This is a genomic window from Enterococcus sp. DIV0755f (assembly GCF_051713725.1).
GTDB classification, from domain to species: Bacteria; Bacillota; Bacilli; order Lactobacillales; family Enterococcaceae; genus Enterococcus_D; species Enterococcus_D casseliflavus.
On the sequence record NZ_JBIOQL010000001.1, the window covers coordinates 2464132 to 2520742 of the forward strand.

Here is a 56611-nt window from a genome sequence, read left to right on the forward strand (position 1 = left end):
AAGTTACCGCCATTCGTGAAGCAGCTGGGATCACCTCGAACATCGTCATGAACGGCGCCTTTATCCGTATTGACGGCAAAGAAGTTTTTTCCGATACCCTTGAACCTGAACTTTGCGCACGGATGTTCCAAGCAGTCAAAGACAATGGCGATGAACTGTGCTATTACAATGAGAAAGGCTATTGGGCGACTGGACATACCGAGGAAATGATTGGTGCGTACAACTATGTCCGCAGCCCTTTACCAGAAATCGATCCTCTGCATTATGAAACAGATCGGACCAATATGTTGTTGGTTTTAGGTGTCGGCAACGATGCTTATTATCATGAGCGTTTTCCAGAATTAACTTTTTATCGTAATACCCCCTTTTCCATCGATGTCGTAAAATCTGGCACCTCTAAAGGGACGGGCGTAAAAACCTTGGTAGAAATGTTGGGTCTAGAAGATGTACCTACCTTCGGCTTTGGTGACGGCAGCAACGACTTCGCTCTTTTAGAAGCCTGCGACCACAAAATTGCAATGGGAAATGGAATTCAAGAGTTGAAAGAGTTGGCAGACTTCGTGACCCTGAAAAATACCGAAGGCGGGATCGTGCACGCCCTGAAACACTTTGACTTAATCTGATTCTTTGCATACAGGCAAAACTATGGTATACTAATGAATGGTAGCGATACCCCTTTTATCAAGGGGATGTTACGGATTCGACAGGCATAGTTGAGCCTGAATTGCGCTTCGTAGGTTACGTCTACGTTAAAACGTTACAGTTAAATATAACTGCTAAAAACGAAAACTCTTACGCTTTAGCTGCCTAAAAACAGTTAGCGTAGATCCTCTCGGCATCGCCCATGTGCTCGAGTAAGGGTCCTATTCTAAGTGGGATACGTTTTATCTTTCCGTCTGTAAGATAAAAAAGAGAGCATCAGACTAGCGATACAGACTGCCTGTCACTCGGCAAGCTGTAAAGCGAACCTTCAAATGAGTTGACTATGAGCGTAGATTTTTAGGTAGCAATATGTTTGGACGCGGGTTCGACTCCCGCCATCTCCATAAAGAAAAATCGATTAGATTTTCGTAGTTTTTCCTAAGTGTTCAAAACCTTGATTTAAAGAGGTTTTGAGCGCTTTTTTTGTATTTTTAGTTCCCCAATGTTTTTCGTAGTTTTTCTTGTTTGGTAGTCAAATGGTGGTTAATTATCAGCTTTAAACCGATGTGCTATTCCTCGCTTTTCTTAGATTGTATTTCTTATACCGATTGAACCTACATTAATTGTTCAAGTGAAGTCAGATGCTTTTTTTAAGCAATCAATGCTCTTCAATGGCGTACCTCTTCACCAAATTGTATACGAATCTCTTTTTTGCGAGTTTTTCTTGGACTGATTTTTTTACTCTATTTTTGATTTAAGGCTTTTTACTCCTTAGTATCTTTAGATACACTTTTTTCACTCCTGTTTTGCGTTCTCAACGGCTTTCTTTGCTTCTACAATAGTTATTTTCCCTGCCTCATCGCATGAAATTTTTTGAAGATGTTTCTTATCATCAAAGCTTGATGTAAGTTTCATAATCTGCTTGATCATCAACAATCTATGATAGTTCGTTGCTGGCTTGATCTGACTCTGCCTCAGCAAAAAAAGTGCTAATTAAAGTGTTTTCGATTTCTCTACAATTTCCTTTACTCGTTCACAAAAACTATCTGGATTCATTCCAGGTTCCATTTTCTCAGCCTCATCAGAAAGTAAATCATTCAGGTACAATGTAGCTTCTTTGTTTTCGGTATACATTTCCTCGTAGTGATCGACTAAATAATGTTCCAAATCTATGGAAAACATAAAAAAATTAATTTCTTCGGAAAGTCCTTTTTCAATAAAGTTGAAAAATTTATCCATTTATCACACCTCCTTGACTAAAGTTTATCAAAATATTACAGAGCGTTCTTTACCTTCTCCTTGAATCTTGTAAGGTCTTCGTAAAATTTAGCATGTTCCTTCTTCTCTTTATGATCCTCAGTATCAATTTTTCTTCCAATCAAACAATTAGTGATTTATATTCCATTCCTCTGTCCACCATAATTTTATGTACAATAATAGTACTCAACCATTGATTTATGATTGAGTGCTATTTATCTTCTATTAACTCGATTGATTTCAAATCTGATTCAGCATAGATTGCGGATCCAATTGATATTTCTTCTTCTCCAGAAACAGAGGTATACCCATCAGTTTTAACCGCTTATTTTCTTCTGTATAGAATCTACCCGTCTGTTACGTCTCGCAGAAACGACACAACGCTTAGAATCATACGTGATCAAATGATAATCGCCTTCCCTTCTTTCTTATCCTTTGATATGATGATTGCATCAAACGAAGGACGTGATTAAATGAAACTGACCTTATTGGCACCCTCTTTTTCTGTCATCCAAGTAGAGCGTATTGATCCTTCGATACTGAAGATCGTTCCTCTATTTTTTGCCCATACGTCAGAAGAACTTTCTTTGGTGTTACCAACGGCAAAGGTTCCAGCTGAAACACTAAACAGAGAAGATGGATGGAAAGCGATGAAAATAATTGGTGTGCTGGATTTTAGCTTAATTGGCATTATTGCAAAAATCTCTTCCCTTCTAGCCGAGGAGTCAATCAGTATTTTTGCTGTTTCTACCTTCAATACTGATTATATTTTAATCAAGGAACATCAGGTAGAACAAGCTCGTACTGTTTTAACCGCCAATGATTATTCCTTTGTCAATTGAGAAAAACTTGTTCTTCCTTACGATAAGTTACTCTCGCTCGCTTTATGAAATACAAAAGAACGACTGAACCAAAGAAGTTCAGTCGTTCTTTTGTATTTCACTTGTCGTTTAACAAAGATAAGAGTACTGGGTATCCCAAATAAAAGACTTCCCCAAGCTTTCATTTGCCCCAGTACTCTTCATTGCTCGTTGTTAAGATAATCATAATACAAAAATGATTTTTATTCAATAACTATGCTTTAAAAATAAACAAAATGCTATTTTGTGACAATTTATAGGGGTTTCACTTCATTTCTAGCTAATATTCCCTATATCTGTTTATATTCTAAATGGTTCCATGAAGCATCAGTTGATGAGATGCGATCCCTTCGATAACGATCCTCCTTCTTTTAAAGTTTTGAATTTGAGGAAATTCAGCCTTGTCAATCTCGCCTTCCCATGCTACCATGGTTATGCAAACGTTAACATTAAAATGCACACGTGAACATTAATTTGAGGAGGATTTTTAATGGCAAAAATTACAGATGTACAAACAGCGTATTATCGGATACCTCTTCCAGAAATCATGGAAGATGCGAAGCATGGCTTACACACCCACTTTGAAGTGCCTATCGTCAAGATCGTTACTGATGATGGACGTGAAGGGGTCGGCTATACGTATACTGGTGGCTTCGGTGGCGAATCGATCGCCAAACTGATCGATAAAGAACTAAAAGCGATCCTTTTAGGGAAAGATCCAGCATGTGTGGAAGCCTTGTGGGATCAGATGAACTGGGGAATCCACTATGTTGCCAGAGGCGGTTTAGCAAGTTTCGCCATTGCGGCTTGTGATATCGCCTTGTGGGACTTACGTGCGAAAAAAGCACAAGAACCCCTCTACAAACTTTTAGGCGGCGCAAGCAACAAAGTAAAATGCTATGGTGGTGCGATTGATCTAAACTTTCCTCTTGAAAAACTCTTAGCCAATAATCAAAAATATTTAGACATGGGATTAAAAGCGGTCAAAATCAAATTGGGACAAAAAACACTTGCCGAAGATATTGCTCGAATAAAAGCGGTCAGAGAATTGATTGGTCCCGATGTTGTCTTTATGGTGGATGCCAACATGAGCTGGTCTGTTGAAAAAGCGATCAAAGCCGCCAAACTGATGGCGCCTTATGACATTTTGTTCCTTGAAGAACCAACGATCCCCGAAGATTACGAAGGCTACGCTCGTATCGCTAAAGAAGGGCAAATTGCGGTGGCAGGCGGAGAAAACTTGCGCACCCCTATCGAATTTGCTCATATGATCAAATATGGCAATGTCGATTTTCCGCAACCCGACGCTTCCAATTGCGGTGGGATCACCGGCTGGTTGAAAATTGCTGCCTTAACACAAACAAGTAACTTATCTGTTTCTACACATGGCATGCAAGAATTGCACGTTAGTCTACTAGCAGCGATGCCAAATGCTGGGTATCTCGAAATGCACAGTTTCCCAATCGATCAATACACCACGAGACCGTTAGTGATCGATCCATCCGATGGCTGTGCGATTGCCCCAGAAGAACCAGGGATTGGCGTCACCTTTGACTGGGAGAAACTTGCTCCTCATAAACAACCCTTTTAACTGAAAACCCACGCTGATTTCCTTTAGGATGAGGAAATCAACGTGGGTTTTTATTACAGAATCAATGGTTTTTCTTCAAATGGAAGCCACCGTTCATCAATCAGGGAACGATACCAAGCGGCTGATTTTTTTAATGACCGAGTCCGTTCTTCATTTAGCTCGATTCGTACGAGACCATAGCGATTTTTGAACGCATTCATAGGTGAAACACAATCGGTAAATGCCCAAAGCATATAGCCTTCGCAGTTGGCGCCTTCCTCGACGGCTTTTAGCAGCCAGTAAAGATGTTCGGTAATAAACTGAATCCGATAATCATCTTGGACTTGACCTGTGGCATCCATATACTGTTCTTCATTTTCCCGCCCCATACCATTTTCAGTGATCAGCCATGGAATATTGCCATAATTTTCTTTAAGATAATTAGCCATATCGTACATGACCTTTGGATAGATTTCCCAGCCACGGGAGTTATTCATTTGTTTTCCTGGCAAATCAAAGGTCTCATAAAACATTTCTGGATGAAATGGTGTATCCGAATGCCATTGATATCGTGGTGCCCGCACGCGTTTCGGGTAGTACTGATTGACACCTAAGAAATCCACCGTATGGGTGCGGATCGTTTCCAAATCTTCTTCTGTCGGATCAAAGTAGATGTCATAGGTTTGGCAAAGTGTGATAAGTTCATCTGGATAATGCCCCTTAACCATTGGATCAAAAAAGATTCGGTTGAAAAAAAGATCGTACATTTTTTGCGCGTTTTGATCCTCTGGTGAGGAAGAGCGTGCGTAAACCATTTCTGGATTTAGCACACAACCGATGCGCCCCTCGTAGCCCTTTTCATGATAGACAGCCACCGCTTGGGCGGACGCCAATACTTTGTGATAGTTCCAAAGCATCCATTTTTTTGTGTTTTGCTCATGGGGCCAGCGGATCGCATCGAGATAGCAACGAGTCTGAATAACGATCGGCTCATTGAAGGTAAACCACTGTTTGACTCGATCACCGTAACGCTCGAAGGCGATTTCGGCATAACGAGTATATAGATCGACCACTTTCCGCGAGCTCCAGCCATCATAGGCATCCATCAAACTAGCTGGCAGTTCATAATGTTCCAAACAAAGCATCGGTTCGACCCCAGCCGCAAGCAATTGGTCGATAAGCTGATCGATATGAGCAGCATAATCCTCATCAACGATCAGCTGTTCATGGTCGGTAAAGAAGCGCGCCCAGTTGATTGATGTTCGGTAATGGGTCAAATGAACCTCCTGCATCAGTTGAACATCCTCTGAAAACTTTTCCATAAAATTCGTCGCAACAGCCGGCCCGTAGCCATTATGCCAGACAAAGCGTTCTTCTTTGTACCAGCGGTCGAGATACGAATCTTGCCCTTCTTTCTTTCCTTGCCAGCCTTCTGTCTGCCAAGCAGACGAAGCAGCCCCTAAAATAAATGTTTCAGGTATTTTTACCATTTTTTTAAAACTCCTTTATGCAACTTCATTGGTCGTACGATTCATTACCAAAACAAAAGGTAGATAGATCAAAATTGCCACGACAATACAGATAACTTGCGTGATCACAGCCCCGATATCCCCAGCAGTAGCTAGATAAGCATTGACGATCGGTGGCATCGGCCATGGGACCATTACCACCGCTTTAGCGGCAAAGCCTAGACTTGTCGCCACGTACCCAATCGTTCCTGTTACTAACGGTGTCAGGATAAAGGGAATCGCCAAAATGGGATTCAGCATAATTGGCATTCCGAAGATCACTGGCTCATTGATATTGAAAATCCCAGGTGCTAATGACAATTTAGTGATTTGGCGCATGTCCTCCCGCTTGCCGACGATCAAAATCGCAATCAGCAACCCAATCGTAACCCCAGAGCCGCCCATACTCATATACATATCCCAAAACGGCATCGTAATAATATTGGGTACTTCTTTTCCAGCTTCAAAAGCTTCCGTATTGACAGCGATCGCTGCCAGCAACAATGGTTCGCGAATGGGTTTGACCATCTGGTTCCCATGAATCCCGATGACCCAAAAAACTTGTGCGATAAACATCAACAACAAGATACCTGGTAATCCTTGGACGATCCCTTCCAGTGGTCGTTGGACGACATTGTAGATGATATCGTAAGCATACATCCCTGTGAGTGCTTTGATAGCAAAACCAGCGGTGGCGATGATGGTCACGGTGAAAATCGTTGGAAACAATGCCGAAAAACTTGCCGAAACATTCCCTGGAACACTATCAGGCATCGTGATCTGCAGCCGTTTTTGTCTTCCTAACCACGCATAAAGCTCGATGGAAACGATCGCAACGAACATGCCTAAAAATAGGCCTTTCGTGTCAGTATATTGCTTAGCCAGCACGTTTTCGGCAACCACCGTCGCATCTTCGTGCAAAAATTCAAAGATCATTGGATTAACAGAAAGATAAGACATCACTGCGATGATTCCTGGAAAGACCCCAGAAATCTTATTTAATTTTGCTAGCTCAATCCCAATCAGAAACACTGCATAGATCGTTAAGAAACTCAACGTCACATAACTGACCGCAGATGAGATCGGTTTTAAACTTTCTAAAAAGCGCAGTGCCTCGATTTGTGCCAATCCATTTTCAGCATCAAAAACCATTGCTGAAAACAATGTACCAAATGCCCCTGTAATGATTACTGGAATCAAAGCAGCAAAGGCATTTTTAATGACCATGATGTAGCGTAAATTGTTGATCCTATTGGCAAACTTTCCTAAAACGTCAGCGAGTCGATCCATAAATCCTTGCATAAAACTCCCTCCTATACCCCTATTCTTCAATTTTTAGAAAACGATTACATTACAAATGTAATTCATTTTCTGAAGAATGTAAACGCAGGAAAAGCCTTCAAAACAGGGTATGTAAAGCTCCAAGTTTACATACTTCGTTTTATCACTTATTATTATTTTGAGGTGAAGCAAATGGCGAACTACCATGACATCGCTGCCGATTTACGGAGCAAAATCAATCACGGGTTTTACGAAGAAGAGAAAAAATTGCCGAAGCAATCCGAACTGGCTGCGGATTATCAAACGAGCCGCGTGACGATTCAAAAAGCATTGAATATTTTACAAATGGAAGGCATTATTTACGGTAAAAAAGGCACGGGTACGTTTATCAGTGATTCCTATTCAACCTTCGATTACAACGCCAAGATCAATCGCGGGCTGACGAAGCGCCTTGGAGAGACAGGAAAAATCACCAGCAAGATCATTTCTTTTGCCATTCTTTTTCCCGATGAGAAAGAACAAGAAAAACTAAAAATTCGCAGTGACCAGCAAATTTATGATATCGTTCGTCTGCGTCTATTTGACGATGTACCCGTTGTTTTAGAGTATACCATCATGCCGCTTCATGTCATTCCTGGCATTACCGAAGAAGTCTTATCCTCTTCAGTCTATAGCTACATCACGAACCAACTCCACTCTTCGATTGGAACATCTGTCCGTCGTATCAAAGCGGATCGTGCAGACACCTATGACCAGCAATACTTAGCTTGTGCTGCCACCGATCCCATTTTAGAAGTTGAGCAAACGGTTTACCTCGGCGATGGGACGCCTTTTGAATTTTCCCAATCACGGCACCGCTATGATATGGGGGATTTTATTGTTGTAAATAATTAATACGCTGCGGATCAAGTGCCTCTAAGTGAGGAGCGATACGCAGCGCATTTTACTTAAAAAATTTCTGATAGACTGTTTGACCAATTTCTCTTAGCCAACTGATCCCTTGACCACTACCGGTTTTATCATAGGAAAATGCCGCAATGATGATCGTCGTTTCATTGGCTTGTAAATACGCTACATCGTGTTCGATGCGGTCAAGACGGCCTGTCTTATTAAAAATGCGGCAAGCGGGCTGCGCAGTTTCCGCAAAATTTCCCGCTAATCCTTCTTGAAATTGCTGCTGATTTAAGGGTGAAAACCCTAGTGCAGCTTCTTCTCGTTTAACACACCTTAGTAGTAGTTTAGCAGCCGCCGAGGGGGTCAAGCGGTTCTCTTTGTCTTTGATCGGTCGCATCATATACCGTTCAAATTGAATCTCTGGCTCCTGAATCCAGGCCTGAAGCGTGGGCAACCCTACTAAGTCCAATAGTACATTGGTCGCAGTATTATCAGATACGGCGATCATCGCCGTGAGAAGCTCACTGATGGTCCAACCTTTCTTCTGAGGAAAAAGACGGATCACCCCAGCACCCTCTGTCAGATCAACGGCGTTCACACCGATCAGCTGTTGCGGATCGATTTTTTCTTCGATAATCTGTTCAAGATAATAGGCATACAAAACAAGCTTACTGATACTCGCTGCCGAAAACGACTTTTGACTCTGATAGTCAATGAGACATTCCGTTGGCGTACCGATCCATAAACCCATTTCCAAGGTTGTCTGATAGTTTTCTAGAATAGGCTTAATTGCTACACGCAAGTCATCTTTTCCCATCAAATGCCCCTTTCCTTACGATCATGAAAAGAATGTTCATGAGCATTCCTGTGATGTATTCGGCTGGTTTTGCCAATAACGCGCCACAACTGCGAGTTCTGGTTCATAATTAGAGCCAGTGATTTTGGTTTTCATGACCCGTGACCCAGGTGTTCTTGAATGAATCATTTCGTCATCCCCCAAATATAGACCGACATGATGGACTTCGCCTTTTCCTTCTTCATAAGCAAACAACAGCAGATCCCCTGGTTGTGCCTGACTGTAAGGTACGATGTTTGCTTGTTGTGCTTGCTCGATCGTATCTCGGGGGATTAAAATACCATGAAGTCGATGCAGCGAATACATGAATCCAGAACAATCAAAGCCACTGCCGCTAATGCCTGCCCAGACATAGGGCTGGTTTATAAATTGTTCTGCCAAGGCTATTATTTTTTCTGAAAGCTTTGCCCATGTGTCCGATAGGACGTGAGCAAAAGCTTTAGCGATCGTTGCTGGTCCATTAGGCGTAGCCACTTGATAGGAATCTGCGGTTTCCCCAACAAGTGGTAAAACTGTTCCAAAAGAAACAAGTCGTGTGGTCGAGTCAAAAACAAGCACGGCTTCTTTTGCAATCACCCCAATCCTTCTTTTAGCTGGTGCATAATCTGGTGGCAATGGCTTCAATACCTCGTTCGGCAGATAACCAGGATACCCGAGTGGGTGTTTATTGCTTTTTTGATCCAAGACGATCACATGGGACCAACCATCCGTTTGGGTGATGACTTCTACTATCGTCCCATATAATACTTCGGAGTCCACTAAGCTTTCCTGATAAAGCCGCATCGTATCTTCATCAGTCAAAAAAGTGTGCAGCGCTTCTAAAGGAAATGCTTTGATTTTTGCTAGTACTTTGTTTTCTTTGGGTTCCTTCCATAAGAAGGAAGAGCCAGCCTGAACAATTTGTTTCATCTTTGCTCCTCTCATAACTATTTATTCGTTGATCCCTAGACCGATGCGTTCGGTGACACTCAAGCTTCCTGGACGCTGAAGAATCCCTTGCATTTCAGGGGAAGTCGTTTGGGTCTCCCACATAAAAGGAACGTCCAGATCATAAAATTGGACGTCGGCCATCCCCAAGGCAAAATGGGCGGCTGCCGCCATTCCCCCATACCCTTCAATCATCGAACCGACCATCACTGGCATTTGATGCTCTTTTGCCAAGTGATAAATTTTTTGTCCCTCTTTGATCCCGCCGCTTTTCATCAATTTAATGTTCAAATAATTGCAGCAGTTTTCAGTAATCAAACGCTTGGCATCCTCATAGGAAAAAAGACTTTCATCGGCCATGATTGGAATCGTCGTACGAGCAGTCACATAGCTGAGTCCAGCAAAATCATGGGCTTTTACTGGCTGTTCAACAAACTCGATCGGAATGTCTTGCCATTGGTCTAAAATCTGCACCGCTTCTTCTTTGGTCCAGCCTTGATTCGCATCAATTCGAAAGGGAATCTTTCCTGCCAAGCGTTCATTGATGCGGCGAATTTTCGCAACTTCCTCTTCGATCGTTCCTGCCCCTAGTTTGATTTTCAAGGAGCGAAATCCCGCCTGGACTTTCGCTTGGGCATCATGCACCATCTGCTCCTGTGAGCCAACACTGATCGTATAATCGGTTGTCAGTGTATTGGCAGAACCACCTAAATAGCGGTAAAGAGGCAAGTTGGCCGCTTTTGCCAGTGCATCATGCAACGCGATATCAATCGCCGCTTTAGGGCTCGTATGATGCTGGATCAGCGCATGAAGCTCATCCATTACTAGCAATTGGGCATCTACCTTTCTGCCTAACAGGAACGGAGCAAAGACCGTTTCGATATCTTTTAAAATACTTTCTTTTGTATCACCGGTGATCACTTCGGTAGGTGCTGCTTCTCCGATGCCAACGATCCCATTATCAAAAAAAAGCAGCACTCGAATCACTTCGACGGCGTGCACTTCTCTGAGCGCCGTTTTAAAGGGTGCATTCAGCTGGATCGGAATTCGTTTGGTTTCAACTGCTGTGATTTTCATTGGTGTTCCTCCCAAAAAGAAAAGCAGTTCTTATCTAGCTAAAATGAATACGTCATTGTTCGCTGCTAGAAAAAGAACTGCTTTATTCCTTGTTATCAAGTTGCTAAACATTCTAGTAACGTTTTTCTCGTCTGCTGCCCTCTTTGGCGAAGTCAGACAATGAATAGACAAAAGGAGCTTTTTTCTCCTTATTCTTCGACAAAGACATTTTTATAATCATAGGCCGCGCCAACACTATGAACGATGAGGCCTTTGATTTTTGGCGACCGTAGATGTGCTTCAGCACTTTGGAAGAGTGGAATAACGCCTAAGTCGTCGGTTAAGATTTTTTCTGCTGCTACCATATTTTCCCAACGGGCTTCTGGATCGTTAGCATTTTCATTGGAGGCTTGTTCGATCAATTGATTGTAGTCATCATTTAGCCATTTTCCACGATTATAGGAACTGTCTTTTTTGAACAATTCCAAAAAGTTGATTGGATCTGCATAATCCCCGATCCAGTTGTTCATGACCATCTCAAAATCGCCGCTATTTGAACGATCCAAGCGCACAGAAAATGGAACGTTTGTGACTTCGACAGTCAGCCCATCCAGTGTTTGCTGCAAGGTGCCTTGAATGTATTCTGCCATTTTTTTCGATTGATCGGTATCTGATGTCAACAGTTCAAAAGACAATGTATCGATACCCAGTTCAGCTTTTGCCTTTTCCCAATATTCTTGGGCTTTTTCTTCGTCAAAGGCTAACGTGGTTGCCGCATCCTCGACAAAATCAGCCTTTGTCTCTGGATTAAACGCTAGGTCAGAAGGAACAAAACCGACCGCCGGTAAGGAGCCGTTGCCTAAAATATTGTCAACGATTTGTTGTCGATTCATACTATACGAAATGGCTTGGCGCAGATTTGCATTTCGAAAAGGCGAATCTTCTGGTGCTTGATTCATTTCTAAATACTGAGTGGTTGCACTAGGCTGAACAATGTAATCAGGATGATTCACATTCTGCATCGCCAATTCACCGCTTAAAATAATGTCATCGGCTTGTCCGCTTTCGTACAAGTTATAAGCGGTCGATGAGTCTTTCACGACATCAAAGTTAATTGTTTCAAGTTTGACCGAATCGGCATCCCAATAATCGGGATTTTTCGCCAATGTCCATTGGATGTCGGTGCCTGGTCCAGCATAATTGGTCAATAGGAATGGTCCATTGTACGCCGCGTTTTCACTGGTTAAGGCATATTGGTCACCGAACTCTTCCACGACACGCTCGTTTTGCGGGAAGAAAGTTGGAAAAGCCAGTAAAGATAAAAAGTAAGGCGTCGGTTTTTCTAACGTGATTTTCAATTCATGATCATTGACTGCTTCGATCCCTAACTCGCTTTTATCTAGCGTACCATCTGAAATAGCGGCAGCGTTTTTAACTGGTGCCAGCATATAAGCATAATTGGAAGCAGTGGCTGGATCAACGGTGCGCTGCCAGCTAAAAACATAATCAGCTGCAGTAACTGGATCGCCATTGGACCATTTTGCCTCTTCCCGCAGTGAAATGGTGTAAGAAAGCCCATCTTCACTAACTTCAGCGTCTTCGCTTGCACCAGCGATCACAGGAACATTGTTTTCATCTAAGCGATAAAGACCTTCATAGGCGTTGTTTAACGTGATAAAGCTGTAAGAGTCGGTTGCTAAAGAAATATCTGCACTGCCCATCTCTGCCGAAAATTGCACATTGATCACTTGCTCTGCAGAAGAAGCGGCTGATGAATCCGTCTCGTTATCTTCATTGCCATTTTGACAAGCTGCTAAAAATAAGCTGCCTAGTAACACAAGCGATACTGCATATTTGCTACGTTTCCCCATTTTTACTCATCCCCTTCTAACATTCAGATAATTCAAAAAATTCTGTTTGTTGTACCGAGTTTACCGCATGTTTATGCAGCCTGTCAATTTAACACGACCAAAAAATGTAAGAGGTTACATGGTTGTGTCAGAAGCGCTCTTCTGAATGTAAAAAGTAGAAAAGAGCGACTTTATACTGAATATCGTTGAAAGGAGTCGTGCCAAGAAAGCATACAAAAAAGTCCTGATCTTCTAGTAATCAGAACTTTTGATACTTTCTTATACATCATTTCGCAGGTAAAATGGATAAGAAAACTTTCTTAATTTTCCTTCCCTTTCACACAAAAAAAGAAGACATAAATTTCGTCTTCATAGCGCTTTCTCAGAGCCTTCCCACTTTTTTGCCTTTCAACTCAAGGAATAAAAGAAATCTCCTCAGAAAGTAAAAAAAACGTATCTATTTTAAAATGGGAGTGGTACACTAAACAAACGAAGAGTACTGCACGTGAGAAAAGAAAGACTTCCCCAAGTATCCATTTTCTCCAATACTCTTCGGACTCTTCAGTACGTATATTAATTATACGTACTTTTTTCATTTGTTCAAGGCTTTTGAATGATTTAATCAAAAAGTGAAAATCGATAAAAAAGTAAAAATCCCCATGCTAATTGACAATGATTCTCAATTAGCGCTATACTAAATGAAATCACTCACAGTCAAAGGAGGAATTTCATGTATATCCGTACCGTCGCATTTGAAGTCATTCCAGAAGGCAAAGACATCTTTCTTGCTAAAATGAAAAAAGATACCGCCTCAATGAAAACATTTGCTGGCTGTCACTCTGCTGAAGCTTGGTTTTCAGAATCAAAAGACCGCCTAGTTTTCCAGCTGGTGTCAAAATGGACTGAGAAAAAAGCATTTCAAGCTTGGTTAAAACGCCCCGAACATCTGCAAAAGCACCGAGAGGCGTATCGAGCAGAAAAGGAAGGAACTGCAAAACCGAGCCTTGTTTTGTCCAAAACAGGTCAAGAATTTGTCTTGATCGATGAAGAGCCTACTCCTAGTTAAACGATACGAGCGATCCACCAAAGCTGATTCCGTTCGCTTTGGTGGATCGCTTTCTTGTTCAGTATCTCTCTTTTCTATTCCACCGTTCGCTCGTTCAGGGTTCTTCCTTGCTGATCTTTTAATTGAAGCCAGCCATTGGTCCCCCCATAGTAAAGAAACATGCCGACCTCATTGACACTTTTTAATACGACGTCTGCAATCGTTCGTCCCTCTTTGATCGCTGATTGATTCTCTTGCCGTATCTTTTCTGCTAATCGAGCTGAAAAGCCCACCGAGCCGTCTTTGTTCAAAGGAACCTCTTGACGCAAGGTAGCGCCTTTTTCAATTCGAACCTCGTTGCGTTTCTGCCAATAAACCGTTGCTGTACTTCCTTGATAGTCCACCATAAAGGGTTCATCTTGTAATTCTTTTGACCATTTATGACGAGGTTTGCCCCCTTTTTTCACCGCTTTCGTTTCCTTTTTACTGGTGGATACATACCCCAGAAAATCGATCAAGCAATCAAATGGTTCCGCACAAACAGCGACCCCTTGTTGCAGTTCCTGTGGAATCACGATAGGTGCGTTGGAAGCATTGGACAAATGATATTTCTCTTGATAATAGGCTGCTAAGTATGGCGCCATGATCTCCCAAGGTGGTGTAAGGATCATTAAGCGATCATATTCTTGCTTGTCATCAAATGTTTTCTCATCTGCTACTGATAGTAATTGGCCTTCTTTTATGGCTAAGAGGACGGTATTGTCTTTTGTTTCAATAAGTTTTCCTTTAACAATTTGCAGTTGCCCTGCTTCCTTCGGCAATTCAAAAAGCATCTGTTTGTCATCAATGACCGTTTTTTCTAATTCCATTTTGCTCCCTGCTTTCTGCTAGTTTCTCGTCCATTATAGCATGTATTTTTCTACGCAGCGGTGTCCAAGAATCAAAAAAAGAGGCTGCTTCCAAGAAACAGCCCCTTTGTTAAGGGAATTGGTTTACGTGCATGGCTTCGTTTGATTGGGATTAACCCTTAGCTAGAAAAGCATTCAACCAATGCTGGTTGATAGATCTCGTTGTATTTTGCCACAACTCGTCCACAACGTTCTTCAAGCTCGTCATGATCAGTCTCTTCATAACGGATCACATGCAAAACGGCACAACGTTCCATTTTTCTGACCACTTCTCCGATAACGCGGCTTTCTAAGCCAACTGGTTTACATTCATATGCTTTACCTAATACAATTGTTTCTGCTTCCATAATGCGCTCCTTACTACTCGTTTCTCTAATTGTATTATCATTTTATCATCTAATTCTAATAAAATAAAGCGATATGCATGTCTATTTAAAACAAAAATGAAAAAAGTGCCCATTATTCAATGAACACTTGCTTTGTAAACGTTATATTGTTTTTTGCTAATTATTAAGAAATGACGATTTATTTACGACTCGCTACTAGGATCGCCGCAAATTCTTCAAGATATTTCTGATCGATCTCATCATAGCTGTTCGTTTTGCCACTATCGATATCCAACACACCAATCAATTGATCATCAGCTATCATAGGAACAACGATTTCAGACATAGCTGCCGAGTCACAAGAGATATAGTTCTCATGTTCTTTGACATTCGGGACAATCAATGTCGTTTGTTTTGCCGCTGACTCTCCACAAACCCCTTTGCCCATAGTGATTCTGGTGCAAGATACTCTTCCTTGGAACGGGCCTAAGATCAGTTCGCCTTCTTCAAACAAATAGTAGCCGGCAAACACCGTATCTTCCAATGTTTCATTTAATAAAGCAGAAGAGTTTGCTAGATTAGCGATCCAATTACTCTCTGCTTCTAGTAATCCTTTTAATTGCAGAAGCATCAATTCATACGCTTCGATTTTTTTATTCATTTTCTCACCTCTGTCCTTGATTATAAGCAAAGACAGAGGATTTGTCTTGTCTAAATTACTGAGTATGGGAAACAATAATGTGAAAAAAGAACTGTTGCCTAAAATAGCCTATCCATCCACTCGTACCAATAGTCAACGCTACTCATAGCATTTCCTTCTCAGTCGTCTTTGAAAACTTACTAGGCATCAATCACAGTAAAGCGAGTGTTTTCATGTTGTACTGTTTCGATCTCATCGATAATTGCCTTAGCTAACGTACCGCTAGATGTCACCGATTCCTTTTGTTCGTTGAATAGTAAGTGATCTTTCCCTAAAATCGCTGGTTTAGCTGGTCCTTCTTGAAAGACATTCCCAGGAGAAATCCCCACCCAAGGGACATTTTTGACTGTTTCTAAAAAGAGATATTCGTCTAGCTGATTTTCTGGAATCGCAATCCAACTTTCGCTTCCTGGTGCTTTTTTCAACTCAGAGAGATTACGTTCCCCCGCTTCATTGAATAAACTGCCGGCTCCTAAGATGAAGAACAAACGAGTGTTTTTTTCTCGAAACAGGTGCACTAATTTTGCTGCCAGATCCACATGCAAGTAAGCTTTGTCAGGACTTGTCGCAAACGCGTCAACAAGCACATCAAAGTCACTGAGCTCTTCTTCTGTGAGAGAAAAAGCATCCTTTGTAAGTGTTTTGACCGTCTCACCAAGTTGTTCTTTGGCCTTCGCTTCATTTCTCACGATAGCAGTCACTTCGTGTCCTCTCTGTACTGCTTCTTGATAAATTGCTGAACCTGCATTCCCTGTTGCGCCAATAATACCGATTTTCATAATGATCATCCTTCCTACTTTTGTTTTTTTCAAAATCAGTTGTTACTAATTAAGTTACAACTAGAGTATAAAAGAAACTTTCTTCCCTGTCAAGAATTTGCCTAGCAGGTGAAAGTTCTTTTTTTACAGCCTTTTATGTGACACTTTTAATGATTGGCTTCTACTTGAATGCCGTCAATGATGGATTGTAGCGAGATAGCGCTCATTTCCTGCTCAATTTTCTTTTGCAGCACATCGTAAGTTTCCTCTAATACCGTTTGGATATTCCCCCCAATCAAGCAATTGGGATTGGTCTTTTTGTCCGCATGTAAAAGATGCTGATCTTTTTCAACACTCGCATAGATGTCCAACAAAGAAATCTCATTTGGTTCCTTCGTTAGTTTAGGGTTTGGTTTTCCTCTTTGGCTTTCGATCAATCCGGCAATACGCAGATCACTCATAATCCGGCGAACATAAGCAGGATTCGTTTCAACACTCTGGGCGATCCGATCACTTGATAGATCAGTTCCTTTAAAGAGGTGGATGTAAGCGAGGATGTGAATGGCGTCGCTGTATTTCGTTGAATATTTCACTTCGTCTCCACTCCTTTTTCTTGTATCATACCTCTTTTTTCAGATTTAGACAAAGGGTACTGACCAATCTTACAAAACTCGAGAATCCCGTCAAGAAAAAGCAGCCCTCAAAAAGTTAGCACAAAAGCCTAACTTCTTGAGGAAACTGCATACTGAACCATTTTTTCCTTTTTATTTAAAAGAGCACTTTGCTAATAGCCCTTCATCCAAGCAGACTCAATCTGATTGCCGTCAGGATCAACGATTTCATAGCCGACCATTATGTCCTCTGGAATCCCCATGTCAACTTGGAACGACTGTCCACCATTTTCTTCAGCAATTTTCGCAAAATTCTTTGCTTCTTCTGGTGTGTCAAAACTAAACGCGATCAATGCGCCACTCGTCTTCTTTGTATCTGCAATACTTCTACCATTTAGAAATTGTTGGTAAAACGCATGTTCTAACAGCATTAACCAAATCGATTCACTCCAAACCATTCCACTGCTGGTCTCGTTTGAGAACTCTTCATTTTTTACAAACCCCAGCGCTTCATAAAAGGATGTTGCACGTTTGATATCAGTGACAGGCAAGTTAATAAACACCATTTTGTTCGCCATTTTCTTGCTTCCTTTCTTTGGTAAGCTGCACTGCTGAATCCGTTCTCATTATAGCACCTATCGGTTCATTCACAAAAACATCAGTCTTTGTCCTCTGCTGCTAGTCTGAATAACTTGATCCAAAATTTTTTTCAAGTAAAAAAAGGCCTTGCACACATAGGCCTTTTAGCTTTTCTCATCTATGAAAAAGTAACTTGATAAGCATTAGCAAAGAATCATGTTTTCGCTAATACAATCAGCCCAAACTACTTTATTTAATACTCAAAGCTCAAGTCTTGAGTCGATCACGGTTACTTTCCCACGATAAATTTTTCGATACTCTTTGGGCGTATAAGAAGTTGCTTTTTTAAATTTCTTACTAAAATAATTTGGATCATTGAATCCTACTCTAACAGAAATTTCACTGATTGATCGATCACTTGTTGAGAGTTCTTTTTTGGCAACTTCAATACGATAAATCATCAAGTACAATGAAAAGGTCATTCCTAATGTATTCTTGATCAAACGGCTGGTGTGATACCGACTTAAATGCAGGTGATCTGCTAAAGTGTCTAACGTAATATGTTCTCTATAATTTTCATGAATATAGCGCAATATCTTATGTCTTAAAGAAAGCGAAGGAGAAGCTTCATTGTTTTTCTCGACGTGCAGCAAGGAAATCTGATTGATGGATTGAATCCCTCGGTCCAATGCATAAACAAAATCATTGGTGATCGGTTCGACCAAATAATCGATCAAGTCGTAACGCAACGCTTTTTGAGCGATAGCAAAACTTTCTACTGCAGAATACAAAATTGCTTTTGCATTCGGATAAAAAGAAAGCAACTCTTTGTATAATTCAAAACAGTCCTCTTCGCCATCCGCATTGATCACTGCAATCTCAACCATCTGCTCAAGACAGGTACGCTGAAGTGCTTTTTTCGAATCAACCATTGGAAGCAAGATGACATTTGGGAAATGACGATCAATCAAACGAACCATCTCGCTAACTGCTCTTCGCTCTTCGCTGTCAATGATCAATAAATTACACACGAAATTTTCTCCTTCGCTAAAAATTCATAGTCGGTTTCTCTATTTTCGTTTATTTTTCTTGAAAATCAATGACCATCCGTCCTTTGATTTTTCCTGAAAGCATTTCATCAAAAATATCGTTGATCTCTTCTAACTGACGCATGACTACTTTAGGAACGACTTTCCCTTCCGCTGCAAATTGGAAAGCTTCTGCTAAATCAGTTCGTGTTCCAACAAGGGAACCGACAATCTTAATCCCATCCAATACAAGTCGAGGAATGTTCAAGTCCATGCTTTCTGGTGGGAGACCGACCGCTACAATCGTACCGCCCGCACGAACAGCATCAACAGCAGAATTGAAGGCTGCTTTTGAAACAGCTGTTACTACGGCTGCATGTGCGCCGCCGGTTGCTTCTTGAATGATTTTTGCCGCATCTTCTTTCGCAGGATTGATTACAAGATCAGCGCCGTGATCTTTTGCGAAGTCCAACTGTTTGTCGTTGATATCGATTCCAATCACTTTTGCATTAAAGACATTTTTAGCATATTGTAAGGCTAGGTTTCCTAGTCCCCCTAAACCATAGATGGCGATCCATTGACCTGGTTTAATGTCAGAAACTTTTACCGCTTTATATGTGGTTACACCTGCACAAGTAATGCTGCTGGCTTCAGCAGAACCTAAGTCCTCTGGAACTTTCACTGCATAGTCAGCTACAACGATACATTCTTCAGCCATACCACCATCTACAGAATAGCCGGCATTTCTAACCGAACGGCATAATGATTCATTCCCGTTCACACAGTATTCGCATGATCCACAGCTTTCATACAACCAAGCGACACTTGCACGGTCACCGATTGCTAGAGAAGTAACATCATCACCGATTGCAACCACTTTACCGATTCCCTCGTGTCCGAGTACGATCCCAGATGCATCTCCAAAGTCGCCATCTTTTACATGCAAGTCAGTATGGCAGACACCGCAACACTCCATTTTCAATAATGCTTCATTCGGACGAAGCGCTCTTAATTCTTTTTCCTCGATTTTTACAACCTTATCTTTTGATACTACAGCTGCTTTCACAAAGACACCTCTTTCAATTCGATTAAATAAAGAACTTCCTTTTATTTGTGAAGTAGTTAACTAACGCATAGAGGTCAGTAATAGCTAGATAAAAGAAAGTTCTCTATCGAGAAGATTACCATAGAAATCATCAAAAAAAGGGGAATTTATTGCTTTTTTTCTGTAATCATTTATTAGAAAACAATAATGAAATCATTCAAAATTTTTTCTTTATTTCCAGATTACATAAAATTAAAAATTAAAAAGATAGAGATAATTCATCTTTATAAATAACAATCGTTTCAATAAAAAACATCAAGACGATCTGATAGAAGACTGTTGGATGATTTGTACTCACTGTTCTTCTATCCTTCTATTTTTATCCCTTCGATGACTTGCGATTTATTTTCTTTCAGGCGCTGAATGTCCTATTGGTATTTAGCAAGATGTCCCTCGTCAATGTTTTTCTGAAAATTTCCATTCCCTTCTTCTCCTTTTCTACTCATAAAAGCAACTAGTGCACAAAGGCGGTCGATCAAACAATCGACAATCTGTACTCTGTCATTATTGGACAGCCGATAAGTATCCACAAAAAGTTTCAATCGATGGCATTGCGTTTCACTCAGACGACTGTTCCCATCAAAATACAAGGGTACCCAGCGGTACGCAGCATAAGAAACATCCCATAACCTGCTTCCTGGCCTTACTGTGTCAAAATCAAAAAGCCCAAAAGGCTCCCCAACTACGATCGGCACATAATACGGAAAAACATAGTAATCAATCAGCAACTACCTAATCACTCAAAATGAACTTCTATAGCCTAAATGTGTAGTGAACGTTTAATTAAAATCTCCGTTTATTGCCTCTTTGCCTTTTTTATAAAAAAATGCTGATCAGTAACAGTTGTTGAGAGGGAAATAAACTTGAATCTGAAGAAAGTGTTCTGCCTTCGCAAAACTTTAGACGATCATTTCATGGTATCCTCTGCTAGATAAGCTAAAATCATTTATGAAAAAAGTTACTCTGACGTACATGTAATTTTTGTTGCGCCAAATGAAGCATTGAGGGAAGTTGGATAGAAGTTTCAGAAACGGCAGGCGGTTTGAATGACAAACCGTCTCCAGGCGTCATTTGCGCATGCTCCACTTGAAACATCGTAAGAAACGGCTAACGAATAGAAATAATTATTTTTGTTAGCACTACGTTTGCTCTTGAAGGAAAACCTGAATGGAATTTTTTAGAGAACGTCATTTCTTGATGTGCCTTTTTCTTGACCTAAAGTTAACTTTAACATTTATACTAACAATACTAACTTAAGAAAGAAGGATTTATATGAGAGCAGCAATTTTTGAAAAAGCAGGATTAGTTAAAGTGGAGGAAGTAAAAAAGCCAACTTTACAAGCAGCCGATGATGTTATTATTAAAGTTGTCCGAGCATGTGTTTGCGGTTCTGATCTTTGGTCGTATGCTCATGGCGATAGTAAAGAACCTCATTCAGTTAATGATGGTCATGAGGCATTAGGCATCGTTGAAGAAATCGGTCCAGACATTACGACTGTGAAACCTGGAGATTTTGTCATCGTCCCCTTCACCCATGGTTGTGGTGAATGTGATGCTTGCCGTGCCGGCTTTGATGGCACATGCGACCGTCATCAAGGTACAACGAATTGGTCTAACGGTTTCCAATCTGAGTATATCAACTTCCATTACGGCAACTGGGCCCTTGTAAAAGTTCCAGGTCAGCCAGCTGATTATACGGAAGGTATGATCAAGTCTCTTTTAGCTTTGGCAGATGTTATGCCCACAGGATATCATGCGGCACGTTGTGCACATGTAGAAAAAGGGGATAAAGTCGTCGTGATTGGCGATGGTGCCGTAGGACAATGTGCTGTCATCGCGGCAAAAATGCGTGGGGCTTCCCAAATTATTTTAATGAGCCGTCATAAAGATCGACAAGAAATGGCTCTTCAATCAGGTGCTACAGCTGTTGTGGCTGAGCGTGGTGAAGAGGGAATCGCGAAGGTACGCGAGATCCTTGGCGGAGGCGCGGATGCTGCTCTTGAATGTGTTGGTACAGAAGCTGCCATTACACAAGCCCTTGGTGTATTGCATAATGGTGGTCGTGTAGGTTATGTCGGCGTCCCTCACTATGACAATCGACCAATCGGTTCCACTTTTGCTCAAAACATTTCCATTGCGGGAGGATCTGCATCGGTCACAACATATGATAAGGAAATCCTGTTAAAAGCGGTGCTTGATGGTACTATCAATCCAGGCCGCGTTTTCACCCAAACCTATGATTTAGATGATATCAACCAAGCCTATGCCGATATGCAGGAACGAAAAACGATCAAATCTATGGTTGTTGTTTCAAGGGATGAATAGACAAAGCTAATTAAAAAAAGCTCGTCTTAACAATGGACAGCCTCTCGATAGACAAAGTACTATAACCAGTACTTTGTCTTTTTATCCATGAAGAAAGAAAACACTGTAACCGCCTCCCCTTTTTCCACAATTAATCAATTCTAGAACTTTAAAATGATAGAACATAACGCCAAACAAAAGAAAAAAGCCCTTGAAATCAAGGGCTTTTGCTTCATCTGATAATAAATGATTAACGACGAATTTCTTTGATACGAGCTGCTTTTCCGTGTAATGCACGCAAGTAGTACAATTTTGCACGACGTACTTTACCGTAACGAACAACTTCGATTTGTGCAACACGTGGTGTGTGCAATGGGAAGGTACGTTCAACACCTACACCGTTTGATACTTTACGAACTGTATAAGTTTCGCTGATACCAGCACCGCGGCGTTTGATGACAACACCTTCAAATAACTGAATACGTTCGCGAGTTCCTTCGACAACTTTCGCGTGAACGCGAACAGTGTCCCCAGGACGGAAAGCTGGGATGTCAGTACGTAATTGTTCTTGAGTTAGTTCTTGAATCAATGGATTCATGTTTATCATTCTCCTTATTCCCAAACATTCTTAAAGCATGAAAGCTCCAGCGGAACATCGTAATAGTTGAGTTTACACTCACTGAAATATCTTACCACAGTCGACCATAGGCTGTAAAGAGAATTTTCTTGTCATGGCACAGAATATCAAAAAAACTGGCACTATTTTACTTGCCAGTCTTCGCTTCGTCTTCAATTTCTTTTAAAAGCTTCTGCATTTCAGCGGTCAGCGGATAAGTTTCCAGCATATCTGGACGTCGCTGATACGTTCGGCGCAAGGATTCTTTTAATTGCCACTGCTCGATCAGTTTATGATTGCCATTCATCAAAACTTCCGGCACTTTCATGCCTTTGAACTCTGCCGGACGTGTATATTGCGGATGCTCTAATAAACCAGTGGAATGAGAATCAGTTTGTGCGGAGGTTTGATTGCCCAAAACTTCTGGTAATAGCCTGACCGTCGCATCGATCATGACCATTGCCCCCAATTCGCCGCCAGTCAAGACGTAATCGCCCAGTGACACTTCATCAGTGACCAATGAACGGATTCGTTCATCATAGCCTTCATAGTGACCGCAAATAAAAACAAGGTGCTCTTCGGTAGAGAATTCTTCCGCCATCTTTTGATCAAAAGGTTTTCCCGCTGGGTCTAATAGGATCACCCGCTTTTTCGTTTCTGGTGTCGCTTCTTCGATCGCTTTGATATTGTCATAGACAGGTTGGACTTTTAATAACATTCCTGCTCCGCCACCATAAGGATAGTCATCCACTGTTTGATGCTTGTTGTCAGAATAATCACGGAAATTAGAGACATTGATTTCTAATAATCCCTTTTCCCGTGCTTTACCGATGATCGATTCTCCAAGAGGCCCTTCAAACATTCGTGGAAATAGTGTCAGCACATCAATTCTCATCGTCTAACAACCCTTCTGGGATCTCAACGATGACCTGACCATTTTCAAGATCGATGGTATGAACAACAGATTCGATATAAGGAATCAAGGCATCCTTCTTCCCTTTTCGCTGAACCACCCAAACATCATTGGCGCCTGGTGAAAGGATCTCTTTGACTTTACCAATGACTGTGCCATCTTCTTCGACGACTTCCAGACCAATAATTTCATGGTAGTAAAACTCATTTTCTGCTAGATCCACCAAATCATCCTTGGTAACTTTTAAAATGCCGTTACGAAACGGTTCAACGTCGTTGATGTTGGGATAGCCCTCAAACGTTAACAAATCAAAATTTTTATGTTTGCGATGACCTGAAACAATCAATGGTAATGGCTCTTTATTTTCACGAAAAAGTGTCAATTCAGCCCCTTTACGGTAGCGTTCTTCTGGAAAATCCGTTTGTGATATCACTCGTACTTCTCCACGGATCCCATGTGTATTGACGATTTTCCCTACGTTTAAATATTCTGTCACGTTCGTTCCCCATTTCTTCTAACTTCTGTTCTATTTTAGCATAGCAAAGTAGCGAATTCTAGCCGTTTCCTAGCGCCCCCTGTTTTCCTCAAAATCATCGCGCGAAAAACACCCCTTCGACGCTCGATCAAAGGGGCAATGTCCTAATCTGAAACTTATTGATTCATTGAAACGGCCATTTCCAATGCTGAACGTGCATCTTGATGTTGCACCGTTCGAAGCATCTTTTCTTGTTGCCAGACCACGGTAGTTGCTGTATGGTCATTTTTTCCCATATCGATAGTGATTTGACCGACCTCAGGTGCTGGAAGCATGGCTTCTTCTAGATACGCTACCACTTCTTTGGCAACCGGAACTGGATCTTGTTCCTCTTGGTTGACTGCTCGAACAGTCAATGACCAATTTCCTTCTTGCCAGCTCAAATAACTGGAGCCAGCAGCTCCTTGCATATGCCCAGTAATCCCATATCCGAGATCGACGGCTTGTCCGCCATCATCTGCTGTTACATTGACCGCTGCTGCCGCTTCATCCGCTGATTGATACTCTTTTGTTTGAAAAGCAGCAAGCGGTTTTTCCTCGTTCAAAGCCTTGTCATTGAGAGACAATTGCTGATCAAGTCCATAATAAAGAATCGAGGCATCGGATTGACTGCCAGCTGTGGCCGCATTCAACACTTTACCCGAAGCAAGCGGAACGTCCTTTGGCAAGACAAGATCAGGGAATACCGCTTGTATTTGGCTATAGATGTCTGTGGTGCTACTCGTATTTGAAGAATCCTGAGAAACCGCCTGACTAGTCGATGCAGTTGATTGACTGGTTTCTGATTGACTACTTTTTTGTGTTTGGGTACTTTCCACCATAGTCGTTGCTGTTGTTTCAGCTGTACTGGCTTGACTGGTTTCTTGGTCTTTTTGATTAGTACAGCCAGCCAAGGTTCCGATCGTTAGCAGCGTAACAAATAATCCTAGTTCTTTTTTCATGATGTTCCCCTCCTTATACAAAGGATACCCCTCAACAAAAAAAATGACAAACAAGTCAGATTGTCTGTCATTTTTTTGTCGATTTTTTAAAGATTAGTGACCCAATTTTGCAGTGATTGGAAGCCGTCCTTGATCCATTGCCAAACTTGATTGGCGATCGTCGATAGGTCGCCCCAACGAAAGTTTTGTGTCCATTGGTTCAATTGCGTCATGATCTCCTCACGATAGACCCAAATTAAAAAGAGCAACAACAAGATCCCTAGCGTTCGCCAAAGAAAAGAACCGATTTTATAAATAAAGACGAGAATCAAAAGAACGACGATCCATGCGATTAGTTGAGACATACAAGCACCTCCTCATTTTTGATTATCTCAAAACCATCCTTTTTTGTCCTCCATCTTAAGCATGAATTTTACAAAAAAAGCATTTCTCTTTGAGAAATGCTTTACACTCTTGCTTATTTACCATCAATGATATTCAAACGAACTTTTTTCGGTCCATTTGTCCGTACACTGTAAACGATCGTTCGAATTGCTTTGGCAACCCGACCTTGTTTACCGATGATACGACCAATATCTTCTGGTGCCACAGTAAGATTATATTCCAAGAAATCATCTGACTCTACCAGCTCAAGCTTGATATCCTCAGGTTTGGTAACAAGTGGTGAAACGATCGTTAAGACTAATTCTTGCAAATCTTTCATCCAAAGTCACCTTATTTCTTAGTGAATTTTGCTTCGTGGTGTTTTTTCATAACGCCTTCTTTAGAAAGGATGTTACGAACTGTATCTGAAGGTTGCGCACCTTTAGATAACCAATCAAGAACTAGATCTTCTTTGATTGTTACTTCAGCTGGGTCTAGTAAAGGATTGTAAGTACCAACTGTTTCGATGAAACGTCCGTCACGAGGAGAACGTGAATCTGCTACGACGATACGGTAAAAAGGTTTCTTTTTAGAACCCATGCGTTTTAAACGAATTTTTACTGCCATTATTTACACCTCCATTGATTTAATCACAAGAGCTAGTTTAACAGGTTTTTCTGATGGTGTAAAGAGTTTTTTCTTTACAGCTGAAAAAAGTTTTTCTTTCCTGTTTTTTCGGCATGGTTATCTTTTGCCAGAATGAATCTGGACGCGTATCATGAATATTAGAGAAACCTTTTTAAGGTCAAATCGTTTTATTTGCACCATCCACTTACTTTTGGTAAGCTAAATGAGTAGAAAACAACAAGGAGGAATTTTACATGACAAAAAAAATCGGTTTTATCGTCGGCAGCTTGCGGGAAGGTTCTTACAATAAACTCGTAGCGAAAAAATTCGCATCACTATTACCAGAAGGTTTTGAAGCATCTTTCATCGAGATCGGCAACTTGCCTTTTTACAATGAAGATTTGGAAGTTGAAGGAAAAGTTCCTGCTGAATGGACAGCATTTCGTGAAGCATTAAGCGCCGTTGATGGTGTCTTCTTCTTTACACCAGAATACAACCGCTCTGTTCCTGCAGCCTTGAAAAACGCTTTAGATGTTGGTTCTCGTCCTTACGGTGCGAGCAGTTGGGGTGGCAAACCAGCCTTAGTCGTCAGCGTTTCTCCAGGAGCGATCGCTGGATTTGGTGCGAACCATCATTTGCGTCAATCATTAGTCTTTTTGGATATGCCTACTCTGCAACAACCAGAAGCCTACATTGGCGGTATCACAAACTTGATCGATGAAAACAATGAAATCAACCCAGATACAGTAAGCTTCTTCGAAACGATCCTTGCAAAATATATTGAATTCTTTCAACGATTCAACTAATGAAGATTCCATGCAAAAAGACCAAGAAACTCGGCACTGAGTTTCTTGGTCTTTTTGCGTAGAAAAATAGTTTGTATTTTTTATTCGCCTGCTTGCTCAGCTTTTCGAACATAATGAAGTTCTGTCAGTTCCCCCATCTGTTTTGTTTCAACAAACGTCAAGCGTCTCGCATAATCCCCCGGTTCAAACAGTCGCTTGCCTTCTCCTAAAAACACAGGCGCGATTTGAATAAACCATTCATCGATCAAATCAGCTTCCAGCAATGGTTTTAATAAGGAACCTCCCCCTACTACCCATACGTTTTCCTCTTGTTTTAATGCTGAAACAAATGCAACTGGATCCGTTGACACTAGCGTTGCATCCGGCAGCGGCTCTTTTCGGGTACGAGAAAAAACATAGTTGGTCTTTTCAGGATATAGCAGTCCATCATCCATCAGTTTCTTTGCTTCTTGATAGGTCTTTCTCCCCATCACGGTCGCATCGATGGTTGCAAAAAATGCTTCATAGGTTGTTGCAACACCGGTATCGGTTTGAAATAGCCAATCCAGTTGATCCTCCAGACCTGCTAAATAGCCATCGAGGCTGATCGCACCATAGAATATCACTTTTCCCATTATCCTCGCTCCTTTATTCTACGTTTGCTGCTGATGTTCGACAAACACAAGTGACTAAGTGATCGTTGACCATACCAACCGCTTCCATAAAGGCGTAAATAGTTGTCGTTCCGACAAATTTAAAGCCTCGCTTTTTCAAGTCTTTTGCTAGCTGATCGGAGATTTCCGAATGGGTCGGTACATCGGATTGCTGCTGAAATTCATTGATGATCGGCTCATGATTGACATATCGCCACAAGAATGCAGAGAAACTGCCGTATTCTTCTTGAATCTTCAAAACTTCTTGGGCATTGATGATCGCTGCTTCAATCTTTCGTCGATTGCGAATGATTCCTGGATTCATCATCAGCTCTTCCACTTTTTCTTCCGTATAGTTCGCTACTTTGGTGATTTCAAACTGATCATATGCCGCATCAAAATTTGCCATTTTATTTAAAATCGTTTGCCAGCTCAATCCTGCTTGATTCATATCTAACACCAGTTTTCGAAATAACTGCTGATCCTCATACTCAGGTTTCCCCCAGATTGTATCATGATACTCTTGCATCGCTGGTGTACTGTTGGCCCACTCACATCGTTCCATTGTCCTCATCAGCTCCTTTTTGTTTATTTTATCATAAAAGACTTTACTTCCACTAGTGTACTACGTATACTAGTACACATAAATGAAAGGAGCTGATTTTGTGGTTCGCATTAACAAAGCCAGCAGCAAACCTTACTATGAGCAATTGGTTTTAAGTATCAAAGAAGATATTCTGAACGGTGTTCTAACCGCTGGAGACCAAGTACCTTCGGTTCGTGAAATGGCCAAGCACCTGTTGATGAATCCAAATACCGTCAGCAAAGCCTACAAAGTATTGGAAAATGAGCAAGTGCTTGTCACCATCAAAGGAAAAGGCACCTTTGTGAAAGTTACTGAGGATCTGCCACGCGATGAGATTCGGATCTTACAAGTGAAAGAACGTTTGAAAGAATTGGTGATCGAAGCACGCCATTTACAGATCAGCATGCGTGAGCTGAGCGATTGGATGAATGGCTTTGAACAAGAGTTAGGAGGCGATCCACAGTGAAGATCGAACATGTGACCAAGAAAATGGAACAAACAATTATCTTAGAAAACGTGAACTTCTCTTTGGAAAAAGGAGAACTCGTAGGATTGATCGGCCGCAATGGTTCTGGGAAAACCACGCTGTTTCGGACGATCGCTGGACATTATTTACTGGATGATGGCGAGATTTCAATCGATAACCAACGCCTGGATCAGCACCCGGAATTAAAAGAACAGCTTTTTTATATCGATGAAAAAGAAAACTTTCTGGCTGCCTACTCGTTAAAAAAAATCAATCAATTTTATCGGCTTGCTTATCCGAATTTTGATCAAAATCTTTATTTAGAATTGATGCAAAGTCACGGTCTGCCGCTAACGCTTTCTTACCGGCGGATGTCAAAAGGTATGCAAGGTCTTTATAAAATGATTCTTGCGATTGCCTCAAATGCGACGTTCTTACTGTTAGACGAACCTTTTGATGGGCTTGATGTGATCGTCCGTAAAAAAGTGATCGGACTATTGCTGGAAAGCCTCAGCGAGTCGAATCGTACCGCATTGATCGCTTCCCATAATCTAAATGAATTAGAGCATATTATTGATCGTGCCTTGTTGATCAAAGGGAAAACGATTGAAGGAGACTACCGTTTGGAAACGATTCGCGAACAATCTCGCAAACTTCAACTCGTCTTTCGCAGCAAGCAGATTCCTCCCCTTATCAAGCAGCGCTCCAAGCTGATTCAAAAACAAGGTCGAGTCTTGACCGCTTTGTTTGACAATTACACAAAAGAGCTGGCGGCTGAGATCCAGCAGCTTGACCCTTTGGTTTTCGAAGAATTGCCCTTGACCTTGGAAGATCTGTTTGAAGCAAATTTACGACAAGAGGCATTAGTGGAAGGATAGAGGTGGAAAACGATGTTAAGCAATATATTTAAAGAACGCTACGGCAAGCTGCTGATCGGCTTTTGTTTTGTCTTACTCTTAATGTATCTTGGTGATGGCTGGCAATCACAAAAAGCCTGGCATCAGCAAGAACGCTATTTGACATCTGAAGAATTTATCAAAGATTTCAACGAAAATCGAGAGTACTATGTCAAAAGCTACAAGGGTGAAACCCCGGTTTACTTTGATTCGGCAACAGAATACCGCGATGCGGTATTGACGATCAGCAATGAGTCCCCTGATGAGATTTATTACAATCGCCCTTATATGACCACCATGAATCAATTTGTGATTGTCTTCCTGTTTATTTGGGGCTTCTTATCCTTTTTTGTCGATGGCCGCACCAATTTCAATCGCTTTTTATTTGCCTTACCCTTTAGCAGAAAGCACGTCTTTCACAAGAAACTGCTTTTTATCGGCTTACCCTTGACCGCTTGTTTAGTGTTGGGTCTGTTAGGTCATATCCTGATCGAATACACGATGATCCCAGCTCGCTATCTCGCTGTGCCGCTTCAAGACGTGCTGCTTTCTGCCCTTAGTACCTTGGCAACGAATCTGCTAGTATTTGCTGCAGGTCTCTTGTTAGGCGTTTTGCTGGGGAATCTATTTACTGGCGTGCTCTCGGTCTTCTTCACTATTTCGCTAGGATCAATGGGGTATAGCTTTTTCCAATGTACCCGCGAGTTTTTTAGTTTTGTGTTTCTTGGTCATGGGGATTTTCTGATTCCTTTTCAAACCTGGATCGATTGGCCGCAAGGATATGTCTACCCTTGGTGGCTGCTGCTCCTTTACCTCGGCTTGAGCGGCTTACTGATTCTTGCTGCCGAAAAAGTGTTCTCGAAAATCTCTTTAGAAAATGACGGTGATTATATAACGATCCCTAAATTGCGCGCACCAGTTTATTGGCTGCTTTCTTTGGGAACCTGGTTCTATTTATCCATGATTTCTTATTACCCACTAGAAATTTTTTACCGTAATCTTTATGAGGGGTATGATGTCAGTCTTTGGAACATCGCCCTTCGGCTCGGTTTATTACTGGTTGCCTGCTTATTCATCAGTTTGCTGCTTGTCTATCCTAAAGCGCTGATGAATTGGTGGTACAAACGAAAAAACAAACAAATCAGTGGAATATAAAAAAGCATCCCTGCAACAAGAACATGTTGCAGGGATGCTTTTAAGTTTAATGTCTAGGTTTGTCGTCGTCTTTTTTGTCAAAGAAGTCATTTACTTTACGAGAAACATCATCCGCAAAATCTTCAACCTTATCTTTGGCTTTCCCATATTTATTTTGGGTTTTGCCTTTTAATTCTTCGGAGTCATCTCCTGTAAGTTTCCCTTTTGTTTCGGTTACTTTTCCTTCAATGCGATCTTTGTTTGTCAACGTAAAAAACTCCTTTCATACTTGCTATAAATTAATAGTAGCACCATTTAACAGAAAGCACGAATGTTCTGCTTCTATCCTATTCTTAGAGTTGTCCGCAACGATAGTTGATCGCTATTTTTGACTCTTGGACGATTTGAGATATTCGGTAGAAAGCTGGCTTTCTCTATAAAAAAGGATGTTCTTTAGATGTTCTATTTGATGTTCTTTGAAGAAGTTCATTTAAAGAGGACGCTGTGAGCATAAAAAAGCATGACCTGAAGAAGGCAATCTGAGGAGCTGCAGTTGCTAGAATCAGCAGGTACAGCTTCTCGATTTGGTGCCTTTTCAGATCATGTTTTTTAATTACACGAAGATAAGGTTCAGTTCTCAGTTCCTATCAGTGTTAAACGATTATTTGCGTTTTTTCTTTTTCTTCTTTTGTTTCTTGACCATGCGATTCATGGCCATTTTTCCAAGTTTCCCTTTGACCCCACCGCCAAACATTTGATCCATGCCAGGAATGTTCATATTCCCTTTACTCATTTGCTGCATCATTTTGCGAGATTCTTTGAATTGTTTGATCATACGGTTGACTTCGACGACACTGTTTCCAGAACCAGCAGCAATACGGCGGCGACGGCTTGGATTTAACAAATCAGGATTTTCCCGTTCAGCTGGTGTCATAGAATAAACCATGGCTTTTTGTCGAGCAATTTGTTTCGGATCAACTTTGACATTTTCGATACCAGGCATTTGACTCATTCCCGGAATCATTTTTAAGAGATCTTCAATTGGGCCCATGCCCATAACTTGATCGATCTGTTCGACAAAGTCATTGAAGTCGAAGGAGTTTTCCTTCATTTTTTGAGCAAGTTCTTCTGCTTTTTTCTCGTCGTAATCTTGCTGTGCTTTTTCGATCAAAGTCAGCATATCACCCATACCGAGAATCCGACTAGACATCCGATCTGGATGGAATACTTCAAGGTCGGTCAATTTTTCACCGGTACCAGTGAACTTGATTGGAGCGCCCGTAACTTGACGAATCGACAATGCCGCCCCGCCACGAGTATCGCCATCTAGCTTGGTGATGACTACCCCTGTGATCCCCAGTTGTTGATTGAAGCTTTCCGCCACGTTGACAGCATCTTGTCCTGTCATCGCATCTACTACCAGTAAAATTTCATTTGGCTGTGCCAAGTCCTTGATTTGTTTTAGCTCTTCCATCAAGTTTTCGTCGATATGCAAACGACCCGCCGTATCGATCAAAACGTAGTCATTTTTCTTTTCCCGAGCCAAAGCCAATCCTTGGCGGACGATTTCAACTGGGCTGACATCAGTTCCCATATCAAAAACAGGTACATCCAATTGCTGCCCTAATACTTTCAACTGGTCGATCGCAGCTGGTCGGTACACGTCACCAGCGATCATTAATGGACGTGCGTTTTCGGTTTTGATCAAATGGTTGGCTAATTTCCCAGCAAAGGTGGTTTTCCCTGCCCCTTGCAAACCAGCCATCATGATGATCGTTGGGATCTTCGGTGATTTTTCGATCCCAACTGTTTCTGATCCTAATGTTTTGGTTAATTCTTCATCAACGATTTTAACGATTTGTTGCGCTGGAGATAGGCTTTCTAATACTTCTACCCCCACTGCCCGTTCACGGACATTTTTGGTAAACTCTTTTACAACTTGCAGATTGACGTCGGCTTCTAATAAAGCTAGACGAATCTCACGCATCATTTCTTTTACATCTGCTTCAGATACTTTTCCTTTTCTGCGCAGTTTGCTCATTGCCTGCTGGAGGCGTTCAGTTAAACTTTCAAATGCCATTTTTTTTCATTCCTTTATTCTTCAATTTCTTGGAGCTGTTGAATAAACCCCTGTAAGGTTTCGTCTTTTGGATAGTGGGTTTTCGTATACTCGCTTAGCTGATCCAGCAAGTCTTCCCGCATGATATAATCCGAAAACATATGTAGTTTTTTTTCATAGTCTTCTAAAATACGTTCGGTGCGTTTGATGTTGTCATAGACTGCTTGACGGCTAACTTGATACTCTTCAGCGATTTCTCCTAGAGAAAAATCATCTGCGTAATACAATTCCATGTAATTCATCTGTTTTTCCGTCAATAACGTGGAATAAAACTCAAACAACGCATTCATGCGATTGGTCTTTTCAATTTCCATTTGCTTCCTCCTGTTTTGCAAGCCATTCGACATCAGACAAAACAGTCATGCCTTGTTGTCGAAAATAGGCACAAGCGACACCGACCCCTGTTTTTTTGATTCCAGAAAAATTGCCATCATAAATCGTCTGACTGCCACAAGAGGGACTTTTCTCTTTTAAGATCAGTTGGGTGATGCCTTGCTCTTGTAATTTTTGATAAGCAATTTTCGCGCCTTTAGTAAATTGTTCCGTCACGTCTTCTCCTGAAATGGTGACGACCTTCGCTCGTTGCGCCCAAACATCCACCCCATCGCCACCGACGATTTCGGCCGGTTCGCGTGGAATCGGCAAGCCGCCAAGAACTTCTGGACAGACCATCATTGCTTGACCCGCACGAACAAGTTCGATCAATTGTGGTACTGCTTGATGTTTTCCATCGTAGCGGCAAAGGGCACCGCCTAGACACGCACTGATTCCAATCATTTAGCACCCTCAGCTTTCCTATGAAATCGTCCTTTATTATAGCATTTATTTAGTGGTTGCAATAGTACCAATTGTCTATTCATGCTAAAATAGGACTTGTTCGTTGAAATTTAATCGTTTCTTGAAAAAAAGAAACGAAAGGAGTCTATCATGAAAAAAATACTCGTTGTCGATGATGAACCTTCAATCGTCACACTTTTAACCTTTAATTTAGAAAAAGAGGGCTACCAAGTCGTTTCCGCCTCAGATGGTCAAAAAGCCTTCGACTTGGCGTTGTCAAAACCTTTTGACTTTATCATCTTGGATGTCATGCTGCCGAATTTGGACGGCATCGAAATCACAAAGAAATTACGGCAAGAAAAAATCGAGACACCGATCCTCGTCTTGACCGCAAAAGATGATCCGATCGACCGGATTTTGGGTTTAGAGATCGGGGCTGACGACTACTTGACGAAACCCTTCAGCCCTCGAGAAGTATTGGCTCGAATGAAGGCCATCTTCCGTCGCTTAGAACCTCGTCAACAAGCACGAGAAGAAGATCAACCTGCAGAAATCTTGCAAATTGGCGGAATCCAAGCCGATCTGACCAATTTCCAGGTCAGTGTGGATGGGGAGAAAATCTTCCTGACCCCGAAAGAGTTCGAGCTGCTGGTTTACTTTATGAAACGTAAAGGCCGCGTGATCGATCGCGATACCTTACTCAATCGTATTTGGAATTTTGACTTTGATGGACAAAGTCGCATCGTGGATGTTCACATCAGTCATTTAAGAGAAAAATTGGAAGCTGATCCCAAGCGTCCAGAATACTTGGTGACCGTTCGAGGATTTGGGTATAAATTTCAGGAGCCGACCCAATGAAAAAACGCTATGGCTATGGTTTATGGTCAATCGGTCTATTGCTGATTTTTTTCCTGTGTTGGCAAGTTCTAAGCAGTTTTTACCGTCAGCAAGTCATCGCCCAGCAAGTGGATTTTCTGCAAGAGAAAGCCGCTGTGTTTTTGAATCTCTCAGATAACCAAACCGCAACGCTCGAACAATTTGCCGATGCCTATGTTCAAGACAGCAATAGCCGTATCACTTTGTTAGATGATCAAGGCCAAATCATTTTCGATACTTATGATCATACCCTCCATGAAAACCGCTCCGATCGTCCAGAGGTTCAAGCCGTTTTGCGCGGAAGCGCCGTTGGTCAATCGTTGCGGGAAAGCGACACCTTGCATGAAGAATTGCTTTACGTGGCGATTCCTGTCAAAGAAGATGGAAACTTAACTCAAATCTTGCGGATCGCAGAACCGACTGCTGCTTTTTTTGCGAAAAACCAAGGAATCAAGCAATCGATCTTGATTGTCTATCTTGTCTTTTGTTTCTTGATCAGCCTGCTGATTTTTCACACGCTGCGTCAGCGGAATCGTCCAATCCAAACGATTCTGCCCGTCGTAAAAAAAATGATCACCTCGCCCGATCAACAAGCAATCATTATGCAAGAAACCCCTGAACATGACGAGTTGTATCAACTGATCAATCAGCTGAGCGAACAAATGAGCCAGACCTATCGTGCCTATGCGGCATCTGAACAACAGCTGTACGGCTTGCTCAGTGAACTGATGATCGGTGTCTTTATCATTAATGAAGAAAATCAACTGCTGCTGTTGAATCCGACGATGCAAGAACAGTTGGGGATGGAAAATGCGCCAACCTTGCCGCAGCCCTTCACTGAAGTGATTCATGACACACAACTGATCCAATTGATCTATCAATTTAACGACGAGACCCCTATTTTCCATGCGGAAACCACCCTTAGCGGAGAACGTTCAAAAGTCTTGGATGTTACCTTGCGAAGCTTCCAAGAAAACCAGTTGATTGGTATTTCTTATGACTTGACGCGCATCCGACAATTAGAAAAAATGCAAAAAGATTTTGTCGGCAATGTTTCCCATGAATTAAAAACGCCGGTAACTTCCTTGATTGGGTTTACCGAAACACTGCTGGACGGCGCCAAAGAAGACCCAGAAACATTGCAGACCTTTTTAGAGATCATTCAAAAAGATGCTTATCGCTTGAAAAATCTAATACAAGATATCATCCAACTGTCTCAAGACAGTGATTCTTTCCAGTATGTCGACCAACCGATCAACTTTTCTGAGCTGCTGCAACAAGTCGTTCAAACCTATGATCCCGCAGCTGCTAAGAAGCAATTGACCTTTCAATTTGAAGGACCCGAACCCTTCATTTTATCTACCAAAAAAGAGCTGCTGCAGCCCATCGTAAAAAATCTGGTAGAAAATGCTGTCACCTATTCAAAACCTGGTGGTGTCATCACATTATCCTATTCAGAGCAAGACGACCAGCTGTTATTTCAAGTGCAGGATCAAGGCATCGGCATCGATGAAGAAGATCAGGAACGGATTTTTGAGCGGTTTTATCGGGTGGACAAAGCCCGCGCCCGCAATTCTGGCGGCACTGGACTTGGGCTGGCTATCGTTAAAGACTATACCAAATTATTAGGTGGCAGCATCAAGGTTGACAGTTTCCCCAAAATTGGTTCTACCTTTACGGTGACTTTGCCGCTTCATGAAAAAGATGATTATTGATAAAAAACAGCCGATAACAGGTGAATAATTGTTATCGGCTGTTTTTGTAGTTGTTTTTCATTACCAAATGAAGCACCAGCCAATAGCATCTTCTTGATGCTTTAAACACAAAAAAAGAAGGAGCATTCTCCTTCTTCGGTCATTTCACTATTCAACATTCGTTACTTCGCCGTCTACACTGCGTTCTACTTTCATATCAGTGATTGGCAAGTAACCTAATTCGATAACGATTCCTTGTTGGACATCGTCTGTCATGATGTAATCAAGAAAGGCTTTGACGTTTGCATCTGGCTCGCCGTTCGTGTACATATGCTCGTAAGACCAGATTGGCCATTTGTTATCTGCAATATTTTCAGGAGTCGCTTCTACCCCATCAAGAGATAGCGCTTGGATCGAATCGTCCAAATAGGATAAAGCAAGGTAGCTGATTGCTCCTGGTGTTTCAGCAACGATTTTACGGACTGTTCCAGAAGAATCTTGCTCTTGTGTTTGGATCGTCTCTGCACCATCTAAGCCCCATTTTTCAAAGGTCGCTCTCGTACCGCTGCCTGATGCGCGGTTGATTACAGAGATTTCTTGATCTGCTCCGCCTAGTTCAGACCAATTCTTCACTTTGCCTGTAAAAATATCGATCAATTCTTGTTGGCTAAGGTCCGTAACGCCTGCGTCTTTATTTACCACTGGTGCCATACCAACTACGGCTACTTTATGGTCAACTAATTTGCTAGCATCCACACCATCTTTTTCATCCGCAAACACATCGGAATTGCCGATCGTCACCGCGCCTGTTTCTACTTGACTTAAGCCAGTTCCGCTGCCGCCACCTTGAACCGTAATTGTATAATTGGGATTGTCTGCTGAGAAGCTTTCACCTGCTGCTTCAACCAAGGGTTGCAATGCCGTTGAGCCCACAGCTAAAATTTCTACATTTTCATTTGATGCGGCACCTGATGAAGATCCGCCTGATGCTTGACTGCTCTCAGTGCTTGCGCCACCGCTCCCACAGCCAGCTAATAATAATCCAGTTGCAAAAAATAAAAGTCCCAATTTTTTCATTTAGTAAATCTCCTTTCGTTATATGCTTAGTTTAGCAAGGCGGTGTAAACCCTTGATGGATTTCATGTAAAGAATCGATAAAGCGATGTAAATCTTTTGTAAAGTTCGTCGATTGCCTAAAAAAGCCCCCGCTGCATCCTTCAGAGGGGGCTTACTTTATCTAACACTTATGAACTAAAGAAACGTTTGTAGAATCAATTGCTTTGCATATAGCGTGTCAAGCGATCCATCGCTTCCACCAAGTTTTCCATACTTGCCGCATAGCTTAAACGAACATAGCCTTCTGCTTCGGGACCAAAGGCGATCCCAGGAATGATTGCTAATTGATTCTTTTCGGCTAAGTCGACACAAAAAGCCATGGAATCTTGGTTGAAACCTGCTGGTATTTTGGCAAAAATGTAGAATGCACCAGATGGCTTCGCCATTTCAAAACCAAGGGCAGTCATCTTTTCAAACAGGTAATCTCTGCGTTCACGGTAATCGGCTTTCATGACTTCTGCATCGTTGATGCCTTCGATCAATGCCCGCACTGCGGCTTTTTGAGAAATCGTTGATGCCGCGGTCACTAAGTATTGGTGGACCTTAATGATCTGAGCAGTCAACGCTGCTGGTGCAAAAATGAAGCCGACGCGCCAACCAGTCATCGCGTGTGATTTCGACAAGCCGTTGATTACAATCGTTTGATCCCGCAAGTATTCAGCAATGGATACGTGGGTTTCATCATAAGTCAACTCACTATAAATTTCATCGCTAATAACAAAAACGGGGTATTTTTCTAAAACTTCTGCCAATGCTTTGACTTGTTCTCGAGTATAAACGACCCCTGTTGGATTGCTAGGATAATTTAAAATGACTGCCTTGACTTGCTCCCCATGTTCTTTTAAGGCTGCTTCCAAAACTTCTGGCGCTAAAACAAAGTCATTATCCGTCGTATCAAGATAAATCGGTTTGGCATGAGCTAAATGGATGACTGGTTCATAGCCTGGATAAATTGGTGCTGGTAGAATCACTTTATCACCAGGTTCTAACGTGGCTAATAAAGAAGCTGAGATTGCTTCCGTTGCACCGATCGTCACTAATACTTCTGATTGAAAGTCGTAATCAAGCTGATATTTATTTTTCAAAAAGAGACTGGCTGCTTGCCGAACATCTGCTAAGCCTGCCATTCCAGAATAGTGGCTGAAATTTTGTTCGATTGCTTGGACACCCGATTTTTTCACGTGCTCCGGTGTGTTGAAATCCGGCTCGCCTAACGTTAACTTTAAAATATCAGGAATTGAAGAAACCCGTTCATCAAATTTACGAATCAATGAAACAGCTATATTGTACACTTCGTGATTGAAGCGTTGGCTTACGTCTGCCATAGTATCACTCCTTTGAATTAAGCAAATTCATTCGCTATTGTTGTTAATCCTAACACAAAAAGGCGACGATTTTAAGCAACGGATGAAATTTATCTACTAACGATAAATTCGTTTGTTTATTTACAAACGAAATCAACTTATGTTAGTATATATCTAAACAATAAAAGGAGAACCCAAAATGAAACCTTATCAAGAGTTTACCATTTCTGATTATCAGCAAGGATATGTCGCAACACCAACGGATTATTGTTGCGTCTTTTGTCAGGAGACCTTCGACAAAGAAGAAATCTATCCCGTTGATGGCGCCTTTTTTACAGCAAAAAAACGAATGGTGCAGCATATCACTGAGCATCACGGAACCGTTTTGACCGCATTGTTGGCTTTACCCAAAGAACAAACAGGCCTATCAGAAAGCCAGCAGGAGATTTTACAACTGTTTGCCCAAGATGTTAGCGATACTGTGATTGCCCAGCGCTTAGGTATCTCTTCTTCGACTGTCAGGAATCATCGCTTTAAACTAAAAGAAAAACAGCGACAAGCGACTGTTTTTTTAAGTATCATGTCCTTGTTGCAAGATACCCCGTTGCTGCCGCCTCACAAAGGGGCGACGATGCTTGATGATCGCTATGCCATTACGGCTAGTGAAAGAGAAAAGATCATTGCTACTTATTTTGATGAAACGGGGTTTATCAAACAGTTTCCCAGCAAAGAAAAGCGCAAGATCGTTGTCTTGAGTGTACTGGCACAAAAATTTGATCCGAAGAAAAATTATTCAGAAGCTGCCGTCAACGATGTATTAAAGCAAGCGATCACCGATTACGTCACTGTCCGACGTTATTTGATCGAATACGGATTTATGCAACGGACGAAAGACGGGAAAACTTACTGGCTGACTTAAAACCTAGTCTGTAACTGGCTGGAACTTTTGTTGGTTGGATGAGCAATATCTTTCACAGTTTTAAAAAAATTAATAAGCTCCAGTATTTTATAGAAAAAAAGACAAAGTACGAACACATCCGTACTTTGTCTACCGTCTGAAACGCTGGGACAAGTTCCAGCGTTTATTTTTCTTTTAGAAAGATTTTTTTGATGATCAATTTATCAAATAATTGCGTTTGATTGTCTTGTTCTCCAATGACTTCAGCGGTCACCGATTTACCATCTTGTTTTTTACGTAGCTGGTAAACGATCTTGCCTGTTTCTTTCAATTCATTCACCATGTCAACGACACCGCCAAAACCAGTTTTACGAGTGATGAACCCTAACGCCACCATTCGCTCATCTAAATTTTTTGCCGAGATGCTCGCACCGGTGATCAGCGCTTGCCGCATGATTTGTAAGAACTCCTCTAGCCCTGCCACTGGCGGCTGTTCGGGTTCTTCTTCCATCATCGGTCGCTGACGCAAATAATCTAATTCCTGCAATAACGTTTCATACTGCTCTTGTGTCAACATGACCCCCGCCACTTTTTCACGATTGAATACATATACTGCTGTTCCTGCTTCTCGCGCTTGATTAAATACATCCATCGGAGATTTTTTTACTTCAGTAATTGAAGTAGTGGGAACATCCAATTTCTTCAGTTCCATAATCAACGTCCTCCTTGTCTCAACGAACACATTATAGCATAAATCCAGAAGCAGATTATAGAGGTATTTCACTGCTCCTAGGAAAAGAAACAAAAAAGCGGCTAATCGCCGCTTTTTTCGATTGATAAGGTCATTGCATTGATGGCAACGATGATCGTGCTCATAGACATCAAGACAGCTCCGACTGCTGGGTTCAAAATGATCCCGATCGGTGCGAGGACGCCAGCTGCCAAAGGAATGGCAAAAATATTGTATCCTGCGCCCCACCAGAGATTTTGAATCATCTTGCGTCTTGTTTTTTTCGCCAAAGTCAAGAAGTGCAAGATGTCTTGAGGTTCGCTATTCGTCAAAACGACATCGGCTGAATCGATCGCTACATCGGTACCCGCTCCGATCGCAATCCCGATCGTCGCTCTTGCAAGACTTGGGGCGTCATTGATCCCATCGCCTACCATTACGACGCGCTTGCCCTCTTTGACATAGTCACTGACTAGACGTTCTTTATCGTCTGGCAACATTGCCGCATGGAAGGCTTCGATTCCTAGGTAATCGGCTACGGCTTGCGCCGCTTCTTGGTTGTCTCCAGTAGCCATAACTGGTGTGATGCCTAAGTCTTTCACTTTTTGAATAAATTGACTCGCTTCTGGTTTCACCTTATCCCCTAATGCGACGATTCCTTCCACTTTTCCGTCATGAACCAAATAGCTGATGGTATTGCCCTGTTCTTGATAATTTTCCAAGGAGTTCCCTTGATACTGAATGGCTAATTGCTCCAATCCTTTTTGATTGACGATCAACCACTTCTGTCCATCGATCACGCCTTCCAGACCAATCCCTGTCCTTGTTTGAACATCAGTCGCCTTTTTGGCTGTGATGTTTTCCTTTTCAGCTTGGGCTAAAATACCTTCTGCGATCGGATGATTGGCGGTTTTCTCAAGACCTGCTAGGTAAGCTAGTACTTCTGATGCAGAAAGACTGCCTGTCGCCTCGATGCCAGTTACGGTAAACGTTCCTTCTGTTAACGTACCGGTCTTATCGAGGATCAGATAATCAACATGATGCGCATTCTCCAGTGCGTTGCGATTTTTTAAGAGCAAGCCATTTTTGGCAGCGATCGATGTCGAGCGAGCAACCACGAGGGGAATCGCTAGCCCTAACGCATGGGGACAGGCAATGACGAATACCGTGACCATTCGATCAAGAGCAGTCGGTAGGTCAGCAACAAACAGCCATACAGCAAATGCCAAGACACCAGCAACTAACGCAATATAAAACAGCCATTTTGCCACTTTGTCCGAAAGTGCTTCTAAGCGGGATTTATCTGCTTGGGCTTTTCTCACCATTTCCATGACTTTCGCTAAGTAGCTGTCTTCCCCAGTTCCTGTGACTTCCATCGTGATGGTACCATTGCCGTTGACAGATCCTCCAATGACAGTACTGCCGACGGTTTTAGGTACCCGTCTGGATTCACCAGTCACTGCCGACTCATCGATTGTTGTTTCTCCTTCAAGGATCGTTCCGTCGGTAGGAATCTTATCTCCTGAGCGAACGATCAACTGTGTTTTGTTGGTCACTTCTTCTAATGAAATCTGTTCTTCTGATCCATCCGCATTTTTCCGAATCACTTCTTTTGGCAATAGTTCTGCTAATTTCTGTAATGCATTGCCAGCATTAGAAACGGCATTCATCTCGATCCAATGGCCCAACAACATGATCACGATCAAAGTCGCTAGTTCCCAGAAGAAATCCATTACATGAGGAACAGCAAGAAAATGATTGGCGATAAATGCGTAAAGACTATAAAAATAAGAAACCGTGATCCCCATAGCAATCAACGTCATCATGGCTGGGCTTTTTTGTTTCAATTCCATTTTCGCACCACTTAAAAACGGCTGCCCTCCATAGAAAAACAGGATCGTTCCTAAAAGCAATACGACCCAATCTGAGCCAGGAAACGTGAACTGAAAGGGCAATTCGATGCCCATCATTGGTGATAAAATGACGATTGGAATCGCCAAAACCAAGGATAGCCAAAACTTTTGCTTAAAATTTCCCATATGCATACTATGATCCATGCCACCCATTCCATGATCCATATGACTATGATCCATACCAGATATCTCATGATTCATGTGACTATGATTCATACCAGACATCTCATGGTCCTTATGGCCGTGATCCATGCCAGACATCTCATGGCCCTTGTGGCCGTGATCCATGCCAGATATCTCATGGCCCTTATGGCTATAGTCCATGCTGGACACTTCATGATCCATAGGACCATGGTTACTATCGGAGCTTTCATGCTCCTGCTGTTTTGATGTCGCCTTGTGATGATCCATCCCATTCATCTCATGGCTAGGCTCAGGGACTTCTGTCACTTGTGATTGCGCATGTTGCTCTTTTCCCTGTGTACCATTATCCCGCTCATTCAAAGCAGGTTCATGCCTATGATGGCTTGACGTCTGACTATTACTTGCGGAAGACGTTTTTTTCTGATTCATCCTAGTATTCCCCTTCCTATTTCACTGAATGTGCGTACAGTCTTGCTCCTTCATACAAAAGCTTCAAGCGGCTGAACACTTTTCATTTGTTTTGATTTTTCCTTTTCACTTTAGCAATTCCATTGCTTACTCAAATACCCCTTGATAACCCGCTTCGGTGACCGCATTGACTAAGGCTGTTTCTGTCACTTGCGACTCGTCAAACTTGACTGTTCCGCGAGCTTTTTTCAAGTCCACTTTGGCTTTTTTCACACCCGGTACTTCACTAAGCGCTTTTTCAACTTTTGCGGCACAATGGGCACAATTCATTCCGCTGATTTGCATGTTTTTTTTCATTACGATTCCTCATTTCTTTTAACAGTTCGTTGGCTACTTATTTTGTTGCATGGGTTTTGCATTGGCACTGACCAGGAATACAATTACATGAGATCGCTGCTACTGGCACTTTTTGGTCGACTGCTGCTTGGAGCATCGCCAAATCTTCTGCCGTCAATGCTGCTTCTTGGATCATTTCTGCTAATGTCTGCCCAACTTTTTTGGCACAAATATGAGAAAAAAGATTCTCAGCTGCGCTGCGAACGGTTGCTTCTTCGGAAACAAGCGGCGAATAAACAAATTTTTTTCCTTGGCTTTCTGTTTTCAATACGCCTTTTTTGACGAGTCGTCCTAAAAGCGTCTTGACCGTTGCTGCTTTCCAATTTTTATTTTCGCTCAATAAAGCGGTGATCTCTTTCGCGTCGGATTGTCCTAATGTCCAGATCACACGCATGACTTCCCATTCAGAATCGCTAATTTTGATTGGTTCGACCACAGATTGCATTTGTCCACTTCCTTTCATAAGTGATTCACATTTTTAAGTTTACATCTGTAATCGTATTTTGTCAAAAAAAAGCATCGCCAAACTTTCTGCGTTTTGACAATGCTTTTTTCTATTTCATTAAAAATGATTTGGTTCCTATGCTTAAAAGTGGACCTGATACGTCGTCACAGAGTGGAAGGGTTCTTCTGGACGCAACACGATCTCACCAAAGTGGGTAAATTTCTCAGAGCCAGGAACACCTTGTGTTTCGATCGCCATCCCGCCATGATTGACAAAAGGACCAGTCTTCATTGGTGCGCCAGCTTCTCCCTCACCCGTTGTGTAAATAACAACGGCAGGACGGTCAGTAGTTACAGTCAGCTGCACTTTTTGATCGGGACTGGTTACTTTTAGATCCCACTCTTGTGTATGGTCTAATAAGAACGGATCATCCAACATCGTCGTTCCCATCGGGCGTTCTTGTCTAAAATCAAACTTTGTGCCTGCGACAGGCGTTTTTTCACCGGTCGTCGTCACATCGTCATTCGTTTCAGCCACATGTTCGGCATTGATTTGAACCAAGTGGTCATCGATCGGCTGTTGGGTATCACCTGTCAAATTGAAATAACCGTGGTTCGTTGGGTTAAATAAAGTCGCTTTGTCTGTGTTGGCATCGTAAGCAAGCATTAGTTCATTGTCATTCGTCAACGTATAGGTGACTTGATAACGAACATTTCCAGGAAACCCGCCATCGCCATCTTGCCGTGTGGTAGTAAAAATCACCCCAGCTTTGTCTGCTTCTTCAAAGGTTTCAGTGATCCATGTATCAGTATCCAGCCCCTTTGAACCGCCATGAAGCGTATTGCCGCCATCATTGTCTTCCGTTTGGTATTCTTGTCCGTCGATCTCAAAGCGAGTACCTGCGATCCTTCCCGCCACAGGGCCGATCGTTGCGCCATAATAACGTGCTTGGCGATGTCCTTCGATCGTGTCATAACCGACCACGATGTCGCGACCTTCTTCTACTGGAACGACCCAATCCAATAAGCGTGCGCCTTCAGGACTTAGCCTTACGATGGTACCGCTATCATTGGAAAGCTCATAAATTGTTCCCATTTTTTCTGACGTCAGTTGTTTCACATTTGGCATTCGTTCATATCCTTCTTTCTTTGATTAGTCTGCTGCTCTTTTTAAGTATAGACGTTTAGGGCTAGATCCGTCAATTCAAGACGGAAGAATTCGACAGGAAATAATGTTTGTCTGACCATTTTCAAACAAACAAAAAGCGGCAAGCATCGCCAACGGATTGATCGAATCATCGACAGCTGATCGTAAGAGAACGCGCTAGAAGAAGCACTGACTCCTCCTGACCTTCAACGATCACTCGTATTCATCTCACCTGTTGGACACCTTTGCCGCAACTGTATCGTTTATTTTTTGTGTTTTGCTTGGTAATGTTTTCTCTTTCGTCGCTTTTCCTTGATTTGAGAAGCGCTAGCAGCTAAATCTTCGCTTTCCTCTTCTTGCTTGTCTTTTCTCTTTTCCGCTCGCGCCTTCAAGACTTTTTGCCTGAATCGACGGTTTCCAAGAAACTTCAGCGCGCACATGAGTGGTTGACGATTTTCTCCCACCAAACCAATCAACTCGATAAACAATTCGATGCCAAAACCTGTACTAATGATCAGCAAGATGATTGCGGTGTTACTGGCATAATTCATCAATAATGCAATAAATGAAAAAACCATCGCCAAGGCATAGATCGTCAAGACCGTGCCACGGTGGGTAAACCCTAATGAAAGTAAGCGATGATGCAAGTGCATCTTATCTGCTGAAGAGATCTTTTGTTTATTGAATTTTCTACGAATCATCGCATAGACGGTATCGGTAATGGGTACCCCTAAAATCAACATTGGGGTGATCACTGTAATGAAGGTCGCATTTTTTAAGCCTTGCAACGATAGGACGGAAATCATGAAACCTAGAAAAAGTGCCCCAGTATCGCCTAAAAAAATCGTGGCTGGATAAAAATTGTAAGGAAAGAAGCCTACGATCGCGGCAATCAATGTAAAAATCACCATCGGTACTTCAACGGAGTTTGGTAAAAAGAAGTAACTAATGATCCCAATCGTTGTCAGACTGATAATGGAGACCCCACTCGCTAGACCATCTAAACCGTCAATCAAGTTGACCGCATTCGTGATCGCCAAAATCCATAGGATCGTCATAGGTAAGCCTAACCAGCCCAAGTCAAAAACCCCGAGATAAGGGATCGAAACCGTGCTGATTTTGATACCAGCAACAAAATAGATCTCCAAAGCCGCTAACGTCAAACCCAGTGTTTTTTGCAGGGGCGTCAACTCAAAGATATCATCCAATAATCCAGTAACTACGACGATGGCTGCACCTAAAAGCATCGGCCAGACATAGTCAAAAGGAATCATTGCACGGAATTCCCAAAGCAATGCAAAAGAGAACGAAAGAAAAATACTCAGTCCCCCTGCGGTCGGCATTGTCTTGGTGTTGATTCGGCGATCTCCTGGTCGATCGACTGCGCCGATCTTAAAAGAGATCAATTTAATGATCGGTGTTAGGATTAAAGACACGATCATTGTTATAAATAAGCGCATTACAAATTTGAATGCAAAATCCATCGTTTATTCTCGCTTTCCGTTATTTCTCTTTATTGGTAAATGTATCTTCGATTTTCGAAGAAATCCGCTGAACAGGATCTGTTCGTTCTTTGATCTCTTGTCCCGACACATATTCTTCTACCACTGCGTTGATGATTCCACCCAAGATAATAATCGTCGCAGCAAGATTCAACCAGATCATTAAAACAATAAAACTTCCAATAATTTGATAGCCAATGATTTTCGCAGCAAAGTAACGGGCGTATAAGCCAAACACTTGTGACAGCAACATCCAGCCAATCGTTGCAAAGATCGCCCCTGGCAAAGTCGAACGCAACTTGACCTTTGCATTCGGCACTAACCAATAGATCAGCATCATGATAAACAGCAAAGCAACGATCGTGACTGGCCATTTGACTGTTTGGAACGTATCGATCAGATTGTCTTGAAACTTAAAAATCGGCTGCAAAAAATCAAGAATGATTTTTCCAAGCCCAAATACCATCGTAACACCAACGATCGCAATCATAAAGAGCAGGATGATCACAAATGATACTGCGCGCACCACGATAAAATTGGAACGTTGGTCCACACCGAAGGCTTTGTTCATCGCAATTTGCAAGGCATTGATACTTTGACTCGCAGACCACAACGCAGCCAAGGCGGAAATCGATAACAACCCGCCAGAGCTTGTGGTGAGGAGGTTTTCGATCGCTGGTCCGATAAAGTCATAGATTTGACTAGGGATCAATTCTTGTACATAAGATAAAACCGTGTTCGGATCAATCGATAAATAAGGCAACAGATTTCCCAGCGCAATCATTAACGGGAAAAGTGAAAGCAATAAATAGTAGGCGACGACGACCGATGTGGTCCCCATCTCTGAATCCGTTATTCTATTTTGCGTTGTTTCAATGAAACGCATCAGCTTTTGATTGCTTTTTACTTTATCAACGATTTTCATGTTTCTTCCTCCGCCAGCGAATCATCTGCCTTTTTTTTCTTTGTCATACGTAACAATCAGAAGTCTCCTACCGCCAAAATTTAGTAGGTTCCTTCTTCTCCTTGAGAAGTCAAAATGCGTGGCCCTTCTTTGGTGATCGCCAAACTATGTTCGTATTGGCAACTTAAGCCACCATCTAGAGTATAGGCGGTCCAGCCGTTAGGATCCATTTTCATTTTCCACGTCCCTGTATTGATCATAGGTTCGATGGTAATAACCATTCCTTCTTTTAAACGTAACCCTTTGCCGGCTTCTCCGTAGTGAGGAATCATCGGACTTTCATGGATCGTTGGACCAATGCCGTGTCCAACGAAATCGCGCACGACACCGTAGCCTTCTTTTTCCGCATAGGTTTGAATGGCATGACCGATGTCACCGATTCGGTTGCCAACTTGGGCTTGTTCGATTCCTAGATACAACGCTTTTTTGGTTACTTCCATTAAACGATCGATCTCAGGCGTCGAGTTTCCTACCACATAACTCCAGCAAGAATCAGAAATGGCGCCTTTTAAATCAATACACATATCAACTTTGATCAGATCGCCATCTTTCAATGGTTTTTTTCGGGGGAACCCGTGACAAATCTCATCGTTGATACTGCAGCAAGTGGCATATTTGTAATCTTCAAAACCAATTTGGGCGGCAATTCCGCCATGGCTTTCAATATAATCTCTGACAAACACTTCGATATCCCAACTGGTGATACCAGGTTTGATGAAGCTGCGTAATTGTTTGTGGACATCTGCTAACAGCGCGCCGGATTCGGCCATGCGGTCTATTTCTCTGGCAGATTTTAATGTAATCATGTTCTCGTCTCCCTTAATTAAATTCCTCTTATTTTACCATAGAAATCCCTTATTTTACAAAATTCACAGACATTGTAAAGAGTTTTTCAAGTTTTGTTTTCAATCTTTCGTGCATTTGCTATAATCTGTAAGAGAGTTTTCCTTGAGAATAGGAATGAGATTGGAGGAAAAAGCCCATGGCTTTAGCAAAAATCGTCTATGCGAGTATGACGGGGAATACGGAAGAAATTGCAGATATCGTTTCTGAAGCCCTTGAAAATCTTGACATGGAAGTTGAAATGAATGAGTGTACCCAAGTGGATGCCGATGAGTTTGAAGACGCCGATATCTGTATCGTCGCAACCTATACATACGGTGACGGTGAATTGCCTGATGAGATCGTCGATTTTTACGAAGATTTGCAAGAACTTGATTTAAGTGGCAAAATCTTTGGGGTCTGCGGCTCTGGCGATACGTTTTATGATGACTTTTGTAAGTCCGTCGATGACTTTGAAGCCGTCTTTAGTAAGATAGGTGCAACAAAAGGGGCAGATAGCGTCAAGGTCGACTTGGCTGCGGAAGAAGACGATATTCAAAACTTAGAAGCCTTTGCCAAAAAGCTAGCGGAAGCATTTGCAGAATAAAACAAGAAAACCTCTGACAAAATCACTTGATTCTGTCGGAGGTTTTCTTGTTTGCTTAATGATAACTGATATCGATGGGTGTTTCTCTTGCTAAAATATTATCGGTGGTTTCCGTCATCAGCTTAGCAATCTGATCTTCTGTGGGATGAATGATCCCCGAAGACATCAATGCCGCTAAGCCAGTAGCGACGATCCAGACACCAGTATGCAAGGACTGTAATTTCACGTCCGATAGATCTTGATACTTTGGTTCTTTTTTTACTGATTTCACAAAAAGGTCAAATGAAAACTGCTGCATGGAATCCCCACCACCATGCTCTTCTAAGTATAGCGCTCGGTATAATCGTTTTTCTTTATTTGCAAAGCCAATATAATTTAACGTTAAGTCAACGATGACATCTCCCCGTCTTTCAACTGGAAAAACTTCTGTCGCTAAGTAGTCGTAAATCTGATTGATCAATGCATTTTTTAAGTCATCCATATTTTTAAATTCTAAGTAGATCGGTTGCGTTGAACATTTCATCTTCGCTGCGATATTGCGTGCGGTAAAACGTGTAAATCCTTCGGTTGCGACAACTTCATAGGCAGCTTTTAAAATCTGGTCTCTAGTAATAGTTTTCTTTCTTGCCATAATTTTTTAATCTCCTTAATTCTGCTATACATCGCTTTCAGAAATACCTTTTACTTATTGTATCATGTTTTTTTAAGTTTGCAAAAAAACTTTTAAAATTATTGCCCCTAGTGTTTCCAGTTTTTCAATTTGAAGACCTCTGTTTTTTTGCTCTCTTTTTCGTTTGTTTTCAAAAATACTTAGTGCTATCATGAAGATAGTTATAATTTTAGAATAAATGGAGGAATTTTAATGGTTTTACCAAACTTTAATCAGAACCTTGAAAAATATGCCCAACTGATCACAGAAGTTGGTGTAAATGTCCGAAAAGGGCACACCATCGTCATCCAAATCGCCGTGGACCAAGCACCGTTAGCTCGACTATTGACAAAAAAAGCGTATGAGCTAGGCGCTGATGAAGTAATCGTTCAATGGACCGACGATGTGGTTCAAAAAGAATTTCTTGCGCATGCAGCTGAGGATCGTTTGTCTACGATCCCTCAACACAAAATTGATCAAACAGAAGATTGGGTCGAAAAAGGTGCGAGCCGCATCAGTGTCGTTTCTGCCAATCCCGATGCGTTAGCGGGCGTTGACTCAGATCGGGTCGCCGCTTTCCAAGCAGCTTCTGGTAAGGCGATGATGAAACTGCGTCAAGCAACACAAGCCAACAAAGTCAGCTGGACCGTTGTTGCTGCTGCAGGTCAAGATTGGGCACAAAAAGTGTTCCCTGATGCTTCCCCAGAAGAAGCACAAGACAAGCTATGGGATCAAATTTTCAAAACGACGCGTATCTACGAAGAAGATCCTGTTGCTGCTTGGAAAAAACATGATGAAACACTGCAAGTCAAGGCAGAAGAATTGAACAAAGAACAATTCAGCGCATTACACTATACAGCACCGGGTACCGATTTGATCATCGGCCTACCAAAAAATCACTTGTGGGAAGGTGCTGGCAGCTACAACACCCGCAATGAAAAATTCATGGCGAACATGCCGACAGAAGAAGTCTTTACTGCCCCAGATAATCGTCGCATCGATGGCTATATTTCAAGTACGAAACCATTGAGCTACGCAGGAACGATTATTTCTGGCATGAAATTCACCTTCAAAGACGGTAAAGTCGTGGACTTTTCTGCAGAACAAGGCGAAGAAGTGTTAGGCAAATTGCTAGCGATCGATGAAGGAGCGAAATCTTTAGGTGAAGTCGCTTTAGTCCCTGACCCTTCCCCTATCTCACAATCTGGCATCATCTTCTTCAATACGTTGTTTGATGAAAATGCCTCAAACCACTTGGCTTTAGGCTCTGCTTATGCCTTCAGCTTACAAGGCGGCACTGAGATGAGTGAAGAAGAACTGGCAGCGGCTGGTTTAAACCGCAGCCAAACCCACGTAGACTTCATGGTCGGCTCTGACCAAATGTCCATCGATGGCATCAAAGAAGATGGCACCACAGTTCCTGTCTTCCGCAATGGTGATTGGGCTTAATAAAAAAAGGCTGAGGTGGAGTAGCTCCCCTCGGTCTTCTTTTTACATAGAATATTGAGAACCGGCGGCTTTTTTCATAGTAATCAGCTGGCTTTTTTGATAAAATCTACTTTGATAGTCTTTGATAAGAGAGGATGGATCCGATGACACCAAATCGTGAAGATTATTTAAAGCTCATCTTAGAGCTTGGTGGTGACCAAAAGAAGATCAATAACAAACAAATCGTGTCAGGTCTGGACGTCTCAGCAGCTTCAGTAAGTGAAATGATTTCAAAATTATTAAAAGAAGGCTTAGTGGAACATTCACCTTATCAAGGGGTACAGTTGACTGAAACTGGTTTAGCTTCTGCAAGTGCCCTCATTCGTAAGCATCGTTTATGGGAAGTCTTTCTTGTGGAGCACCTGCATTATTCATGGAATGAAGTTCATGATGACGCAGAAGTTTTAGAACATGTCACCTCAGAAACGTTGGCGAGCCGCTTAGAAGCCTACCTTGATCATCCTCGGTATTGCCCACATGGGGGAATGATTCCTGAACAAGGAGAACTCATTCACGAAGGCGAAAAAAACACCATGAGTTCTTATCCGGTAGGAACCAAGATTCGTATCGCCCGTGTCCTTGACGAACGAGAACTGCTGGATTATCTCGTTTCGATCAAATTGAATATTCATGAAGAATACGAGATCATCGATGCGGCAGCATACGAGGGTCCGATTACGATCAAAAATGACACAAAAGAAATTGCTGTCAGCTACAAAGCCGCCAGCACGATTTTTGTCGATAAACTGTAAGGAGTGAAGATGATGGAAAAAAAGGTCCTTTTTACGATTTTTGGCGGTACGGGCGACCTTGCCCAACGCAAACTATATCCTTCTTTGTTTCGGTTGTACAAAAAAGGCGATTTGAAAGAAGATTTTGCAGTCATTGGTACTGCACGCCGTCCTTGGTCGGATGAACACTATCGTGAAGTGGTGATAGGTACAATCAAAGAGTTGAGTGACTCACAAGAACAAGCAGAGACATTCGCTTCTCATTTCTACTACCAATCACATGATGTAACAGATACGAGCCATTATGATTCATTAAAGGATTTGGCGGAAACCTTAGATCAGAAATACCATTTAGAAGGCAATCAGATTTTTTACTTAGCAATGTCCCCTAATTTCTTTGGGACGATCGTTTCTCACTTGAAATCCCAAGGAATGCTGGATACTGACGGCTACCATCGGGTGATCATCGAGAAACCGTTTGGAAGCGACTATAATTCAGCAAAAGAATTGAATGAAGAGATCAATCAAGTCTTTACGGAACAAGAAATCTACCGAATCGATCACTATTTAGGAAAAGAAATGATCCAAAATATTTCTGCGATTCGTTTTGCCAATAACATTTTTGAGTCAATGTGGAACAATCGTTACATTGACAATGTTCAGATCAATATCGCAGAAAACTTAGGCGTAGAAGAACGCGGCGGCTATTATGATAAGAGCGGTGCCTTGAAGGATATGGTCCAAAATCATATTCTGCAGATTCTTTCCTTATTAGCCATGGAACCGCCAGTGGCTTTTTCTGAAAAAGAATTACGGACAGAAAAAATCAAAGCCTTAAATGCGATCCGTATCTACTCCGAAGAAGAAGTGAAACAACACTTCGTTCGTGGGCAATATGATAAAGGACAATTAGAAGACAAGAAATTTGTTGGCTACCGTGAAGAAGCCAATGTGGATGAAGAATCGGCAACGGAAACCTTCGTTGCTGGGAAATTTTTGATCGATAACTTCCGCTGGTCCGGCGTACCATTTTATGTGCGCACTGGGAAACGGTTGACGGAAAAAGGCACTCGCATCAACATTGTCTTTAAACAAGTCCCAGTCAATGTCTTTAAGCAAGACCTGAATGAACAAAAGCAAATCGAGAGTTTGGCACCGAATGTGCTGACGATTTACATTCAACCGACGGAAGGCTTCTCTCTTTCCTTGAACGGAAAAGAAATTGGTCAAGGGTTTGAGACATTGCCAGTGAAGCTCGATTACCGAAATAGTACTGAAATCGTCGAAAACACCCCTGAAGCTTACGAAAAACTGATTCTAGATGCCTTGAACGGTGATGGCACTAACTTTACCCACTGGGATGAAGTTGCCCAATCTTGGCGCATCGTTGATGTGATCCGTCACGCTTGGGACCAAGAAACACCTGATTTTCCAAACTATGCCGCAGGAACGATGGGCCCCCAAGCAGCCTATGATCTCTTAGCTGCCGATGGCTTTGAATGGATCTGGCGTCCCGATGAATGGTATCGTGAGCGAGATTTACTAAATGAGAAATAAGCAAATGGTCAATTGGATGAGAAAAAAACATCCAATTGGCCGTTTTTCTTTTTTACCGACTGTTTATAATAGAAAGAAATGAGAAATGAAAGGAGCAGCAGACATGAAACAAGTCTTATCGATCGCCGGTCTCGACAGTTTGGCAGGTGGCGGCATGACGGCTGATTTGAAAACATTTGAGGAATTCGGGGTGTTTGGCCATGCCCTATTAACATGTGTGGTCGCCATCAAGGATGATCTTATGTTCCATGATCTCCCTGAGCCTGTGATCCAAGCACAGCTGGATTCACTGCGCTCGGTCGTATCCCTAGATGCAATCAAAATCGGGCTGCTTCATCAAACGGCCATCATTGAATTGCTGCGAGATTTTTTACAAACATTTACCGGACCGATCGTGCTCGATCCCGTTCTCGCCTTCAAAGAAGGAGATACTGCCTTTAACCACTCCTATCAAGCAGGATTGATCTCATTGTTTCCTTACACAGCATTAGTGACACCTAATCTGCTCGAAGCACAACACTTATCTGGACAAAGCATTACCTCTTTAGCAGAGATGAAAACGGCGGCAAAAAAAATCCATGCGCTTGGTGCCCCAAATGTTCTGATCAAAGGTGGCAGTCGACTAACTGGGGAAACAGCCTATGATGTTTTGTATCAAGAAGGACAATTTACCGTTTTTGAGGCAGAAAAAAGTACGCGAACCACAACCAACGGTGCTGGCTGTACCCTCTCATCAGCGATTGCCGCAATGCTTGCTAAAGGCGCTTCGTTGGAAGCAGCTATCCAAACCGCAAAAGCATTTGTTTGGGCAGGGATTGAAGACGGTTTGCCTTTAGGTACCTCTGGCAACGTCAATCAGCTCGCCTATTTTAAAAAGGAGGAACACCTATGAAAGTAAGAAACCTAACGACGATCGCTATGCTGACGGCACTCACGTGTGCACTTTCTTTGACCTTTATCATTCCTGTTCCGCAAACGAAGGGCTTTGTGACCTTATGTGAAGCAGGGATCTATATCTCGGCCCTTTTGTTCGGACCTAGCGCCGGTGCCTTCGTCGGTGGAATGAGCGGCGGCATCATTGATTTTCTATCAGGTTACCCTGAATGGGCCTTCTTTTCCATCGTGATCCATGGTGTGCAAGGCTGGATCGTAGGTAGAATGAGCCATCGGCCACTAGCAGCCGTCATTGTCGGCAGTTTAATCATGATCGCCGGCTATGCAGCAGCAACGGTTTTGCTATTCGGTTTAGGCGCTGGGATCGCCTCGATCCCAAGTAATTTGATCCAAACGGTCTTTGGCAGCATCGTTGCTTTACCCCTGACGCATGCCTTACGCCGCACGAAAAAGTTTTCTTTAAATGAAAGGTGATTCTTATGACAGATATCAATCAATTAAAAACGGATTTAACTACGATCGTTGAAGAAGTCATTACGACAGCGAATGTTGGTGAAAATGATCTTTTTGTCCTTGGTTGTTCAACAAGTGAAGTCGTAGGCGGCTTGATTGGCAAAAATTCCAGTCAAGAAGTAGGCATGGTTATCGTTGAAACACTACGAGCGATCTTGCGTCCCAAAAATATTCATTTAGCCGTTCAAGGCTGTGAACATCTCAATCGGGCTTTAGCTGTTGAGCGTGAAACGGCTCGACTATATCAATTAGAAGAAGTCGCAGTAGTGCCCCAGTTGCATGCAGGCGGTGCTTGCTCAGTTGCCGCTTTCCAGCTGTTCGATGAGCCTATTGAAGTGGAGCACATAGTAGCAAAAGCTGGCATCGATATTGGCGACACAGCAATCGGCATGCATGTCAAACATGTTCAAATCCCGATCCGTCCCTCTATCAAGTCCCTCGGCGCTGCCCATGTCACAGCTCTGGGATCACGGCCCAAATATATTGGTGGTCCTCGTGCGCATTACGCACAATAAGCGAATCGTATAATAATCGAAAAGCCCTCATCAAAAAGAAAAAGCATGCTTTTGCGTGCTTTTTTTGTGTCACCGTTCCTGCTATTGCCTCCCCCTTTCCTTCAGAGTGCTCTTTTTTCACTATTTTTTCCACTCCATCTTATGGCAGCTTTTTCTACATCAAAGGCTAGTTTCTTTCTGATGTAAAAGGAGCGGCAGCTGTCGCTTTCCTTTTGTCATAAATTCGTCAGAATTTCATCACAAAAAGAAAAGAAAGATACCAGTAAGCCCGCAAATTTCTTTTTTCTTTCCTTGATAGACTGAATGTAGTAAGAATCGAAAAGCGGAAGGAAGAAAAACATGAAAAAAATCGCCATTATTTTTGGAGGCAATTCACCGGAATACACCGTTTCTTTAGCTTCAGCAACTAGCGCAATCGAAGCACTCCAATCATCTCCCTATGACTACGACCTCTCTTTGATCGGGATCGCCCCAGATGCTATGGATTGGTACTTGTATACAGGAGAACTGGAAAACATCCGACAAGACACGTGGTTGTTGGATACGAAACAGAAACAGAAAATACAGCCGCTATTCGAAGGAAACGGCTTTTGGCTAAGTGAAGAGCAGCAAACGTTGGTACCTGATGTTTTATTTCCCATTATGCATGGCAAATACGGGGAAGATGGCAGTATCCAAGGATTGTTTGAATTGATGAAGCTGCCTTATGTAGGCTGCGGGGTGGCAAGTTCTGCCTTATGTATGAACAAATGGCTGCTGCATCAAGCTGCAGCAGCCATTGGCGTACAAAGTGCTCCTACGATTCTCTTGACAAATCAAGCCAACCAGCAAGAACAAATCGAAGCTTTTATCCAGACCCATGGCTTTCCAGTTTTCTTTAAGCCTAATGAAGCGGGCTCCTCAAAAGGGATCACTAAAGTCACCTGCGTTGAAGAAATCGCTTCTGCCTTAAAAGAAGCCTTTACTTATTGTTCCGCAGTGCTCCTACAAAAAAAAATTGCCGGTGTTGAGATCGGTTGCGGTATTCTGGGCAACGACTCTTTGACTGTCGGTGCTTGTGACGCCATTTCATTAGTAGACGGCTTTTTCGATTTTGAAGAAAAGTACCAGCTAATCAGCGCCAAAATCACCGTCCCTGCGCCATTGCCTGAAACGATTGAAACCAAGGTCAAAGAACAAGCTCAGCTGCTCTATCGTAGTCTTGGTCTTAAAGGTCTTGCTCGCATCGACTTTTTTGTCACGGATCAAGGAGAACTATACTTGAATGAAATCAATACTATGCCGGGCTTTACGAGTCACTCCCGCTATCCTGCCATGATGGCAGCGGTCGGCTTATCCTATCAAGAACTACTACAAAAACTGCTTGTCTTAGCAAAGGAGGAAGTCACATGAATCCCTATCTACAGTTAGTTAGCAAAGAATTTCCGTTAGAAAAAAACCAAGAACCCCCTCATTTAGTCCTTGCTGCCTTCAGCGAAGACGAGGTTTACTTGCAGCCAGAAGCAGCCAAACAATGGAAACGGCTCGTCAAAGCCTTAAAGCTTGAAGACGAGATCTGCTTGTTAGATGGCTACCGAACCGAAAAGCAGCAACGGTATTTATGGGAATATTCCTTGAAAGAAAATGGGCTAGCCTATACGAAACAATTTGTGGCGTTGCCCGGTTGCAGTGAACATCAGTTAGGCTTAGCGATCGATGTTGGTTTAAAGGGCAGCCAGGATGATTTGATCTGCCCACGATTTCGTGACAGCGCAGCCGCTGATTTATTTACCCAGGAAATGATGAACTATGGGTTTATTTTACGCTATCCCGCAGACAAACAG

General features: G+C 42.2%; 61 protein-coding genes and 1 other RNA gene (2 of these 62 running past the window's edge). 23 read left to right on the top strand and 39 right to left on the bottom strand.

Going from position 1 to position 56611, the window contains the following annotated elements:
- Both IGI73_RS11305 and ssrA read left to right on the top strand, forming a co-directional pair.
- On the top strand, positions 1-623 hold the 3' portion of the coding sequence (locus IGI73_RS11305) for a Cof-type HAD-IIB family hydrolase (RefSeq protein WP_428206552.1). Its footprint begins 148 nt before the window's first position; the window shows 623 of its 771 coding nt (coding positions 149-771); its start codon lies beyond the left edge, outside the window; it ends in the stop codon at positions 621-623.
- Positions 624-685: 62 nt separating this feature from the next.
- Positions 686-1049, top strand: a transfer-messenger RNA (tmRNA) gene (gene ssrA, locus IGI73_RS11310).
- Positions 1050-1635: 586 nt separating this feature from the next.
- Here the strand turns inward: ssrA and IGI73_RS11315 are convergent.
- Positions 1636-1881: a nitrogenase subunit molybdenum-iron protein alpha gene (locus IGI73_RS11315; protein ID WP_428206553.1), complete on the bottom strand. Its 246-nt coding sequence runs from the start codon at positions 1879-1881 to the stop codon at positions 1636-1638.
- A gap of 491 nt (positions 1882-2372) precedes the next feature.
- On the opposite strand from IGI73_RS11315, the gene IGI73_RS11320 reads away from it, so the two are divergent.
- Both IGI73_RS11320 and IGI73_RS11325 read left to right on the top strand, forming a co-directional pair.
- Positions 2373-2741: an ACT domain-containing protein gene (locus IGI73_RS11320; protein ID WP_010749708.1), complete on the top strand. Its 369-nt coding sequence runs from the start codon at positions 2373-2375 to the stop codon at positions 2739-2741.
- 508 nt (positions 2742-3249) lie between these two features.
- Positions 3250-4350 carry a mandelate racemase/muconate lactonizing enzyme family protein gene (locus tag IGI73_RS11325; protein WP_081116486.1) on the top strand — a complete coding sequence of 367 codons (1101 nt, stop codon included), beginning with the start codon at positions 3250-3252 and terminating at the stop codon, positions 4348-4350.
- 53 nt (positions 4351-4403) lie between these two features.
- Here IGI73_RS11325 and IGI73_RS11330 read toward each other — a convergent pair whose 3' ends face one another.
- Positions 4404-5819, bottom strand: coding sequence for a glycoside hydrolase family 1 protein (locus tag IGI73_RS11330; protein ID WP_194193267.1), 1416 nt, complete (start codon positions 5817-5819; stop codon positions 4404-4406).
- Positions 5820-5834: 15 nt separating this feature from the next.
- A complete protein-coding gene (locus IGI73_RS11335; protein ID WP_015510115.1) occupies positions 5835-7139 on the bottom strand; it encodes a PTS sugar transporter subunit IIC in 1305 nt (434 codons plus the stop codon).
- 171 nt (positions 7140-7310) lie between these two features.
- Here IGI73_RS11335 and IGI73_RS11340 point away from each other — a divergent pair, with 171 nt between their 5' ends.
- A complete protein-coding gene (locus IGI73_RS11340) occupies positions 7311-8012 on the top strand; it encodes a GntR family transcriptional regulator (RefSeq protein WP_010749712.1) in 702 nt (233 codons plus the stop codon).
- 49 nt (positions 8013-8061) lie between these two features.
- Here IGI73_RS11340 and IGI73_RS11345 read toward each other — a convergent pair whose 3' ends face one another.
- The 4 genes from IGI73_RS11345 to IGI73_RS11360 form a co-directional block, all read right to left on the bottom strand.
- Complete coding sequence (locus IGI73_RS11345; RefSeq protein ID WP_428206554.1) at positions 8062-8829, bottom strand: serine hydrolase; 768 nt, start codon at positions 8827-8829, stop codon at positions 8062-8064.
- A 36-nt stretch (positions 8830-8865) separates the two neighbouring features.
- A complete protein-coding gene (locus IGI73_RS11350) occupies positions 8866-9777 on the bottom strand; it encodes an NlpC/P60 family protein (RefSeq protein WP_428206555.1) in 912 nt (303 codons plus the stop codon).
- 21 nt (positions 9778-9798) lie between these two features.
- Positions 9799-10872: a dipeptide epimerase gene (locus IGI73_RS11355; RefSeq protein WP_284591042.1), complete on the bottom strand. Its 1074-nt coding sequence runs from the start codon at positions 10870-10872 to the stop codon at positions 9799-9801.
- Between the two features lie 188 nt (positions 10873-11060).
- A complete protein-coding gene (locus IGI73_RS11360; protein WP_428206556.1) occupies positions 11061-12722 on the bottom strand; it encodes a peptide ABC transporter substrate-binding protein in 1662 nt (553 codons plus the stop codon).
- Positions 12723-13431: 709 nt separating this feature from the next.
- On the opposite strand from IGI73_RS11360, the gene IGI73_RS11365 reads away from it, so the two are divergent.
- Positions 13432-13767 carry an antibiotic biosynthesis monooxygenase family protein gene (locus tag IGI73_RS11365; protein WP_005229087.1) on the top strand — a complete coding sequence of 112 codons (336 nt, stop codon included), beginning with the start codon at positions 13432-13434 and terminating at the stop codon, positions 13765-13767.
- A gap of 74 nt (positions 13768-13841) precedes the next feature.
- On the opposite strand, the gene IGI73_RS11370 is transcribed toward IGI73_RS11365, so the two are convergent.
- The 8 genes from IGI73_RS11370 to adhP form a co-directional block, all read right to left on the bottom strand.
- Complete coding sequence (locus IGI73_RS11370; RefSeq protein ID WP_428206557.1) at positions 13842-14615, bottom strand: hypothetical protein; 774 nt, start codon at positions 14613-14615, stop codon at positions 13842-13844.
- A 158-nt stretch (positions 14616-14773) separates the two neighbouring features.
- Entirely contained in the window at positions 14774-15001 is a 228-nt protein-coding gene (locus IGI73_RS11375; RefSeq protein WP_005229082.1) for a hypothetical protein, read from the bottom strand.
- A gap of 178 nt (positions 15002-15179) precedes the next feature.
- Complete coding sequence (locus IGI73_RS11380; protein ID WP_015510123.1) at positions 15180-15641, bottom strand: GAF domain-containing protein; 462 nt, start codon at positions 15639-15641, stop codon at positions 15180-15182.
- A gap of 179 nt (positions 15642-15820) precedes the next feature.
- The gene (locus IGI73_RS11385) at positions 15821-16468 is read right to left on the bottom strand and encodes an NAD(P)H-binding protein (protein ID WP_016608699.1); all 648 of its coding nucleotides are present in this window, start codon (positions 16466-16468) and stop codon (positions 15821-15823) included.
- Between the two features lie 137 nt (positions 16469-16605).
- Positions 16606-17031 carry an Rrf2 family transcriptional regulator gene (locus IGI73_RS11390; protein ID WP_010749722.1) on the bottom strand — a complete coding sequence of 142 codons (426 nt, stop codon included), beginning with the start codon at positions 17029-17031 and terminating at the stop codon, positions 16606-16608.
- Positions 17032-17222: 191 nt separating this feature from the next.
- Complete coding sequence (locus IGI73_RS11395; protein WP_375817924.1) at positions 17223-17627, bottom strand: VOC family protein; 405 nt, start codon at positions 17625-17627, stop codon at positions 17223-17225.
- A 261-nt stretch (positions 17628-17888) separates the two neighbouring features.
- On the bottom strand, positions 17889-18608 hold the full coding sequence (locus tag IGI73_RS11400) for a response regulator transcription factor (RefSeq protein WP_171805173.1): 720 nt from the start codon (positions 18606-18608) through the stop codon (positions 17889-17891).
- Positions 18609-18708: 100 nt separating this feature from the next.
- Positions 18709-19722: an alcohol dehydrogenase AdhP gene (adhP, locus tag IGI73_RS11405; protein WP_005229064.1), complete on the bottom strand. Its 1014-nt coding sequence runs from the start codon at positions 19720-19722 to the stop codon at positions 18709-18711.
- 1311 nt (positions 19723-21033) lie between these two features.
- Here adhP and IGI73_RS11410 point away from each other — a divergent pair.
- Entirely contained in the window at positions 21034-22086 is a 1053-nt protein-coding gene (locus IGI73_RS11410; protein ID WP_438759224.1) for a zinc-binding dehydrogenase, read from the top strand.
- 229 nt (positions 22087-22315) lie between these two features.
- On the opposite strand, the gene rplS is transcribed toward IGI73_RS11410, so the two are convergent.
- From rplS to rpsP, 7 genes are all read right to left on the bottom strand, one after another.
- Positions 22316-22663 carry a 50S ribosomal protein L19 gene (rplS, locus tag IGI73_RS11415; protein WP_002357176.1) on the bottom strand — a complete coding sequence of 116 codons (348 nt, stop codon included), beginning with the start codon at positions 22661-22663 and terminating at the stop codon, positions 22316-22318.
- A 166-nt stretch (positions 22664-22829) separates the two neighbouring features.
- Positions 22830-23576 (bottom strand): tRNA (guanosine(37)-N1)-methyltransferase TrmD, encoded by a 747-nt coding sequence (gene trmD, locus IGI73_RS11420; RefSeq protein WP_115232613.1) that lies wholly within the window; start codon positions 23574-23576, stop codon positions 22830-22832.
- The gene (gene rimM, locus IGI73_RS11425) at positions 23566-24090 is read right to left on the bottom strand and encodes a ribosome maturation factor RimM (protein WP_010749728.1); all 525 of its coding nucleotides are present in this window, start codon (positions 24088-24090) and stop codon (positions 23566-23568) included. The genes trmD and rimM overlap by 11 nt, the downstream gene beginning before the upstream one ends.
- Positions 24091-24245: 155 nt before the next feature.
- A complete protein-coding gene (locus tag IGI73_RS11430; RefSeq protein ID WP_428206559.1) occupies positions 24246-25070 on the bottom strand; it encodes a hypothetical protein in 825 nt (274 codons plus the stop codon).
- A gap of 86 nt (positions 25071-25156) precedes the next feature.
- Positions 25157-25414 (bottom strand): hypothetical protein, encoded by a 258-nt coding sequence (locus tag IGI73_RS11435; protein ID WP_005228919.1) that lies wholly within the window; start codon positions 25412-25414, stop codon positions 25157-25159.
- A 113-nt stretch (positions 25415-25527) separates the two neighbouring features.
- Positions 25528-25773, bottom strand: coding sequence for a KH domain-containing protein (locus IGI73_RS11440; protein ID WP_005228918.1), 246 nt, complete (start codon positions 25771-25773; stop codon positions 25528-25530).
- A gap of 11 nt (positions 25774-25784) precedes the next feature.
- On the bottom strand, positions 25785-26060 hold the full coding sequence (gene rpsP, locus IGI73_RS11445) for a 30S ribosomal protein S16 (RefSeq protein WP_005228917.1): 276 nt from the start codon (positions 26058-26060) through the stop codon (positions 25785-25787).
- 254 nt (positions 26061-26314) lie between these two features.
- On the opposite strand from rpsP, the gene IGI73_RS11450 reads away from it, so the two are divergent.
- Positions 26315-26866 (top strand): NADPH-dependent FMN reductase, encoded by a 552-nt coding sequence (locus IGI73_RS11450; RefSeq protein WP_005228916.1) that lies wholly within the window; start codon positions 26315-26317, stop codon positions 26864-26866.
- An 80-nt stretch (positions 26867-26946) separates the two neighbouring features.
- Here the strand turns inward: IGI73_RS11450 and IGI73_RS11455 are convergent, their stop codons facing one another.
- The gene (locus IGI73_RS11455; protein WP_428206560.1) at positions 26947-27480 is read right to left on the bottom strand and encodes a dihydrofolate reductase family protein; all 534 of its coding nucleotides are present in this window, start codon (positions 27478-27480) and stop codon (positions 26947-26949) included.
- Positions 27481-27493: 13 nt separating this feature from the next.
- Positions 27494-28063 carry a DNA-3-methyladenine glycosylase I gene (locus tag IGI73_RS11460; protein WP_428206561.1) on the bottom strand — a complete coding sequence of 190 codons (570 nt, stop codon included), beginning with the start codon at positions 28061-28063 and terminating at the stop codon, positions 27494-27496.
- Between the two features lie 100 nt (positions 28064-28163).
- On the opposite strand from IGI73_RS11460, the gene IGI73_RS11465 reads away from it, so the two are divergent.
- From IGI73_RS11465 to IGI73_RS11475, 3 genes are read left to right on the top strand one after another with little or no spacing between them, the layout of a single operon-like run.
- Positions 28164-28550, top strand: coding sequence for a GntR family transcriptional regulator (locus IGI73_RS11465; RefSeq protein WP_005228910.1), 387 nt, complete (start codon positions 28164-28166; stop codon positions 28548-28550).
- A complete protein-coding gene (locus IGI73_RS11470) occupies positions 28547-29428 on the top strand; it encodes an ATP-binding cassette domain-containing protein (protein ID WP_142968708.1) in 882 nt (293 codons plus the stop codon). Before IGI73_RS11465 ends, IGI73_RS11470 begins: the two co-directional genes overlap by 4 nt.
- Positions 29429-29440: 12 nt before the next feature.
- Entirely contained in the window at positions 29441-30601 is a 1161-nt protein-coding gene (locus IGI73_RS11475) for an ABC transporter permease (protein WP_167826978.1), read from the top strand.
- A 46-nt stretch (positions 30602-30647) separates the two neighbouring features.
- Here IGI73_RS11475 and IGI73_RS11480 read toward each other — a convergent pair whose 3' ends face one another.
- From IGI73_RS11480 to IGI73_RS11495, 4 genes are all read right to left on the bottom strand, one after another.
- Positions 30648-30848, bottom strand: a complete 201-nt coding sequence (locus IGI73_RS11480; RefSeq protein ID WP_005228904.1) for a CsbD family protein — start codon at positions 30846-30848, stop codon at positions 30648-30650.
- Positions 30849-31241: 393 nt separating this feature from the next.
- Positions 31242-32660 (bottom strand): signal recognition particle protein, encoded by a 1419-nt coding sequence (ffh, locus tag IGI73_RS11485; RefSeq protein ID WP_005228902.1) that lies wholly within the window; start codon positions 32658-32660, stop codon positions 31242-31244.
- A gap of 14 nt (positions 32661-32674) precedes the next feature.
- Positions 32675-33013, bottom strand: coding sequence for a putative DNA-binding protein (locus tag IGI73_RS11490; protein WP_005228897.1), 339 nt, complete (start codon positions 33011-33013; stop codon positions 32675-32677).
- Entirely contained in the window at positions 33003-33476 is a 474-nt protein-coding gene (locus tag IGI73_RS11495) for a DUF523 domain-containing protein (protein WP_016608717.1), read from the bottom strand. The genes IGI73_RS11490 and IGI73_RS11495 overlap by 11 nt, the downstream gene beginning before the upstream one ends.
- A gap of 150 nt (positions 33477-33626) precedes the next feature.
- On the opposite strand from IGI73_RS11495, the gene IGI73_RS11500 reads away from it, so the two are divergent.
- The gene (locus tag IGI73_RS11500) at positions 33627-34334 is read left to right on the top strand and encodes a response regulator transcription factor (protein ID WP_005228895.1); all 708 of its coding nucleotides are present in this window, start codon (positions 33627-33629) and stop codon (positions 34332-34334) included.
- Entirely contained in the window at positions 34331-36067 is a 1737-nt protein-coding gene (pnpS, locus tag IGI73_RS11505; protein WP_428206562.1) for a two-component system histidine kinase PnpS, read from the top strand. The genes IGI73_RS11500 and pnpS overlap by 4 nt, the downstream gene beginning before the upstream one ends.
- Positions 36068-36214: 147 nt before the next feature.
- Here pnpS and IGI73_RS11510 read toward each other — a convergent pair whose 3' ends face one another.
- The gene (locus tag IGI73_RS11510) at positions 36215-37123 is read right to left on the bottom strand and encodes a phosphate ABC transporter substrate-binding protein PstS family protein (protein ID WP_428206563.1); all 909 of its coding nucleotides are present in this window, start codon (positions 37121-37123) and stop codon (positions 36215-36217) included.
- A gap of 194 nt (positions 37124-37317) precedes the next feature.
- A complete protein-coding gene (locus IGI73_RS11515; protein ID WP_081116389.1) occupies positions 37318-38487 on the bottom strand; it encodes a pyridoxal phosphate-dependent aminotransferase in 1170 nt (389 codons plus the stop codon).
- Positions 38488-38665: 178 nt separating this feature from the next.
- Here IGI73_RS11515 and IGI73_RS11520 point away from each other — a divergent pair, with 178 nt between their 5' ends.
- On the top strand, positions 38666-39385 hold the full coding sequence (locus IGI73_RS11520; protein ID WP_016619828.1) for a DUF2087 domain-containing protein: 720 nt from the start codon (positions 38666-38668) through the stop codon (positions 39383-39385).
- Between the two features lie 163 nt (positions 39386-39548).
- On the opposite strand, the gene IGI73_RS11525 is transcribed toward IGI73_RS11520, so the two are convergent.
- The 8 genes from IGI73_RS11525 to map form a co-directional block, all read right to left on the bottom strand.
- Entirely contained in the window at positions 39549-40076 is a 528-nt protein-coding gene (locus tag IGI73_RS11525) for a hypothetical protein (RefSeq protein ID WP_010749742.1), read from the bottom strand.
- A gap of 101 nt (positions 40077-40177) precedes the next feature.
- On the bottom strand, positions 40178-42580 hold the full coding sequence (locus IGI73_RS11530) for a heavy metal translocating P-type ATPase (protein WP_428206564.1): 2403 nt from the start codon (positions 42578-42580) through the stop codon (positions 40178-40180).
- 126 nt (positions 42581-42706) lie between these two features.
- The gene (copZ, locus tag IGI73_RS11535) at positions 42707-42916 is read right to left on the bottom strand and encodes a copper chaperone CopZ (protein ID WP_005228873.1); all 210 of its coding nucleotides are present in this window, start codon (positions 42914-42916) and stop codon (positions 42707-42709) included.
- A gap of 37 nt (positions 42917-42953) precedes the next feature.
- Positions 42954-43400 (bottom strand): CopY/TcrY family copper transport repressor, encoded by a 447-nt coding sequence (locus IGI73_RS11540; RefSeq protein WP_008377382.1) that lies wholly within the window; start codon positions 43398-43400, stop codon positions 42954-42956.
- Between the two features lie 141 nt (positions 43401-43541).
- Complete coding sequence (locus IGI73_RS11545) at positions 43542-44528, bottom strand: aldose epimerase family protein (protein WP_428206565.1); 987 nt, start codon at positions 44526-44528, stop codon at positions 43542-43544.
- Between the two features lie 281 nt (positions 44529-44809).
- Positions 44810-46030, bottom strand: coding sequence for a glycosyltransferase family 4 protein (locus IGI73_RS11550; RefSeq protein WP_015510147.1), 1221 nt, complete (start codon positions 46028-46030; stop codon positions 44810-44812).
- Positions 46031-46049: 19 nt separating this feature from the next.
- Positions 46050-46973, bottom strand: a complete 924-nt coding sequence (locus IGI73_RS11555; RefSeq protein WP_005228865.1) for a YihY/virulence factor BrkB family protein — start codon at positions 46971-46973, stop codon at positions 46050-46052.
- An 80-nt stretch (positions 46974-47053) separates the two neighbouring features.
- Positions 47054-47818 (bottom strand): type I methionyl aminopeptidase, encoded by a 765-nt coding sequence (gene map, locus IGI73_RS11560; RefSeq protein ID WP_005228863.1) that lies wholly within the window; start codon positions 47816-47818, stop codon positions 47054-47056.
- A gap of 176 nt (positions 47819-47994) precedes the next feature.
- Between map and IGI73_RS11565 the strand changes: the two genes are divergently transcribed.
- Entirely contained in the window at positions 47995-48441 is a 447-nt protein-coding gene (locus tag IGI73_RS11565) for a flavodoxin (RefSeq protein ID WP_428206566.1), read from the top strand.
- Between the two features lie 55 nt (positions 48442-48496).
- On the opposite strand, the gene IGI73_RS11570 is transcribed toward IGI73_RS11565, so the two are convergent.
- A complete protein-coding gene (locus IGI73_RS11570) occupies positions 48497-49072 on the bottom strand; it encodes a TetR/AcrR family transcriptional regulator (RefSeq protein ID WP_005228861.1) in 576 nt (191 codons plus the stop codon).
- Positions 49073-49303: 231 nt separating this feature from the next.
- On the opposite strand from IGI73_RS11570, the gene IGI73_RS11575 reads away from it, so the two are divergent.
- The 8 genes from IGI73_RS11575 to IGI73_RS11610 form a co-directional block, all read left to right on the top strand.
- Positions 49304-50539 (top strand): aminopeptidase, encoded by a 1236-nt coding sequence (locus IGI73_RS11575; RefSeq protein ID WP_428206567.1) that lies wholly within the window; start codon positions 49304-49306, stop codon positions 50537-50539.
- 143 nt (positions 50540-50682) lie between these two features.
- On the top strand, positions 50683-51330 hold the full coding sequence (locus tag IGI73_RS11580) for a metal-dependent transcriptional regulator (RefSeq protein WP_015510150.1): 648 nt from the start codon (positions 50683-50685) through the stop codon (positions 51328-51330).
- 9 nt (positions 51331-51339) lie between these two features.
- A complete protein-coding gene (gene zwf, locus IGI73_RS11585) occupies positions 51340-52866 on the top strand; it encodes a glucose-6-phosphate dehydrogenase (protein WP_015510151.1) in 1527 nt (508 codons plus the stop codon).
- 103 nt (positions 52867-52969) lie between these two features.
- Positions 52970-53758, top strand: a complete 789-nt coding sequence (locus IGI73_RS11590; protein WP_284591015.1) for a bifunctional hydroxymethylpyrimidine kinase/phosphomethylpyrimidine kinase — start codon at positions 52970-52972, stop codon at positions 53756-53758.
- Positions 53755-54234, top strand: coding sequence for an ECF transporter S component (locus IGI73_RS11595; protein WP_015510153.1), 480 nt, complete (start codon positions 53755-53757; stop codon positions 54232-54234). The genes IGI73_RS11590 and IGI73_RS11595 overlap by 4 nt, the downstream gene beginning before the upstream one ends.
- 5 nt (positions 54235-54239) lie before the next feature.
- A complete protein-coding gene (locus tag IGI73_RS11600; RefSeq protein ID WP_015510154.1) occupies positions 54240-54788 on the top strand; it encodes a TIGR01440 family protein in 549 nt (182 codons plus the stop codon).
- Positions 54789-55127: 339 nt separating this feature from the next.
- Positions 55128-56180, top strand: a complete 1053-nt coding sequence (gene vanC / locus IGI73_RS11605; RefSeq protein ID WP_428206568.1) for a D-alanine--D-serine ligase VanC — start codon at positions 55128-55130, stop codon at positions 56178-56180.
- A protein-coding gene (locus IGI73_RS11610) for a D-Ala-D-Ala dipeptidase/D-Ala-D-Ala carboxypeptidase VanXY-C (protein ID WP_010749757.1) crosses the window boundary here: on the top strand, positions 56177-56611 show its 5' portion. It continues 138 nt past the right edge of the window; the window shows 435 of its 573 coding nt (coding positions 1-435); the start codon lies at positions 56177-56179; the stop codon falls past the right edge of the window. Before vanC ends, IGI73_RS11610 begins: the two co-directional genes overlap by 4 nt.

Bases quoted from the DNA above. Each gene is read 5' to 3' on its own strand.
- IGI73_RS11315 (WP_428206553.1), bottom strand. From the start codon at position 1,881: ATGGATAAATTTTTCAACTTTATTGAAAAAGGACTTTCCGAAGAAATT.
- IGI73_RS11320 (WP_010749708.1), top strand. From the start codon at position 2,373: ATGAAACTGACCTTATTGGCACCCTCTTTTTCTGTCATCCAAGTAGAG.
- IGI73_RS11325 (WP_081116486.1), top strand. From the start codon at position 3,250: ATGGCAAAAATTACAGATGTACAAACAGCGTATTATCGGATACCTCTT.
- IGI73_RS11330 (WP_194193267.1), bottom strand. From the start codon at position 5,819: ATGGTAAAAATACCTGAAACATTTATTTTAGGGGCTGCTTCGTCTGCT.
- IGI73_RS11335 (WP_015510115.1), bottom strand. From the start codon at position 7,139: ATGCAAGGATTTATGGATCGACTCGCTGACGTTTTAGGAAAGTTTGCC.
- IGI73_RS11340 (WP_010749712.1), top strand. From the start codon at position 7,311: ATGGCGAACTACCATGACATCGCTGCCGATTTACGGAGCAAAATCAAT.
- IGI73_RS11345 (WP_428206554.1), bottom strand. From the start codon at position 8,829: ATGGGAAAAGATGACTTGCGTGTAGCAATTAAGCCTATTCTAGAAAAC.
- IGI73_RS11350 (WP_428206555.1), bottom strand. From the start codon at position 9,777: ATGAAACAAATTGTTCAGGCTGGCTCTTCCTTCTTATGGAAGGAACCC.
- IGI73_RS11355 (WP_284591042.1), bottom strand. From the start codon at position 10,872: ATGAAAATCACAGCAGTTGAAACCAAACGAATTCCGATCCAGCTGAAT.
- IGI73_RS11360 (WP_428206556.1), bottom strand. From the start codon at position 12,722: ATGGGGAAACGTAGCAAATATGCAGTATCGCTTGTGTTACTAGGCAGC.
- IGI73_RS11365 (WP_005229087.1), top strand. From the start codon at position 13,432: ATGTATATCCGTACCGTCGCATTTGAAGTCATTCCAGAAGGCAAAGAC.
- IGI73_RS11370 (WP_428206557.1), bottom strand. From the start codon at position 14,615: ATGGAATTAGAAAAAACGGTCATTGATGACAAACAGATGCTTTTTGAA.
- IGI73_RS11375 (WP_005229082.1), bottom strand. From the start codon at position 15,001: ATGGAAGCAGAAACAATTGTATTAGGTAAAGCATATGAATGTAAACCA.
- IGI73_RS11380 (WP_015510123.1), bottom strand. From the start codon at position 15,641: ATGAATAAAAAAATCGAAGCGTATGAATTGATGCTTCTGCAATTAAAA.
- IGI73_RS11385 (WP_016608699.1), bottom strand. From the start codon at position 16,468: ATGATCATTATGAAAATCGGTATTATTGGCGCAACAGGGAATGCAGGT.
- IGI73_RS11395 (WP_375817924.1), bottom strand. From the start codon at position 17,627: ATGGCGAACAAAATGGTGTTTATTAACTTGCCTGTCACTGATATCAAA.
- IGI73_RS11400 (WP_171805173.1), bottom strand. From the start codon at position 18,608: ATGGTTCGTTTGATTGATCGTCATTTCCCAAATGTCATCTTGCTTCCA.
- IGI73_RS11410 (WP_438759224.1), top strand. From the start codon at position 21,034: ATGAGAGCAGCAATTTTTGAAAAAGCAGGATTAGTTAAAGTGGAGGAA.
- rplS (WP_002357176.1), bottom strand. From the start codon at position 22,663: ATGAATCCATTGATTCAAGAACTAACTCAAGAACAATTACGTACTGAC.
- trmD (WP_115232613.1), bottom strand. From the start codon at position 23,576: ATGAGAATTGATGTGCTGACACTATTTCCACGAATGTTTGAAGGGCCT.
- IGI73_RS11430 (WP_428206559.1), bottom strand. From the start codon at position 25,070: ATGAAAAAAGAACTAGGATTATTTGTTACGCTGCTAACGATCGGAACC.
- IGI73_RS11435 (WP_005228919.1), bottom strand. From the start codon at position 25,414: ATGTCTCAACTAATCGCATGGATCGTCGTTCTTTTGATTCTCGTCTTT.
- IGI73_RS11440 (WP_005228918.1), bottom strand. From the start codon at position 25,773: ATGAAAGATTTGCAAGAATTAGTCTTAACGATCGTTTCACCACTTGTT.
- rpsP (WP_005228917.1), bottom strand. From the start codon at position 26,060: ATGGCAGTAAAAATTCGTTTAAAACGCATGGGTTCTAAAAAGAAACCT.
- IGI73_RS11450 (WP_005228916.1), top strand. From the start codon at position 26,315: ATGACAAAAAAAATCGGTTTTATCGTCGGCAGCTTGCGGGAAGGTTCT.
- IGI73_RS11455 (WP_428206560.1), bottom strand. From the start codon at position 27,480: ATGGGAAAAGTGATATTCTATGGTGCGATCAGCCTCGATGGCTATTTA.
- IGI73_RS11460 (WP_428206561.1), bottom strand. From the start codon at position 28,063: ATGGAACGATGTGAGTGGGCCAACAGTACACCAGCGATGCAAGAGTAT.
- IGI73_RS11475 (WP_167826978.1), top strand. From the start codon at position 29,441: ATGTTAAGCAATATATTTAAAGAACGCTACGGCAAGCTGCTGATCGGC.
- ffh (WP_005228902.1), bottom strand. From the start codon at position 32,660: ATGGCATTTGAAAGTTTAACTGAACGCCTCCAGCAGGCAATGAGCAAA.
- IGI73_RS11490 (WP_005228897.1), bottom strand. From the start codon at position 33,013: ATGGAAATTGAAAAGACCAATCGCATGAATGCGTTGTTTGAGTTTTAT.
- IGI73_RS11495 (WP_016608717.1), bottom strand. From the start codon at position 33,476: ATGATTGGAATCAGTGCGTGTCTAGGCGGTGCCCTTTGCCGCTACGAT.
- IGI73_RS11500 (WP_005228895.1), top strand. From the start codon at position 33,627: ATGAAAAAAATACTCGTTGTCGATGATGAACCTTCAATCGTCACACTT.
- pnpS (WP_428206562.1), top strand. From the start codon at position 34,331: ATGAAAAAACGCTATGGCTATGGTTTATGGTCAATCGGTCTATTGCTG.
- IGI73_RS11510 (WP_428206563.1), bottom strand. From the start codon at position 37,123: ATGAAAAAATTGGGACTTTTATTTTTTGCAACTGGATTATTATTAGCT.
- IGI73_RS11515 (WP_081116389.1), bottom strand. From the start codon at position 38,487: ATGGCAGACGTAAGCCAACGCTTCAATCACGAAGTGTACAATATAGCT.
- IGI73_RS11520 (WP_016619828.1), top strand. From the start codon at position 38,666: ATGAAACCTTATCAAGAGTTTACCATTTCTGATTATCAGCAAGGATAT.
- IGI73_RS11525 (WP_010749742.1), bottom strand. From the start codon at position 40,076: ATGGAACTGAAGAAATTGGATGTTCCCACTACTTCAATTACTGAAGTA.
- IGI73_RS11530 (WP_428206564.1), bottom strand. From the start codon at position 42,580: ATGAATCAGAAAAAAACGTCTTCCGCAAGTAATAGTCAGACGTCAAGC.
- copZ (WP_005228873.1), bottom strand. From the start codon at position 42,916: ATGAAAAAAAACATGCAAATCAGCGGAATGAATTGTGCCCATTGTGCC.
- IGI73_RS11540 (WP_008377382.1), bottom strand. From the start codon at position 43,400: ATGCAATCTGTGGTCGAACCAATCAAAATTAGCGATTCTGAATGGGAA.
- IGI73_RS11545 (WP_428206565.1), bottom strand. From the start codon at position 44,528: ATGCCAAATGTGAAACAACTGACGTCAGAAAAAATGGGAACAATTTAT.
- IGI73_RS11550 (WP_015510147.1), bottom strand. From the start codon at position 46,030: ATGGATTTTGCATTCAAATTTGTAATGCGCTTATTTATAACAATGATC.
- IGI73_RS11555 (WP_005228865.1), bottom strand. From the start codon at position 46,973: ATGAAAATCGTTGATAAAGTAAAAAGCAATCAAAAGCTGATGCGTTTC.
- map (WP_005228863.1), bottom strand. From the start codon at position 47,818: ATGATTACATTAAAATCTGCCAGAGAAATAGACCGCATGGCCGAATCC.
- IGI73_RS11565 (WP_428206566.1), top strand. From the start codon at position 47,995: ATGGCTTTAGCAAAAATCGTCTATGCGAGTATGACGGGGAATACGGAA.
- IGI73_RS11570 (WP_005228861.1), bottom strand. From the start codon at position 49,072: ATGGCAAGAAAGAAAACTATTACTAGAGACCAGATTTTAAAAGCTGCC.
- IGI73_RS11575 (WP_428206567.1), top strand. From the start codon at position 49,304: ATGGTTTTACCAAACTTTAATCAGAACCTTGAAAAATATGCCCAACTG.
- IGI73_RS11580 (WP_015510150.1), top strand. From the start codon at position 50,683: ATGACACCAAATCGTGAAGATTATTTAAAGCTCATCTTAGAGCTTGGT.
- zwf (WP_015510151.1), top strand. From the start codon at position 51,340: ATGATGGAAAAAAAGGTCCTTTTTACGATTTTTGGCGGTACGGGCGAC.
- IGI73_RS11590 (WP_284591015.1), top strand. From the start codon at position 52,970: ATGAAACAAGTCTTATCGATCGCCGGTCTCGACAGTTTGGCAGGTGGC.
- IGI73_RS11595 (WP_015510153.1), top strand. From the start codon at position 53,755: ATGAAAGTAAGAAACCTAACGACGATCGCTATGCTGACGGCACTCACG.
- IGI73_RS11600 (WP_015510154.1), top strand. From the start codon at position 54,240: ATGACAGATATCAATCAATTAAAAACGGATTTAACTACGATCGTTGAA.
- vanC (WP_428206568.1), top strand. From the start codon at position 55,128: ATGAAAAAAATCGCCATTATTTTTGGAGGCAATTCACCGGAATACACC.